Source organism: Marinobacter sp. AC-23, assembly GCF_001858325.1.
GTDB lineage: Bacteria > Pseudomonadota > Gammaproteobacteria > Pseudomonadales > Oleiphilaceae > Marinobacter.
This window is the reverse complement of sequence record NZ_MBPP01000014.1, coordinates 1-57171: the sequence shown is the minus strand read 5'-3', so window position 1 is coordinate 57171 and position 57171 is coordinate 1. Positions and strand designations below refer to the sequence as shown.

Sequence of the window (57171 nt, the reverse complement as noted above, 5' to 3'; positions counted from 1 at the left end):
GATCGTGGTGTCTGATCGGCCGTAAATGACTGCGCCACCGCGGGGTGTTATTCGAACCCAGTCTCCATGCCTCCACACTTTCGGGAACACGTCGAAATAGCTTTCGTGATAACGCTGTCCATCGACATCCCCCCAAAAATACAGAGGCATGGATGGCATTGGTTTGGTGACAACCAGTTCGCCTACTTCGTCTTCTATGATGTTACCGTCATCATCCATGGCGTAAACCGCCGTGCCTAAGGTGCGACATTGCATTTCACCTTCATAGAGCGGCATGATCGGGCAGGAGCCGACATAAAATGCAGCGACGTCAGTGCCTCCGCTGATGGGCGCAATAAGCACGTCATCAAACTGGCCGTTAATCCATTTGTACCCCTGCTCCGGCAATGGAGAGCCAGTTGAGCCAATGGAGCGAATTCGCTTGAGGTCGGCGATACTGTGGAGCTCAAGCCCGGCTTTCAGGCAGCTTAGATAATAGGCTGCGCCAGCTCCAAAAAAGGTTACCTCGGCCTCTTCGGCAAAACGCCAAAGTGTTCCTAAGTCGGGATACCCCGGATTACCATCGAACAGGCAGATGGTCGCCCCAACCAAAAGGCCGCTGACCTGGCAATTCCACATAATCCAACCAGTGGTTGAGAACCACATATAGCGATCTTGATTGCCTAGATCCAGGTGTAGGCCGTGGCCGAGCACGCCTTCGAGCAAGGCGCCCCCGTGGCCGTGAACAATGGGCTTCGGCATCCCAGTCGTTCCGGACGAATAAACTATCCACAGAGGGTGGTCGAAGGCAGATGTTCAAATTTCATTGGAACATCGTGGCCCAATAAATCGTCCCATAGGGTCGCATTCTCAAGGCGGGCATCTGGCTTGAGATAGGGCAGAAGAATCACGTTTTCCAATGTAGGCAGTTCGATTTTGAGATTCTTAAGAACCTCAAGCCGATCGAATTCCTTTCCGCCGTACTTGTAGCCGTCCACGGCCAGCATGACTTTTGGGTCAATCTGCCGAAAACGATCTGTTACGCTACGCACCCCCATATCTGGTGAACAGCTAGACCAGATTGCACCGATACTTGCGCAAGCATAAAACGCGATCACCGCTTCAGGAATGTTAGGCAGGTAGGCAACAACCCGGTCGCCCGGCTCAACCCCCATTTGCCTGAGAGTATATGCAACAGATGTGATTTGGCTGCGCATCTCAGCCCAAGAGATGGTTTCTGTCGGACGCAATTCCGACCGAGAGATGATGGCCGCGCGATCTGAATCTTCTTGGTGAAAACGAAAAGCCTGTTCTGCAAAATTCAGTCGAGCACCTTCGAACCACGTAGCGCCCGGCATTTGGTGACTATTCAGGACGCTTCGGTATGGAGTGGTCGACCGAATATCATAGAATTCCCAAAAAGCTGCCCAAAAGTCCTCCAATGACTCCACTGACCACTCCCAAAGGGAATTGTAATCACTGAAGTGCAACGATTTATTCTCGCTAAGCCAATTCATGAAGCCTTTGATTTGGCTCTGGTCAATGCGCGCCTGGCTTGGCTGCCACAGTGGTTTGGGAGTGACTGCTGTCATTATAAAACCTCTAACATATTGTTGTTGATGGGGAGGTACGTGCAGCTCGCCCCTCGGAACCCTTATTCATAATGATTCGATGGCCGGGCAACAGACATCGTCTGAAACGACGAAAAATGCAGCCCGCTCCCCGGTAGTTAAGCAAGAGCCTCCGGTTGACGCCAAATGGGTGTGCCCAATGAAAGATTCGTCGCTTCCGACGATGTCGAAGAGCTTGGTTTGCTTCCAACATGATATTGCTGGTGAGAACACCCGATGTTCTGTCTTGGCGAACTTCTGCAATCGATTATAAAAATACTGAATGCATACAGGAGAATAATAATGAACTGTCCAAATTTCGTTAGACGTGGATTGCTTCCCGCAATTCTGGCAAGTGTAGCTATGACCAGCATGGCTGAAGCACGGCAGCTGAGTTATGCAACCGGCTATGCGTCTGGTTCCATAGGTGCGAAAGCTGCGGAGGTATTTGCAAAAGATATCGAAGAACATTCCGGCGGAGATCTGACTGCAAAAGTGTATGCTCAGTCGCTACTCAGCTTCAGCGAAACTCCGCCAGGTATTCGGGACGGTATGGCCGACAGTGGCTGGTTCTGACGCCATACTTTCCGTCGGAGTTTCCGAGCACCAATCTCGCCACTGAACTTACAATGCTCATTGAAATGACCGACGCACCTACGGAGAAGGTAGGTCTGGCCTTTGCCGGTGCTATGGCTGAGTATGTTTTCTTTAATTGCCCAAGCTGTGTAGAGGAATACAAACAGCAGAATCAACTATTTCTGGGAGGCGGGGGAACCTCGTCATACTTCCTGATTTGCAACACGCCGGTAAGGACGCTGGAAGAGATCAAAGGTAAGCGCCTGCGCATTGGCGGTGCCCAATGGGCGCGGTGGGCCAATGCAGTTGGTGCAACCGCCGTATCTATTCCTCAGCACGAAACATACGAAGCTCTAAGCCAGGGTGTTGTTGATTGCAGCGTGCATTCTGCGCCTGAGCTAACCATCGTCAAGTTGATGGAAGTTACTTCTGACATGACACCCAACATGCCTGGTGGAGTCTTTTCAGGTGTTGCCAACAATATTAATTCGGACGTTTGGAAAAGCCTGACAGCCAGTGAGCGCCGGACTATGCTCCACGCTTCTGCTGCGCAAGCCAGCGCTCTAAGTTGGGGCTACGCTGAGATAGCGGCAACGAATATGGAAACAGCTGAAGAGAAAGGAATTAAAATTCACAAGCCTGACGCTGCGCTGGTCAAAGTGACTCAGGAGTTTATCGAGCAGGACCTTGAAGCTATCGCTGCCAAGTATGCTGATACTCACGGGCTTGAATCTCCTGCGCAGCTGGTTGAGTCATTTCGCTCGCTGCTGATTAAGTGGGTCGATCTGGTGAAAGATGTGGACAGCAGCGAAGAGCTTACGCAGGTTTATTGGGACGAGGTGTACTCTAAAGTTAATGTGGACAGCTACGGACGATAGGGCGCCAGTGGGCTGAATTCAGCTTTGCGCAAGCGCGAGACTGCCGGAGAGCAGTTTCTGCGCTTGCCTGCTTCGCAGGCGATCTTTGTGAAGTTTGCCAGATGCTCTTTACTGTAAAATAGGCATAACCGTCTGCATTCATGCAACGTAAGGCAGCACACCAAAGTAAATAGCACTGAAGTGACAGGCACTGCCGCCGATTACGAACAGGTGCCAGATAGCGTGTGTATAGGGAATCCGGTCGGCCAGGTAAAAGGCAACGCCTACGGTGTAAACGATGCCCCCCGCAACCGTGAGGGTCAGCGCGGTTTCACTTAGATTGGCCGCCAGGTCTGAGGAGGCAAACGCAATCAGCCAGCCCATGGCGATGTAGATCCCCACCCGTGCCAGCTTGAAACGATTGGCAAAGATGACCTTCAGCACCACGCCGGTAATGGCCAGTGACCAGATTATGGCAAACAGTGTCCAGCCAACGGTCCCGCGCATATTCACCAACAGGAATGGTGTGTAGGTGCCCGCAATCAGCAGAAAAATGGCGCAGTGATCCAGGGTTTTGAAGGCTTTTTTCAGTCCGGGCCGACGTGCGCTGTGATACAGAGCAGAAGCCATGTACAGCAGGATCAGAGAGGCGCCAAATATGCTAAAACTGATGATTTTCCAGGGGTCTTGCAACTGTGTGGCGCCAACGATCAGAGCGATGGTGCCGATTACGCTAAGTAATGCGCCTATGCCGTGGGTGGCGCTATTCAGCCATTCCTCTATTCGCTGGTGAGCAGGCTGGGAGGGCGGTTGCGATGTGGTCATTGGGGAAGAGTCCATGTTTATCATCGCAACACGGTACTTCAGCGTACACCTGTACGCAATAACTGGAGGTGGCGATTGTGTGATCTGCTCGTCAGTACTTTATCGCCCCGGTTTTGAGCCGAGAGAATGTTGCAGGTACTACGCCCAGCCATGAGGCAAGCTGGTTATCCGGCACACGCTTTACCAGTTCTGGGTACTCTTCAAGCAGCAGCTGATAACGCTCTTTTGCCGACATGGTGTGCTTGCGGAATTCCCGCATGCTGGTCAGCTCCGCCAGCTCTTCGGTCAGGGCCATTGCAAACTGGGGCCAGAGGCCTTCGCCATGGGATTGAATGGCAGCTCGGAACGCAGCAAAATCAGCAACCCAAACGGTGGCGGGTGTGACGGTGGTGAGACAAAGTGTATTGCGTACCGTGCGGCTGCGGCCAAAAACCGGCCAGACCATATCGCCTTCCGTAAAGAAGTGATGCACCGCAACCTTACCGCTGGGTGCTTCCCGAAACAGGCGCATAATGCCGTACTGAATCAGGTAAACGTTGGCCCAGGGGGTGTCGTGCTTTTCCATCTGAGTTTCAACATCGACTCTTTGCTGGCGAAACAGTCGCGTGAGGTCGTTTAAAAACCGGGTGTCAGGGGTGTCCTGCTTGTCGTTCAGCCTTATGCCGAATACGCGGCTTAGCCCATTGATCAGTGCCACTGACTGTGGCGCTGAATCTTGCTGGATTATGTCCGGGTTTTCGTCTCCCAGCATGCAGGGAGAGGAGGACACGTTGGGTGTGAAGGTGCGGGTCATGGCGTTTATGCTGTTAAGAACAATGTGTTGGTAATGGTAACAGAAAATACTCGCTGAGATGACTTAAATCATTAGGGGGTTTCACTAGTTTAGTGGGGCATCTACCAAATGATGAGTATGCCCAAAGGGTTCTTGTGAAGGCCTGCATTTTTAACCAATATATAGTATGTATTTTAATGCTGTCCAGCATGTGCAGATCGAGGATCTCAGCGAATGACGTTTTACCAGCCAGTTGGTAATGAAATTGAACTCTTCCAGGCCGCAGCCGACAACGGCCTGCCGGTTCTGATCAAAGGCCCTACAGGCTGCGGAAAAACCCGGTTTGTCCGTTATATGGCGGAACAGCTGAACCGGCCGATTTACACCGTGGCCTGCCACGATGATCTAACCGCCGCCGACCTTGTAGGGCGACACTTGATTGGGCCGGAAGGCACTTACTGGCAGGATGGCCCGTTAACCCGCGCCGTTCGTGAAGGCGGTATTTGCTACCTGGACGAAGTGGTGGAGGCGCGTAAAGACACTACCGTTGTGTTGCACCCGCTGGCGGACGACAGGCGAGAGCTGCCCATAGAGCGCACGGGCGAACTGCTGACCGCCGCGCCAGGTTTTATGTTGGTTGTCTCCTATAACCCGGGCTACCAAAGCTTACTGAAAGGCATGAAACCGAGCACACGCCAACGCTTCGTATCGCTGCGGTTTGATTACCCCTCTGAAGAGGCGGAACAAACCATTGTGGTGGAAGAATCCGGATGCGATCGCGATCTTGCGCAACAGCTCGTAAGCCTTGCGACTGCCTTGCGCAACTTGAAAGACCATGATTTGGAAGAAGCGGCATCAACGCGGCTACTGATACACACGGCTTTGTTAATTCGTTCTGGCTTGCCAATGGCGGTTGCTTGTCGCGCGGGCATGATCGAGCCGTTGTCAGACGACGAAGCAACAGTCAGTTCACTCATGGAGGTGGTATATGCAGTATTCGGGCGCCCGGAAGACCCCCGCTAGCGGGGCGGTTATTCCGGTTATTTGGTATTTGTTGAACTTGCTGGCGATGCCGGTTATCGGTTTTGCGGTATTGCTATGGTTGTTTTTCAGTAGTTCAGGCGCAAACGAACTGCGCAGGGCCCACGCCCATGCTGCCATGATTATGTCGCTAATTGGTTTTACCCTGATCAGCTCAGGTGTTGCCATTGGCTGGGTATTCTTCGGGGACATGGGGCATTTCTGGACGTTTGCCCTGGTCTGGGCCATTGCGCTGCATACGGGGTTTGTTTTATGGGGAATGGTTTCTCTGGCTCAGGCTATGTCTGAAAAGATGCCTTACTTCCCCGCCAAGTGGCTCTGACTCAGCCTGTTTGTTCCGCTGAATACCCTGCAATTTCTGTGATCGTTTCGTGACCTTTTCGCGATAAATTCTTTAACGGTGCGTTAAGCCTCCGTGAGCCTGTGCGTTCATGATGGGTTTCAGAGCCTGGGGCAGATGCCTCAGGCCAATAAAAAAGTACCGGGAGAGGTTTATGAAGACGCTGACTCGAATGTTTTTTGCCACTGCGATTACTGTTGCTGGGATGGGGGTAGGCTTGGCTCATGCTGACGAGATGGGCAAAAGTGGCAACACGAATCACGGTGACGTGAAGAAAGATAGCATGATGAAAGATGATGGCATGAAACATGACGACATGAAGAAAGATGACGGCATGATGCATGACGACATGAAGAAAGACGACGGCATGATGCACAATGACATGAAGAAAGATGATGACATGATGCATGACGACATGAAGAAAGATGACGACATGAAAGAAGATACTATGATGAAAGATGATATGGATAAGTCATAAGGCGGGTAGATGTCTGGCGTTTCAAGCTTATCAGCCGCCCGGTTTTGTGCCGGGCGGGCCTATTGGAGCCAGCCCTCCTCACGTAATTGTATGAAACCCTGCAACGGCAATGATCACCACCGGCGCCCACGTGTGGGCAAGTAAGCGCCATGCGCGTGGTGCATGCTTCATCTCCATAAAATGATCCACCAAGAGTAAGCCCTTCACAATCACCATTCCAAAAACCAGCCACGCCAGAAACTCCGGGCCTATTCCGGCTTTAAGGGCAATAACTGGCAGAGCCGTGCAAATCATTAACACAAAATAAACCGTTAGCATCGCTAGCCCTCCCTAGGCCAGTACGTAAATTATCGGAAACAGCACCAGCCACACCAAATCCACCATGTGCCAATAAGAAGCCCCGGATTCCATACCGTTCATATCCGAGCCGTCGTAGTCGCCGTTGCGGACTTTTACAGCAAGGACAATCAGGATGACCTGCCCCAGAATCACGTGCATGAAGTGAAAGAAGGTGAGAAAGAAATAGAACATGAAGAAGGTACTGGTACCCAGGTTATAGCCTTCGCTGTACAGGTTTACGTATTCCCAGAGTTTGCCAACGGTGTAAACACAGGAAATGGCCACCGCAAACCAGAGTCGCCACTGCACGCCTGGGCAGCGATGCCGGAACTGGTGAACAGCGGTTGCCACCAGATAGCTGGCGGTAATCAGGGCAACGGTATTCAATAACCCGATCAGGGGATGCAGGGCCTCGCGGCCGGCGTGGAACGTGCCCGGGTCCAGGCTGCGGGCCACGGCAAAGCCGATAAGCATGATACCGAACACCGCCAATTCGGCGAAAATGAAGATCCATACGGCTATGTCGCCGGGAAGTTGATGTGAACGGGGTTCTGTTTCGAGCGTCAGGTCGGTCATATCACTGTGTCAGGTTCAGGTAGAGTTTGGGCAACTGTAATGGCAGCTGTGCCGGGTCGCGGATAACCACATAGTTGTTGCTGCCAAATACATAGGGCAGATACTCGCTGGCCTCGTCATCAATGGTCACGCAAAACGGGGTAAGACCAGCTTTGTGGGCTTCTTGCACGGCCATGCGCGTGTCTTCCACACCATATCGGCCTTCGTAGATGTCCAGGTCGTTGGGCTTTCCGTCGGTAAGCAGCAACAGGATCTTTTGGTGCTCATGGCGCGCTTCCAGCAGTTTGGTGGCTTGTCGAATGGCGGCGCCCATACGAGTATAGAAACCCGGTTCCAGTGCCTGGATGCGACCCCGAATGGTGCTGGTATAGGGTTCATCAAAGCCTTTCAGGTGATGGAACCGCACGTGGTCGCGCCGTCGGGATGAAAACGCATACAACGCGAAGGGGTCGCGGCTGGCCTGCAGGGCTTCGCTGAGGAGTTGCAGGCCATCTCGAGCAACGTCTATGACCCGCTGGTGGTTGTTGATATAGGTCTCGGTTGAGAGCGACACATCCGCCAATACCAGGCACGCAAGGTCGCGCTGGCTCTGTTGGCAGCGACGGAATAGCTTCTGATCGATTGCGCCTTGGCCTCGGCGGTTCTGTACCTCCCGTTCCAGACATGCGTCGAGATCCAGTTCGTCGCCATCCAGCTGTCGTCTTTGCCATTGCTTGAGCGGCTTCAGCGCACTGAACTGGCGTTGCAGGCGTTTTGCAGGTCGGCGTAGAGCTTCCGGTAGCTCCGCAGGCGCAGCGTCCTTTGCCAACATGGGCTGCAGGCAGCAGAAGGCATCGCGATAGCTTTGGCTGCGCCAGTCCCACTCGGGCAAGTGAATGCCAGGGCCAAGGCGCAGGTCGTCGTGCTCTTCTGAGGGCAAGTCGAGATCAAACTTGATGGCCGATGAGGTCTCTTTGCGGTCGTTGGATACGGAGATCATATCCATGTCATCCGCAACTGCTTCGGCATCTTCTTCGTCTGTGTCGTCGCCCGCCCGGTCAACCGGGATGAAGTCTGTCCATGAAAACAGGCTTTCCAAGCGAAAGATCATCAGCCCTTGATCGCGGTCGAAGGCGTCCACTCGCTCGGCCTGTCGGCGTTTGTTCTTTTTGGTCAGGCCACCGGGACTGGATTGGGTGTCATCGTCGCCGGTTGCCTGCTTGCTTGTCTTTCCTTGCTCCAGTGCGGGGTACAGCCAAAGAATAACCGGCCAGGGATCGGTGCCCGCAGCGGGTAGGGTACGAACACTGCCCGGATGAACAAGAGCCTGCCGGATTGCCTGTTCGCGGATGGCTTCTTCGGGCGAAAGGCTTTCAGGCTCCGGGCGCCAGTGCAAAACTTGCTTAACCAGGCGCTGGTAAACCTTTTCCAGCCCTGGCCAGCGCCCGAGAACATTCTGCACAAGAGTCTGGTTGCCAGTAAACCAGTCGCTATCGGGCGGAACCGGGGAAGCCGCAAGTGCTGCCAGCCAGGTATAGAGCTCCCGGTTCAGCTGTTTGGAAGGGAAACGAGCGACTCTTTCCGGCAGGCGCAGGTTTTGCTCATCCCGCCAGGCAAGTTCGAATTTGCGATGGGTTCCGGCGATCTTGTGCAAAAACTTGCGACGCACGCGAAAGTGCCGGGGCTCTGCTGTAACCAGGCTGAGTGCCGGGTCGCCACCAAATGCACGGAACATAATGCCCAGGCTGCGGGCTTCGTCTTTCAGGTAAACGGCGTGCTCGGGGAATTCTCCCAGAGCTTGGCGAGTAATATACTCATGCCATTTATAGCCGACCCACTCTTCCATTTCAGGTTCCTCTCATCTCAAGCGCTGTTAAGCCGTTGCTTGGCGGACTCGCTATCACGTTGGTGCATGGGAATCAGAACAGTCTGCCGGCTGGGTTCGCCGGGTTGCCAGTGCAGCAGACTGCCTTGTGGGTTGTCTTTTTGCACCTCACGGCAAGCGCTCACGCATTGCAGACATTGGGTGCAGGAGAACTTCGCACGCTTGTGACTGCGGGTTGGCAGCCGCATGGGGCAGGCGGCATCGCAGGCTTTTGTGCAGTCGCGGCAGGCCGCTGCGCGGGTGGTATCAAAGGTGACGAGCTGCCCACGGCCATGGGTCATCCAGGCAATGCTTTGCACCACGCCGAAGGCGCAGCCGTATTTGCAGAAAAGGTGCCGGGCAAACAGAAAGTCCAGCGTGAAAACCGTGGTTGCTATGGCCAGAAAAATGCTCGAATAAAAGCCCAAATTGCCCGTAATCAAATCCGTATATAGCGGAATGGGTGGCAGTAGGTACGAGAGCAAAGCCAGGGCCCAGGAAAAACCGATCAAGGTGCACACCAGAGATAAACCGGCCCAGTGTATGGTCTTACCGCGCCGGCCTTTTTTTAGGGCTTCCCAGAGTGTCGGGCGACCCGTAATGCGTGTCATCAAGTGTTGATGGACTCCACCACGGAGAAGTGCGGGCATAGCCAGCCGCAATACATTCGCCCCCACTTCCAGGCAACCCACAATACAAGGGGAACAAGCACCAGAATGGGCAGAATAAACCACAGCAAAACCTGGCTGGCGACGTCCATCGGGGAACTTTGCACCACCCAGTCGAGATTCAGGTTGAACGAAAGCGGAAACCCGAGCAGTACAAACCGGGTTTCCGTTAAGTCATAGCGAAAAATATTCAGAACCGGCGCAAGCAGGAACAAACCAAAGAAAGCGGCGCGAGTGATCAGCCGCTTGCTCTGGAGAGTGTCCTTGGGGTTTGTTTGCTGCACGGTCACCACTGGGCTCCAGATAGGCAGGGCCGGAAATGTGCTCCGGCCCCAAGGGTTAACGGGTGGTGGGTTTATGCGTCCTGAAGTGCAGGGCCGCTGTGGACTTCCTCGTCGAAGGACGCCTGTCCCTTGATAAAGAAGCTGCCGAAGTACACCACAAGCCCGGCCATGAAGAAGCAGCCGGCAATCATGCGTGCCCAGTAGAATATTGCGATGTTGTCCTGGGTGGCCATGAACGACAGTGCTTCACCGCTTTCCGGGATACGTTGCAGCCATATTTGCAGGATGCCCGCGCCAGTCAGGAACAGCGTGATGAAAACCATGGAAATGGTCATCAGCCAGAAGCCCCACATTTCCACAACCTGGGCCGTATTGCTGTTGCCGTAAGGACGGCCTCGCATAATAGGCATGGCGTAGGAAATGATGGTGAGCACGATCATCACATACGCCCCGTAGAACGCCATATGACCATGAGCGGCGGTGAGCTGAGTGCCGTGGGTGTAATAGTTTATCGGTGCCAGCGTATGCAAAAAGCCCCACACGCCTGCGCCGAGAAAGGCCATGACAGCGGTGCCCATGGCCCAAAGTGCGGCGACCTTGTTGGGATGGTTGCGCTTGCGCCGGTTGATCATGGTGAAGGCGAATAGCACCATCATGAAGAACGGCAGAGGTTCCAGGGCAGAGAACACAGAGCCCAGCCACAACCAATACTCCGGAGGGCCGATCCAGAAGAAGTGGTGCCCGGTACCGATGATGCCGGTTATCAGTGCCATGGCAATGATAACGTAGAGCCATTTCTCAATAACTTCCCGATCGACACCGGTAATCTTGATCAGTACATAGGCCAGAATGGCGCCCATGATCAATTCCCACACACCTTCAACCCACAGGTGCACCACAAACCACCAGAAGTATTTGTCTGTAGTGAGGTTGCTGGGGTTATAGAAAGAGAACAGCCAGAGAACCGTTAAACCAATTAGGCCGGTAATCAGCACAATGTTGACGACGGTTTTGCGGCCCTTCAGCGCGGTCATTATGATATTGAACAGGAACCCGGCAAACACCAAGGCCATGCCTATTTTGGTGATTGTGGGCTGTTCAAGAAACTCCCGGCCCATGGTGGGCAGCAGTTTGTTCATGGTGATATCCGCCAGGGTGGCGTAATCCACAAACAAATAGCCAAGAATGGTCAATGTGCCGGCAACGGCAAAAACCCAGAACAGAATCCAGGCAAGCAGCGGGCTGTATAGCTCGGTTTGTGCTTCTTCTGGCACCAGGTAGTAAGTGGCGCCCATAAAACCGAACAGCAGCCAAACGATCAGCAGGTTGGTATGAACCATCCGCGCGACGTTGAAAGGTATTTCCGGAAACAGGAAATCACCCACCACGTATTGCATGCCCAGAATCAGGCCGAACACGATCTGACCGGCAAATAGGATCAAGGCAAAGATGAAGTAGGGCATGGCGACCCGTTGGGACTGGTATTTCATGTTTTCTTCCTTAGCCTTCAATGTTGGGTGGCCAGCCGTTATCGTCGATCTTGGATGTCCATTCGAGGAACGAGGACAGATCGTTGATTTCCTGGTCGGTCAGGTTAAATTGCGGCATTTGCCGGCGGCCGGGCACGTTGGTGGGCATGGCGTTCATCCAGGCGTTCATGTACGCCTTGAAAATATCGCTATCACCAACACCGCGGCGGTCGAATACGTTGGCGAGTTCTGGTGCAAAGTAGGCACCTTCCCCCATGAGGGAGTGACAACCGACGCAGTTGTTGTTTTCCCAGACGTGTTTGCCCCGGACTACCTGCTCGGTAAGCTTGTCCCTGTTATCCCGTTCGGGCATCGCCCGTGATTGGGTGTCAAAAGTCAGAACCAGAAACAGCAGGATGAAGAACGTGCTTCCCCCCAGATATATGTTTCTGGCCATGCTTTTGGTAAAGCGTTCGGCCATTGATCTCTCTCCTTGGTCGTTGTGGAATACTTGACTGCCGCACTAGGATATAAACATGTATTAAAGATACTGTTGACGATTATCAATCATTTGAAGAAATCACACTATTGCGCCGGGGAGTTACCTCTGGAGTGGTAGATGCTAGACTTCTCGGCTTATTTTTCCCGAACTCGGATGCCCGGAGCCATCATGGCCGCAGCGCTGGCGTTGTTTTTCAAACTGATTCCGCTTTATGTCACGGTTGCTCTTGGCTGGTTTGCGGGCCGCTATCTGGAGGCCAGCGGCAAACACATTGCGGGCATCATGCTCTACATTGTTACGCCTTCGGTGGTGTTTTCCGGTGTCATGGCAGCACCGCTTTCACCGGAAGTGATCTTCCTGCCGTTTTTGGTGTTCGGATTTTCATCCTGCTTGCAATTGTGCAGTTCCGGTTGGCGAGGCGAGTGCTCACGGATGGCAGTGCCAGCATTATTCCGTTGTGTGTTGGGTCGGGTAATACAGGCTATTTTGGGGTGCCGGTGGCGTTGCTGCTGTTTGGGGAAGAAGGGCTGGCGATCTATATTGTCTGCATGCTGGGCGTTACCCTGTTTGAAAGCTCGGTGGGGTTTTATCTTGCCGCACGGGGCCGGCATGATCTGAAAGAGTCGTTATGGCGGGTCGCTAAATTGCCCTCGGTTTACGCATTTTTGGCCGCCGTAGCGCTCAACCTTTCAGGCATCGGCATTCCGGACGTGTTTATGCCGCTTTTTGACAATCTGCGCGGTGCCTACAGCATTCTGGGCATGATGATCATTGGCATGAGCATTAGCAGTTTTCGGGGGTTGGTGGGCAACCTGCGGTTTACCGCCATGGCATTTTTTGGCAAGTTTGTGGCTTGGCCGCTGCTTGCGACGGCATTCTGGTGGCTGGATTCACAGGTGCTGGGCATTTACGATCCGGCAGTGCACAAAGCCATCTTTCTGATTTCCATTACCCCTATTGCAGCCAACACCGTGGTTATCGCAACGTTGTTGGACACCTCTCCCCGGCAGGCCGCAGGTACGGTTATGCTGTCCACGCTCTTTGCGTTGGTGTTTATCCCGGTGATGATTTCACTGGCGTTCTAGTATGGCGGCCAGCCTCCGCAATATCGGCGCGGGCATGACGCATCACGCTGACTCCGGCGGTTATCGCCAAGGTGCCCATAATGGCAGCGACGACCAGGTCAGGCCAGGCGCTGGCGGTGCCAAACACGCCGAGTGCAGCGGCCATGACAGCCAGATTGCTGATGGCGTCATTCCGGCTGCATAGCCATACCGAGCGCATATCAGAGTCGCCGTCCCTAAAGCGGAAAAGTATAAACGCGACACACACGTTGGCAATCAGAGCCAGCAGGCCAACGGTACCCATAGTAAAGGGTTCCGGGGTGGTTCCTTGCTGCATTACCCAAAGTGCACGCACCCAGACAACCGTGCCGAATGCGGCCATGGTTATGCCTTTGACCATAGCCGCGCGGCCGCGCCAGAGCATGCCCATGGTTAGCACCGACAGTGACAGAATGTAGTTGGCACTGTCGCCAAAGAAGTCGATGGCATCTGCCATCAAAGAAACAGAGCCAGACTGCAAGCTGGCAACACCTTCCACAAAAAACATCGCCAGATTTACCCACAGTGCAATCCAGAGCGCGCGGCGAAAGCCCGGGGCTGGGGACTTCAGTTCAGGTCCAGAGCAACTGCATGCCATAAACACCTCCTATATAGGTAGGGTAGTATTGAAAGCCCTGTAGCTGCTACAGAGTCAACACCAGGCGAGCAGTTTTTCGTGCTTTTAACTTTTGCCCGGCCTGTGGGTTCCCGGTACGTGGTTCTGGTGATCGCCGCGATCATTGTGTGGAGTTTCCAACTCGGAGCTAAGCCCTCCCAAAATACCGCACTCCTGAACGGTGCCTGCATCTGAGCAGGCTTTTTGCAGTTGCTGCAGAGTTTTTTCGAGGTTGGAGAGTTCTTGTAAACGGTCGCGCACATGGCTCAGGTGGTTGGCCAGCAGTGCATCCACTTCGTGACAGTCTGCTTCAGGGTTTTCGGAAAGCCGGATCAGCTCGCGGATCTCGTCCTGCGCCATATCAAGATTACGGCAGCGCTTGATAAACAAAAGGCGTTCCAGGTGTGCGGTGCGATAGGCCCTGTAACCACTGGCATCCCTATCCGGGCTAGCCAGTAAGCCGATTTTTTCGTAGTACCGGATGGTTTCCACGTTAACGGATGAGTGTTTGGATATCTCACCAATTTTCATCGTATATGCGCTTCCTGATTATTATTGACTTGGCTCGTGTCGGGGCGAGGCCATTTTGGTTATGGTAGAAGATCACCCTATCATTTGTGAACTTTCACAGGGAGGCTTATCTTGCTGGAGCGGCTGCAACGCTTGCTTGGACTGCAGACAATACCGGGTGTGTTTTTTACATCCGCAGGGGTGGCTGCGTTGTTTGTTGCGCTTGCCATACCTTTTGATCAGGCCGTTTCGGATATTTTCGGCGCTCTGACTGGCTGGGTTGCGCAAAACCTTGGTTGGTTCTACATACTCTCTGTTACCTCGCTTTTGCTGTTCCTGCTAGGGCTGGCGGTGAGCCGGTATGGCACCATTCGCCTGGGCGCTGATGATTCCCGGCCGGATTATTCCAACCTCACCTGGTTCACCATGCTGTTTGCTGCGGGCATTGGCACCATCTTGATGTTCTGGGGCGTGGCCGAGCCTGTGTCCCACTTTGCCAACCCACCGTTCGACGGTGTCATTGCCGGCAGCGACCGCGCCGCCAGTGATGCCATGACCATAGCCCTGTATCACTTTGGCCTGCACACCTGGACGATATTTGCCATGCCGGGGCTGGCGATTGCCTACTTTGCCTACCGGCACAATCTGCCCATGCGTATCAGCAGCTTGTTCTACCCGCTGCTTGGCGATCGTATATACGGGCCTTTGGGCTGGACTGTGGATGTGATTGCGGTGCTGGGTACGCTGTTTGGTGTGGCCACCTCCCTTGGGCTTGGCACCTTGCAGCTGAACAGTGGCCTGACCTATCTGTTTGGAGTGCCATCAACCGGCTGGGTTCAGGTTCTTTTGATTACGGTGATCACCAGTATCGCGGCCACATCTGTGGCGTTGGGGCTGGACAAGGGCGTGCGCCGTTTATCCCAGATCAATATTGTGCTGGCATTACTGCTGGTTCTGTTTGTGTTGGTGCTGGGGCCCACCGTGTTCATCGCCGAGGGGATGGTGCAGAGCGTTGGTGACTATTTTGATGCTTTGCCTTGGCTGGCGTTCTGGACTCAAACGTATACCGAGTCGGACTGGCAGCGGCAGTGGACACTGTTTTACTGGGCCTGGACCATTACCTGGGCGCCTTATGTGGGTATTTTTATTGCCCGAATTTCCCGGGGCCGCACTATTCGAGAGTTTGTGGCCGGCGTGCTGTTTGCGCCAACGGCGTTCACTCTGGTTTGGTTTGGCGTGTTTGGGCTCTCCGCCATCAACGTTGAGATGAGCGGGCAGGTGGGGCTGGCCGAACAGGTGCAGCAAGACCCTTCTGTGGCCATTTTCGCCTTTCTTCAAGCCCTCCCGTTGGCAGAGGTGTCCTCGTTACTGAGCATCATTATTATCGTTATCTTCTTCACAACCTCGTCGGATTCTGCGTCTTTGGTGATCGATATGCTCACGCGCAGGGAGGATCAGCCGTCGCTGGTGCGGCAGAGGATTTTCTGGGCGGCTGCTCAGGGCGTGATTGCTGCAACCCTGCTTTTGGCCGGTGGGCTGGATGCACTACAGAACGTCATTACCTCGCTTGGTCTCCCGTTCTGTGTGTTGCTTATTTTTATGGCGGTGTCGCTATTCCGGGCTTTGAGAGCCGACCATCGAGGTTATTCCGTGAACGAACTTGTGCAGGGGCGTGTTTTTCCAGAGGTGGAGGGCACTGCTGTGCAGAAAGAGGAGGGGCAAAATGTACCGTAAAATACTGTTAGCCATAGATTACGAAGACGATGGCGAGGGTAAGCGAGCGCTGGAGGAAAGCGTAAGGTTAATAGGTGAAGATAGCGAGCTGCACTTGGCTACGATATTCAACCCGGGCGGTGCTGGCTTCTTTCCCCACGTTACCGAAGACACTCCGGAGGATCGGGAGAGCCAGGTGCGGGAAAGCCTGAGCCTGCTGGCCCGCAAATACCTGCCCATGAAGCACAGCGCCAGTCTGCACGTTATAGCCGGCACGCCAGGTGAAAAGTTGGTGGCTCTGGCCGCGAATATCGGTGCGGATCTGGTAGTTTTGGTGTCCAAGGGCGCCAGTAGCCGCTGGCCAATGCGCCGGGCTACGGTGGAGTATGTGGCGGTTAACGCCTGCTGTGCGGTACTTATCTTGCCATCCCTGGTTAAAGCGCCGGAAGAAACGGAAGACAATGCCTAACTGGCGCAGGCTTTGGCAGGCTCTTAGCACCCCGAAGCGTTGGGGCAACAGGCCACGGTCCGTTCCCACTGAATGGTTACATGCTGGATATTGAAATCGTGGTTCAGCATGTGGGTGGCCTGTTCGATCACCTGGTCGTCGTCTCCGGAATCCGGCTTTACAAGGTGCACTGTCAGGGCATTTTCTGTGGTGCTTAGGGCCCAGATATGCAGATGATGGGCTGACTCCACACCTGGCAGGGCCTGCAGCTTCTCAAGAACCTCACCCGGCTGATACTCTTGGGCACTGCGTCTACCGCAAGGCTCACGGAGTCTTTCAGAAGCCGCCAGGTGCCGATAAAAATCACCACTGCAATGACCAGGCTGACCATCGGATCAATCCAGCGGACATCGGTAATCAGAATGATCAGCCCCGCAATTACCACGCCTACCGATACCATGGTATCTGCCGCCATGTGCAGAAATGCCCCGCGAATATTCAGGTCACCTTTTTGGCCCTTGAGGAATAGCAGCATGGTAACGCCGTTAATCAGCACACCTATGCTCGCTACAACGATCACCGTTAGCCCCGCCACGTCGGCCGGATCGTTGAACCGGCGAATCGCTTCCCAGGCAATACCGCCAACGGCGGCAATTAAAAACAGCGCGTTAAACAGGGCCGCTAAAATGGTGGTTTTTTTAAGGCCGTAGGTATTGCGGTCCGTGGCTTTGCGGCTCGCAAGCCAGCTTGCAGTCCAGGCCATTGCCAGCCCCAGAACATCGCTCAGATTGTGCCCGGCATCGGCTAGCAGAGCGAGAGAGCCTGCCAACACGCCGTAAACGGCTTCAATAACCACAAATCCCAGGTTAAGAATAACCGCAATGGCAAACGCTTTGTTGTGGGTATCGAAGTGCTCCGCGTGGCTGTGACCCTGGCCGTGATTGTGGTTGTGCATGAGCGCGCCCTGAACGATTGAAGTAAGTTTGCGACAGTAAAAACCCTATAGCTGATACAAGGTCAAGCAATAGGCAAATTATCCCTGGCAGGTGCGGCTTTGTGAATTTCACAAATATGGCTTTAACTGGTGAGTAGCTTATACGCCTCTGAAACGTCGAAGGATGAATTATGGATCGCTTGAGTGGGCACTTGGCGGCACCCTCGGTGCTGATATTCGATTGGCATGGCACCTTGGTGGACACCCACGATGCCATGTTCAGCGCCATGGAAGACATGCTGCCGCAGTTGGAAGAGCTTGGGTTAGTGGATCAGCTTCTGCCTGAGGAGCAGTGCCGCACTGGAGATGATGCGCGGCTGGTTCGCTACATTCGTATTTTTCGGCGTTTACATCCGCGTATTCTGGCGGAGCGGCGGGTTTCGCGAACCGACATTTTCAACGCGATTTTTGGGGATAACAAAGAAGCCCGGCTGATTGCTCACCAAGCATACAATCAGGCGTATCGGCGTTATTTTGGACAGGTTAGACCTTTCCAGCCGGGAGCTTATGAGTATCTCTGCGCGCTGCAAACCATGGGTATTCGGCTGGCCGTTGCCACCAACAGAAATCGGGAATTTCTCGACAAAGAACTGAAAACCGTTGATGAGGGTCGTTGGCAGCATTTGTTTGAAGCCACCGTATGCGCCGATGACGTTACAGAATACAAACCAGATCCGCAGGTAATCAGCAGGGTTCTGGAAAAACTGAACCTCTCGGCAGATGCGCGCGCCTGGTATGTGGGCGACAGCTATATAGACATGCTCACTGCCAGTAATGCTCATGTTGCCGGCATTTTCTATAATGGCGCCTGCTGGGAGCTGGATCGTATCCGCAGCTGGTTTTCCCATCGCGACGCGCCGCTTGCAGTGCTGGACAGTTTTGAAGAGTTAATGGATTTGCTCGCCCTGATGGAACGAGCCGAGCCAGATAAGTTTGTGCATGCGCCGGCCGAGGTTCGTCCCAGTCCCTTCCCTTCGCCCGCCCGCCCCGAGCCGCGCATAGAGACAGACTGGCACCCGGCGGTGGTTAAGCTCATCCGCCCTGAGGTCGTCCTGTTCGATTGGCACGCAACGCTGGTGGATACCCTTGATGCCATGTATCACGCGGTGGATGACATGTTCCCGGATTTCCACACCCTCGGGTTGATGCAGCGCATGGTCACGCCTGAAGATAGCAAAACGCCGGAAGACGCTAGGTTGGTGGCCTACGTACGTGAGTTTGCCAAGCTTCACCCCAAGGTGAAAGCAGATCGGAAGATCTCGCGCACGGATATTTTTGAAGTGCTCTTCGGTGAGGATCAAGAAGCAAAACAGATTGCACACAAGGCGTTCAATCATCACTACCGTAATCACTACGGCACAGTAAAAGCCTTTGAGGCAAAGGTGCGGGCGGTACTGGAGGGCTTGCGGCGGCTAGATATTCAGGTGGGTGTGATCACCAATCGCGACCGGGAGTTTTTCGAACACGAACTGGCTGCCGTTGAAGACACCGGTTGGGTGGAACTGTTTGATGTGGATGTCTGTGGCGACGATACACCATTGCGTAAGCCGCACCCGGATCAGCTCTTGCTGGCAGTGCAGAAGCTGGATTATCCCCCTGATCCCAGCGTTTGGTATGTTGGTGACAGCACCACGGATGTGATTGCAGCCAAGCGCGCGGGCATGACTTCCGTGTTCTTTAACGGCGCACAGTGGGATTTACCTTGGCTGAATCGGATATTCCCGGGCACCCACAAGCATCCGGACAAGCCCGATGTTGTGGTGAATGACTTTGCGGAATTCTGGGCGTTGGTGCTTGCTTGCGAGGTAGGGCCGCCTTAAATGCCCATGGCCTTTTCAATATCCAGGCCCAGTGCCATCACGCCATTTGGCGTTTCGCCATCGCCAGAAAAGATCGGCACGCTTACGGTAACCTGGAATCGGGCGGTTGATTGATCGTAACGAATGGGGGAAATAAACAGTGTTTTTCGGATGTGTGATGTTGCAGCCAGCTCGCTTCCGGCCACCTCGAGAAACTTCGGCTCGTCACCTTGCCAGAAATCAGAGGTAAGCTGGCTCATGGCGGCGATGGCACCCATATGGTTGATTACCATCACTTCCGTGACCAGGCCTTGATAAGACCTCTGCCAAGCCTCCAGAGTTTTTGATGCAGGCAGGGCCAGAATGTGTGATGCCAGTGGCAGTATGGCCTCTGGTGCCAGGGCCCGCCATTTGCTATCGATTGTAAGTATTTCGGCAAGAGTTCCCGGTTGTAGGCCAGCCCTCAGAGCCTGTTGTATGTCCAGCAACTCCGTTAGTTCTGTTAGCAACCGCTTGGTCAGAACTTCAATGTGTTTTGTCTCTCGGCTGGTCAGTGTCATGGTTTTTTCCATACAAGCCGGAAGCGCACGGTTGAAGGCAGGCAAGAACTCCGGATGTTTTTTCTGGAAGGCTTTAGCGAGGTAAAAATGCAGCGGGGCGTAGCGAAGGAAATGTGGGTGCAGGCCCTCTATGAAGGGTCTGCTTTTGGAGCTTAGCCACTCCATTACCCGCTCATCCATTAACGCTGCGTCAATTCGCTTCCGTTTTAGCAGCGCTAGCAATTGCCCGGGCGAAGTAACGCTCAGGTAAACGTTGTAGCCATTTGACTTCAGCCAGGCCTCTTCGTTACTTCCATCTACTGCGCCTATCCGGTGCTTGCCGGGCTTAGGCAACGAGCTTGGGGTAAAGAAATACCACTTTTCAAGAACAACCGGATAGCTACGGCTGGCGATGGCATCCAGCTCGGCGGACGGGGCTGCTGCAAAATAGCCGTCTGCGCTGTTCGTTTTCAGCGAATGAACCGCCCGCTTTTGAGGCGCAAGAGAAATGTGGACAGACCACCCGGCCTGCTCTGCAGCACAGGTTACGGTTTCCACGGTTTCGCCACTTATGTCTTTCTGCCCGTGCCCACTTGCTCCAACCTCCTGATAGGGCGGGGCTTCAAAGGTGACGAGCTTCAGTTTAGGCGGCTGTGCCGAGCATATTTGAAACACAAACAATGCAAGGGCGCCAAGTGCAAGTGGTCGGTAGTCCATAGTGACCGTTCATTCCATTTTCAGCGAGACATGAAGTATATAGGACACTAGCAGTTGCAGAGGCTTTTTTAAATGACCTCAACCTGCTTCAGCAGGCTTTTTGCCCGGTTGAGTAGCGTTCAAAGCCAGCCCGGCACCGGTCAATGAAGTGCCAGTATAGAGAGTTGAGGGGGCATACAACCCATTACCCTAAGGAGGTAGTCAGAATACGCCTTGTGCTCAAGGGTGGTTCAGGCATCGAACTGATAAAATCCAGATATTGGCAAAGATGATCCGCATCAAGGTGCGCGCCGGGGGCCGGCATACAATGCCCTGCACCTTGGCTTACCCTTCACATTACACGTTCAGAGTTTTTTGCTATGGCTTCCAACCTCGCACCAAATGTTGAATCCACGCTTCCGGAATTCATCTGGGATGATGCGCTCATCAAGCGTTACGATCTTAGTGGGCCGCGCTACACCTCTTACCCAACCGCTGTTGAGTTTGACCAGAACTACCCGGTGGAACAGATGGTGCAGGCAGCAGCGCGCAGCAAGGCCAGCGGCCGGCCGCTTTCTCTGTACACCCACCTGCCGTTTTGCGCGCACCTTTGTTATTACTGCGCCTGCAACAAGGTGATAACCAAGAAGCGCGATAAGGCGATGCCCTATGTGGAGCGCGTGCTGAAAGAAGCCGCTATGCAGTCTGAGCTGTTTGGCGCGGATCGGCCGGTAAAGCAGCTGCACTGGGGCGGCGGTACCCCCACTTTCTTGCCTAAAGATGTCATGCAGGAGTTAATGGGTGGCTACGCTGAGCTGTTCAATCTGCAAAGCGGAGATGAGCGTGATTACAGTGTGGAAATTGACCCCCGTGAGGTGGATCAAGACACACTGCCCACACTTTGGGAACTCGGCTTCAACCGGATCAGCCTTGGCGTGCAGGACGTAAACCCGGTGGTTCAGAAAGCCGTTAACCGCATTCAGCCCCGGGAAATGACCGAAGCGGTATTGAGCGAAGCCCGGCATCTTGGGTTCCGCTCAATAAACCTTGATCTGATTTACGGTTTGCCGCATCAAACTCCCGAGAGTTTTGCGGATACCTTGGAAGCGGTGCTTGAGATGTCACCCGACAGGCTGTCTGTATTTAGCTATGCGCACCTGCCAGACCGGTTTTATCCGCAAACACGCATTCAGACAGATACACTGCCATCCCCACATCAAAAGCTGACAATCTTGCACAACACAATTAACCGCCTGCTTGAGGCCGGTTACGAATACATTGGCATGGATCATTTTGCCAAGCCGGATGATAGTTTGTCGGTAGCTCAGCGGGCCGGGCGGCTGCACCGAAACTTCCAGGGCTACACCACCCATTCGGACTGTGATTTGGTTTCCTTGGGTGTCTCTGCCATCGGCCAGACCGACGATGCCTATTTTCAGAACAATCACGACCTATCCACGTGGGAGGCCTTTATAGATGCAGGCCAGCTTGCGATCACCAAAGGTGTGAACCTTTCGCGAGACGACCGTATTCGCCGCTGGGTGATCGGGCAGCTCATTTGCCAGTTCCGTCTGGACCGTCAGCAATTTTCCGCGCAGTGGCAGGAGGATTTTGACAGTTACTTTGCCGATGAACTTGCCCGCCTAAGGCCGATGATGGCCGATGAACTGATTGGCGATAATGGTCAGGTGTTGCAGGTAGAGCCCGCCGGTCGATTGCTGATTCGTGCCATCTGCCAGATCTTTGATTTTTACCGTAAAGAAGGCGCGAGCCAGAGATTTTCCCGCATTATCTGACCTCTTTTCATTTTGCGTCAACCCGGGGCCTTCTATGCCTCGGGAAATTATTATGACCTCTAAATACTGGACTCGTGCCTGTTTTTGGAGTAACTTCTAGCGCTTCCTTACAGAAAATTCAGATCAGTTGCCCTGATTTAAAGGCTTTGTGCTTGTAATATATCTTTCGCGGTCCCCTTTCCGGCCGGAGAAAAACAGCCTCTGCCAACTGTACTCAGGGCCGATGGGGCTGTAATTGCAATGACTACTAAACAAATTTCAAGGTTGTACATACACTTCCGCTTTCTTTAGCGACCTTCAATCTTTGGCGAAATAGTATCTCTGCTTTTTGCCGACACCCCACGGTGTTTCTCGCGATTTTCATTTTCCGCATCCAGCGGGCTTTTTGAATGCTTGTGCCTCAAGTAATCGAATGTGCGTGTTCGTCTACTGCTCAGCTTGGCACTGTTTGTAGTAAAGAGGTTTTGGTTTGAACGAAAACGGCTTTGTTCAGTTCTCAATACTGACAATCATGATTTTGCTGGTCGGCTTTTATGGCGGCACCTATCTGCTCACTCTGCTGATTCGCAAAAAAGAAGAAGATACCTCGGGCTTTATGGTTGCAGGCCATAACGTAGGTTTTGGTATGGGCGCAGCCAGTATGACTGCGACCTGGATATGGGCTGCATCATTTTACGCGGCTGCTACATCGGGCTACACCTACGGAGTGTCTGGGCCAATACATTACGGTCTTTGGGGTGCGTTGATGATTTTGTTCATTTACCCCTTTGGCCGGCGTTTCCGCAAGCTGGCACCCAATGGCCACACCCTTGGTGAGCTTATCCATGCACGCCATGGTTCCTCCAGCCAGCTGATCCTGGCAGGTTCCAATATTCTGGGCAGTATTATCAGCCTAATGGTGAACTTCACCGCCGCGGGTGCGTTGGTGTCGGTGCTTTCGCCGTTATCTTTTCAAACGGGTGTGATGGTTGCCGGGGTTGGGGTGCTCAGTTACACGCTTACTTCAGGCTTTCGTGCCTCTGTGTTTACAGACTTTGCTCAGCTTGTCGCGCTGATGGCCATCACCGTGGTTATCATTCCTGCCGTACTGTTTGCTGTAGGCGGTCCCTCGGTGATGGTTGACGGCCTGAAAAATCTGACGGTTCAGCAAGCAGATTTCTTTTCCGTAGATGCGATTATGAACCAGGGCGCACCTTTTTTTGTGGCTGTGCTTGCTTATGCTATTGGTAATCAAACCATCTCCCAGCGTTTGTTTGCGGTGCGTGAAAAGCACATCAAGCGGACCTTTGTGACGGCAACACTTGGGTATGGCGCCATTGTTATCGGCCTTGGCATGATTGGGTTGATGGCACTGACCGTGGGGGTAGAGCCTGTTAACGGCAACATGAACAACCTGATTCCTCAAATGGTATCGGCGTATTTGCCCCCGGTATTCGTAGGATTGTTCTTCGTGTTGGTGATTGGTGCGCTGTCGTCAACGGCCGATTCGGATCTGTCTGCCTTGTCGACCATTGTGATGGCAGATGTTTATGGCAAAAACATTGCCAAGAACAACCCCGATCCAAGAAAGATGCTGCTGATTGGGCGCATTACCATGATCGTTGCAACGGTGGCTGGTCTGATCTTCGCCAGCTTCTCCCTGGATATTCTGGTGATGCTGGTGTTTGTTGGCGCACTCTGGGGTGCCATCGTATTCCCCGTCATTATCAGCTGCTACTGGGACAGGGTAACCAACGCGGCTTTTACATGGTCTGTGGTTGTAGCCATGGCTCTGTTCTGCATCGCGCGTTTTGAGTTGCTGGAAATGACCGGAGCGACCGTGCTCTTCTTTGAAATATTGGCCTCTGTCGGTGGCGCCGTCGTATTCGGCCTGATGGCATTTGGTTTCTTTGGCCGCGTGGTCGGCCTGACGGTTGGGGCGATTTCCGGTGTGATTTTGCTGGTTTATGCCACGGGCTTCCTGCGGGACTACATGGTTCTTACTGCATCCCTGACAGCCTACGGCGCTAGCACCATCGTGTGCACCGTCATGACATTACGTAATAAAGAGAGATTTGATTTTGACCTGATCGCGCAGCGCGTTGGCAGTTATGACAAGCCTGCAGATGAGGACGAACCCACGATGATCCCTGAAGGAGCACGTTCATGAGTGAACTCGTATATGGTACTTATATTCTGGTTTGGCCAGCACTAACGCTGGGTGTACTGGCAGTGATTTGCAGCGCGGTGATCAAAGACGCCGTACAGGCACGTAAGTCAGATGGCGATGTAGTCTGACGTGAGATTGATCTGAAATAAAAAAGGGAGCCATGTGGCTCCCTTTTTTATTTCAGTCCAGTAAGTTCAGGCCACTGCTACCTTGAACTCATTGGCCAGGTCTTGCAGCTGCCGGGCCAACCGCGCCTGTTCTCCAGTGACGTGAGAGATTTCCTCAGAGCCTGTAAGGGTCAGTATGGCTACCTCGCTAACGGCCTCCATATTGCCGGTCAGCTCGCGTGTTACGGCAACCTGTTGCTCAGATGCCGTGGCGATCTGGGAGGCCATGTCTGAGATGCTGCCAACATCATTGAGAATGCCGGCAAACGTTTGTTCCAGCTCTGAGGATTGCTCGCTGGTCTCATTGGCAAGCTTGTGGCTGGCGATAATAGAGCGGCTGGCATTTTCGGTAATTACTTGAAACTCGTTGATAATGTTTTCGATCTGGGTAGTAGACTCATGAGTTTGCCGCGCCAAAGTCCGAACCTCGTCTGCCACCACAGCAAAGCCACGACCATGCTCGCCGGCTCGAGCGGCTTCAATAGCTGCATTCAGGGCCAGTAGGTTGGTCTGGTCGGCAACTTTTCGGATCACATCCACTATCTCCACGATACTGCTGCTGCGGTTCTCCAGTTCTTCAATAACATCGTTTACGTCTTTTACCGAGTGGGCGAGCGAGCGTATTCGGCTGACGCTGTCGTGCAGCACTTTCTCACCAGCTCGGCTTCGTTCCATAACGTTGTTGGCTGCGTCTGCCACTTGCAGCGTGTTCTCGGAGATCTGCTCGGATGTGGTCGACATTTCATCAGTAGCCGCAGCTACCTGTTTTATTTGCACCTGTTGATTTTTTGTTTGAGCAGCATTTTGTCCGGCGGTTGAGCTGGTCTCTTCGGTCGCTGCTGCAAGCTGTGCGCTCGCCTTGTCGAGTTGTTGAAGCGCGCTGCCAAACCGGCCGAACAAGTCGTTAATGGCTTGCCCGATCGTGCCCACCTCGTCTTTACTGGAGATACGAATCCGGTGTGTAAGATCCTTGTTGTCCATGGCAAACCGCACTCCGTCAAGCAGGTTGTTGATTTGCCTGTTGATGGCACTAACCATGATCAGCATAAGTGCCAGCGCAACAACGATGGCGACAGCAGCAATCCCGGATGCGATAAACAAACCATGGCGGGCCGCTTCGACGCCATTGGTAGCCGACGCGGAAGCGTTATCAAGTAGTGTTTTGCGCACGCTGTTCAGGTTGCCTAGCCGCTCGGTGGTGATGTTAAACCAGTCTGCTGCATTCAAGCCGTATAGACCTGAAGGGCTGCGGAACAGGATGTTGCGTTTCTCTTGCAGCGCCCGGCTATCGGCTGTGGTCGGCAAGTTTTCCAGAGCCGCAAGCAGTTCGGATTCTGCTCTCAACATAGCGCCAGCTTCCTGTACGAATGCGTCCTGACGGCCCCCGAATTCAGCAATTTTCTGGGCAGCAGGAAGGTCAAAGCTTCCGCCGTTGATCAGTGAAGCTCCTGCTGCGCTCTCCCGTCCGGCCGCCTCGGCCGCCTCGGCCAGAGCGTAGTAAGCGTTTATATCGCGAGTGAGCTGAGCGTCGGTTGAGCTTGAAATAACCAAAGGAATTCGGTTGATCAATCCGGTGATCATTTGCGTATAGGTGATTTCGGCATCAAGGCTGCTGATCGAACGATCGTCGGCGTCGCTGCGAAGCCCGTCGAGCGCGCCCAGGCTACTTTCAACAGCCTCGATACTCGCAATGATTGCAGGGTCAAAACTGTTCTTTTGTGTCAGGCGAGCGAGCAGCGACCGATAATCGGAGAGCTGCCCGTCAGTTTGTTTACGCTGATTAACCAGCGCCTGTTCCGCGAGAAGAGCTGCTTCGCGGTCTACGCCACGGGAAAGCACCACAGCAGATCGCCCTCGCTCCAGTTGCAATGCCTCGATCAACGGATCCCCGATATCCGCTAACTGAACGAGCGATTGCAACTCGCGCATGTCGTCAAGCTCAGAAGAGTTAAGCGTAACGCTTTCAACCGCAAAGTAGATTATGACCAATAAGGCAGGTGCCACGAGCGTGGCGAGTTTTCCACGCATGGAAAGGTTGTTGATGACATTTTTCATCGGGTGTTCTCTTATTATAAATTAAATTCATTGCGGAAAGTGTAGCAGCTGACTGCGTTAAGAATGATGAGATACCTTAGGTGACCGGTGTTTTGCTGTGTCAATTTGTCATTAAGTGTTACTTGCACATTTATATCAAAATAACTATGTGAACTTGTGGGAATGGTGGGCGTTAAGCCATCGTTGAAAACGACGAGGATGGGTATTCACCGCTCGGCTGATAAAGGTCAATGCCTCGAAACGTTCCCCGGCGTATGGTCTTTGCAACTTCGATTGGGAGAAAGACCATGGAACTTGTTTGCCCGGCAGGTAGCTTGCCGGCACTGAAAGCGGCGGTGGATAACGGAGCCGACGCCGTGTATTTGGGGTTTAAAGACAGCACGAACGCCCGCCAGTTCGCCGGCCTTAACTTTAATGATAAGCGAGCAGCCGAAGGCGTTGAGTATGCGCAGAGCAAGGGCGCCAGAGTCTTCTGTGCCATCAATACCTACCCACAGCCAGATGGCTGGGAAACCTGGAAGGGAGCCGTCGACCGCGCTGCTGCCCTGGGGGTGGACGCCATTATTCTCGCCGATATGGGGTTGCTGGAGTATGCAGCCAACAAGCACCCGCAGGTTCACCGGCACCTTTCGGTTCAGGGGTCGGCCACCAGCTACGAGGCGCTTCGTTTCTATAAGGACAACTTTGATATCCGCCGCGCCGTGCTGCCTCGGGTGCTATCCATAGATCAGGTACGTGGGGTGGCAAAGCACAGCCCGGTTGAGCTTGAGGTATTTGCCTTTGGCAGTCTTTGCATCATGGCAGAGGGCCGGTGTTATCTGTCTTCGTATCTAACCGACGAATCACCCAATACCCGTGGCGCTTGCTCGCCAGCTAAAGCCGTGCGCTGGCAAGAAACCCCGAGCGGCCTGGAATCCCGCCTTAACAATGTACTTATTGATCGTTATGGCAAAGGCGAATCTGCGGGCTATCCCACACTGTGTAAGGGGCGCTTTGAAGTGGAGGGCAGCGTGTACCACGCCATCGAAGAGCCGGTTAGCCTGAACACGCTAGACCTGTTGCCCGAGTTGAAAGAGCTGGGCATCAGCGCGGTGAAAATTGAAGGCCGCCAACGTAGCCCCGCCTATATAGCGGATGTTGCCCGCACCTGGCGCCATGCCCTGGACAGGCTGGAAACAGGCGCTGGGACGTTCCGTGTCGATCCTGTTTGGAGCAGCACGCTGGCAGGCTTGTCTGAAGGGGGCCTGACCACCATCGGCGCCTATCATCGCAAATGGAAATGAGGCTGAACAACCCATGATGAAGCTCTCTCTGGGCCCGATTCTCTGGTTCTGGTCCAAGCAAACCGTGTTTGATTTTTACGCCAACGCTGCGCAATGGCCGGTTGATACAGTGTACTTGGGGGAAACCGTGTGTTCCCGCCGCCGGGAATTGAAACTGGCGGACTGGCTGGAGATTGCGGGCGTGCTTAGAGATGCGGGTAAACAAGTGGTACTCTCAACGCAAACGCTGATCGAATCCGAGGCTGATTTGCGGGCGCTGCGCAGAATCTGCAGCCAGCAGGAGTACCTGGTTGAAGCCAACGACCAAAGCGCGCTGCAACTGGCCACTCAGAATAACTTGCCGTTTGTGACTGGCCCTTCGATGAACATATACAACAGCGCAACCCTGAAGCTGCTGGCAAAACAGGGGCTGAAGGGGTGGAACCTACCGGTAGAACTGGGTCGCGAAACTTTGGGCCAATTAATTGGGGAGTTAAAAGCCGAAGGGCTGGATTTGCCTGCGGAGGTGTTCGCCTGGGGCTTTCTGCCGCTGGCCTGGTCGTCCCGTTGCTTTACTGCCCGGCACTATAACTTACCCAAGGACAACTGCGAGTTCCGCTGCATTCAGCATCCGGATGGTATGGGGCTGCGCTCCCGTGAATCCCGGGAGTTGTTCCGTCTTAACGGCACCTCTACCTTGTCTGGTTCTCGCTACGACCTGATGCGGGAGATGCCCGATATGAAGAAAATGGGCGTGTCTACTGTGCGCTTGAGCCCAGAGCACCAAGGTATGAATGAGGTGGTTCGCCGTTTTGATCAGGTGCGTCGCGGAGAGGTTCCGGTGACCGACCCATTACAGTTGGTGGAGGCGCCGCCTTGCAATGGTTACTGGTATGGCAAGCCGGGGATGGATCTTGTAGCGAGTCAGGCTTAGGTCTGGCTTAACGGCCAATTCTGAGCTGCCTGATCACAAGGCCGGTTGCCATTTAAAACCTCCAAAGCCCCTATGCCGAGAAAGCGATTACCAGATAGATATCATGGCACCGGATCCCAAAATCAGCGACCCTCCCACTTCAGCCACGATCAGAGCAACCATAAAACTGTGAACAATCCAGGAGGGCAGTGTCATGGCTCCCAGCCGATGCGGTTTGCGTAGCTGGTTGCTGGTATCCCGCAAAAAGCCATGGATGATATAGGTACCAATGGCCAAACCGAAAAACCCTAGTGCACCGACTGCCCCCAGAGTGTTTAGCCAGTCGGGGTGCACGCTGTGATGGGCAAACCAGCCCAGCAGCACAGCTGCAAAGCTGTACATTAGGGAGCTGCGGTGGGCAATGTCCACATATCGGGGCGCTGCAGCTTTCGGGCTGTTTGCCATGCACCAGTATTTCCATATGCCGGTTATCAGCCCGGTCATGAAGAAAATAAAGGCAGCGGTAAGGCAGAGCTTTTCAGCCAAGGTCATTATTTGAGTTCCATCCATTCTGCGCGCTCACTGTCTAAATCCGTACGGGAAGCTGTTTGGAGATTCAGGTTGTTTGTGGTTAAACCATCGCACAGGCTTGTATGGATTTGATATGGCTCCAGCAGCACAAGGCTTCAAAATAAACGCAATTTTTGAAGGTTTAGATTCCACTCCAGGCTGTCCAGAAGGTTTTTTAACCCAAGCCCCAGTTCGGTATCCCCTTCTATAACCAGGCGACGCTGGAAGAAAAGCTGGTCAGGGTCCTGCCGGCGTTCTGCCAGGGTTTTGAACGCAGAGAGGGAGCCGCGAATAGTGGCCTCACCTGGGCTTTCCAATACCCGGAGCCGGCCAGCCCAAAATCCGAAGGTGATGCCAGGGTGGCCACCGCTCACTTCCAGCCGGATACGGCGCCCTTCAAAATCATCAAATTCGCCATCGGCAATGGCCTCCGCAAATATCCGGTTGAGCGGCGCTTCTACAACCAGCTGCTTCATGGGCATCGGAACCGCGCGGTCGATGGCCCCAAGCAAGGGAAAGGGCGAGGGCAGGTATTCAGAAAGCAGTGCCAGGGAGTCGCTGACCAGAGATTTGGCAGGTAGTGGCAAGGCAAAAGGCAGGGGCAGGGGCAGGGCCATAACTAACTCCGGGCAGTGAATTCAATCTGCCCAGAGTAACCAAAACCCACAGCGTTTGATTTGATATCGCTCAGCCCTTGTGCAGGCCGCCTTCTACCGCCCACACGGCAACCTCAACCCGCGAGCGCAGGTTAAGCTTCTTCAGCAGGTGTTTTACGTGCACTTTTACCGTGCCGTCGCTGATATCCAGCTTGCGACCAATCATCTTGTTGGAAAGGCCTTCTGCAATCAGTCGTAGGATATCTTTTTCCCGTGGGGTCAGGCTGTCGAAATCCGGACGCGCGGCCTGTTGGGGCTTATTGGAGCGCAGGGCCTCAGCAAGTAATGTGGTTAACCGATCACTGATAACCATTTTGCCCACCGCTGCCTGGCGCAATTGGGCGATCATGTCTTCCGGTTCCATGTCCTTCAGAAGATATCCGTCGGCGCCGGCACGCAGGGCAGAGACTACATCATCTTCCTGATCAGACACGGTGAACATAATGATGCGAGAGCTTATGTTCAGTTCCCGCAGTTTTTTGAGGGCTTCAATACCGTTAATTTCCGGCATGTTGAGATCCATCAAAATGAGGTCGGGCTCAAGCTCGGTTGCCAAGCGGATACCGTCAGTGGCATTGCTGGCCTCGCCGGCCACAATAATGTCACTCTCCATCTCGACGAGTTGTTTGATACCTTGGCGCAGCAGGGGGTGGTCGTCGATCAGCAATATGCTTGCGGGTGTATCAGACGCTGTATCGGGCATGGTGCTTCGCTTCCTTTGTCTTGATTACGTAACGGCATGGTTGGAGTTGCCGCTTATTTTGGTACTCAGGTATTGGCCGCGTCGGCCGGGATCAGGTGCCGGCTTTTCGGAACAAACGTCAGAACCACTTCAACGCCGCCCTCATCACGATCTTGTACCACAACTTGACCACCCAGTGTGCGGGCGCGATCGTGCATGATTATCAGGCCGTAATGGTTAACCGGCTGCCCACCATTGGGCAAACCTTTGCCGTTATCCCGTATTTTTGCGTGTACTTGCGGCGATTCAAACACTACATCAACAGAAATCTCTGTGGCATCGGCATGTTTCACGGCGTTGGCCAGGGCCTCGCGCACAATTTGCAGCGTGTGAATCTCCTCGTTGGGCGACAGCGCCTGGGGTGGCAGGTTGTATGTCAGCTGTATGGGTTTGCCCAATCGCTCTGAAAACTCCTCGGTGGTTTTGCTTAGCGCTGTGGTCAGGTCTGGTGTGTCCAGCTTCAACCGGAAGGTGGCCAGTAGCTCCCGAAGCTGCCGGTAGGCGCTGTTCAGTCCTGTGCTGAGTTCATCCAGTATGGCGTTGTGAGCGTTTTTCTTGTCACCCTCAATATTCAGCCGGCGCATGCGGGCTACCTGCATTTTCAGGTAAGACAGCGACTGAGCCAGTGAATCGTGCAACTCCCGGGCGATCACGGTGCGCTCTTCGGCCAGCGTAAGTTGTTGCTCTTCTGTGATCTGCTGTTCGAGGAAGATGGCGGTAGCCAATTGGTCGCTGAGCGTCTCAAGAAGGCGTCGCGCCGTATCTGAAAGTCCTTTGTCAGCAGGGTACCATACCTCCAGAGTACCAAGGAGTTTGCCCGGGGTACGGATAGGCAACAGCAGCCTGCGGCCATCCTCATCTTCTATGGGAAGTTCGTCATAGAGTTCTGGTGTTACCAGGCAGGCATTGCAATGGTGGTCACGACAATAAAAAGGGCGCTCTACAGATGCCGTTGTAACCACCTGAACCGGGTCCGCCAACTGCTTGTCGTGCAGATAAAGCCGAATGGGCCCTATGCCAAGAAGCTGTTCCAGTTCTCGCAGCATGGGTACCGCGCCACTGCATAGGTCGTGGTTGGCAAATAAGCTACGGCTGGCAGTATGCAGTAGCTGGAGGGCCGCGTGACTTGTTTCCAGTTCCTCGGTTTTGCTGCGGGCGCGCTCTTCAAGTTCGTAGTAGGTGAGTGCCAACTCACTGCTCATCTGGTCAAACGCGCTCCCCAGTTGTGCCAGTTCATCGCTTCCCTTCAAGTTTGCCTTTTGGGAAAAGTCCTGTTCGCCCACGGCCCCCGCAATATTAACCAGTTTGCGCAGGGGTTTGAGTACCCGGTTTCTCAGGTCAACAAACAGGGCAACGATGATCAGTATAGAGAACGCCAAGCTGATGATCTGGATAAGGTGTAGCAGGCCGATTCGCGCTTCGGTGCGCCGTTCGAGCATGCTGACCAGTTGGTTTACGGAGTCGACGTAGGTTTCTGTAGCCGCCAGCATCCCAGCGCTAATGGGCGCCCCTTGTGGGTGGCTCTCCAGCCCCGGTCGTAAGGTTTGCTCCCAGTTTGCTTTGATCGCGCGATACTGTTTCGCCAAGGGGTGGTCGGCTGTGTCGGGAATGGTGCGTGTAATCGCGCTGTTCGTAAGGCTGGATTCATATTTTGCGGCAAGGCCCCGGATATTATCTTCACCGGTGTGGTTATTTCCGGGGCTCGCAGCATGAGCCAGCAGCTGAAACGCACCCATGCGCAGCGCACCTGCCATATTGATCGCAGTAGCGTTACCTTCAATACTTTTTGAAACCGCAAGGGTTGTGGCCATGCTGACAATAGAGGTCAGCACAACGGCGCAAACAACGATGGCAATCCGGTTAACAAGGGGGCTTCTGGATTTCATTGAGTCTCGTCTTTGAGGTCGCCGGGCTCGAATACCTCCTTGAGGATAGTCAGTTACCCCAATGGTTGGTAACCCATCATAGTCTTTGACCTGCGTCAGGGCAAAAGCTGAGACTCAATGGCGATATTAAAAACGGTTCACAAGGGCGTTCGCAGATGAAGTCAGAGGCGGATCAGGAGGATGAGCGGCGGGCATCACTTGCCGTAATTCTGCCGCTAGCGGTAACTGGCTTTGTGATTGCTGCCGGCTGCTGGACGCTGTTTGCGGTGGCAGGGATACACCTTCGGGCCGAGTTTGGTCTCAGCAATTTGCAGTTCGGTTTGCTGCTTGCCATGCCTATGGCAGTTAGCGCGCTGTTGGCCGTACCAGCGGGGCTTGCCGCCCGGAAATTTGGTGCCCGTCGCATTATGCTCATTTGCCTTGCCGGGCTTGCCGCGTGCATGGTGGTTTTGCTTACCACCGATACCTTCGCAGGTTACCTCGTGGCAGCGGGCGGGCTTGGGTTGGCCGGTGGGTTTTATAGCGCTGGAATGCAGTTTGTTACCAGCAACTGCCAGCCCCATAGGCTTGGCCTTGTACTGGGTGTGTTTGGTGCAGGTGTGACCGGAGCCGGGTTTACCTACTACCTTGTGCCACTGTTTCATGAGGCTTTTTCTTGGCATGGCGTCCCGCTGGCGTATTTGATTGTCCTTTTGTTGGTGCTCGCGCTGTTATTGCTGCTTACGGATCCGGAAGATGCTGTTGCAGACCCGCAATACGAACCCTCTATTAACCTGCTTTTCGAACGCTTCAAGCAGCAAGGCATTTGGCAGTTAGGCGCCTACTTTGGTGTGGTCGCCGGAAGTTTTTTTGCATTGGCGCTGTGGCTGCCAGGTTATCTTTCCTCGCAATTCGAACTGCAAGTTGAATCCGGAGCCAGGCTTGCTCAGTGGTTCGTTATCCCCGGTGCGCTTGCGCAGATTTTGGGTGGCGGCCTGGCGGATCGCTTTGGCAGCCCTAGAGTCATCAGCCGGTCACTGTTCATCGGCCTGGTTGCTTGGTGGTGTTGTCTTACCCGCCCATGACTCTGTTCGTGCAAGGCGTGGAAGCAACCATCAAGATCGAGTACGCCTTGCCTATGAGCGTTGAGGGTATCTTTGTTGTGATACTCGGTATGGCTCTTGGGTGTGCCATGGGTAGCCTTCAGAGAATGGTGATTATTGAGAGTCGCCAGAATGCTGCCTTTGTTGCCGGGTTGCTGCTGGTTAGCGCGTGTTCTGTGGCTTTCCTGCTACCGGTTATCTTCGGTGCGGTGAATCACTGGGTGGCGTCCGCAGCGCTGTGTTTATGATCCTGTTTCTGTTGCTCTGCATCTGCCAAATTATGTTTGCCCGCTTTAGCCGTCTCGACGAACGCCAAGCCCTTCTCCACCCAGGGATATAGCGCCTATACCTCATCGGTGGTAGAGGCAGGCTTTGTGGTAGTAACCACGCAGATTTCAGGGTTTTTCTCCCACACAATGGCCTTAAATCGGAAAAACGATCCGGCAGACGGAGAGAGAGACCATGAGTCATTTGATCGACAAGCTGAGCTACTTCAGCAAAAAGCGTGAATCGTTTTCGAACGGCCACGGGGAAACCCACGATGTGAATCGTGACTGGGAAGACAGCTACCGCCAACGTTGGCAGCACGACAAAATTGTACGCTCCACCCATGGCGTAAACTGCACTGGTTCCTGTAGCTGGAAAATCTACGTCAAAAATGGCCTGGTTACCTGGGAAACCCAGCAAACCGATTACCCCCGTACTCGCCCGGATCTGCCCAACCACGAACCCCGTGGCTGCCCTCGCGGCGCCAGCTACTCCTGGTACATGTACAGTGCCAACCGCCTGAAATACCCGCTGATGCGCAAGCACCTGATGAAGCTTTGGCGCGCCGCCCGCATGCAGTTCAACGACCCGGTAGATGCCTGGGCTTCCATTGTCGAAGACCCGAAGAAAACCGCAGAGTACAAACCCCGCCGTGGAATGGGCGGGTTTGTGCGCTCCGACTGGAATGAAGTTAACGAACTGATCGGTGCTGCGAACGTTTACACCGCCAAAAAGCACGGTCCGGATCGCATTATTGGCTTCTCGCCAATCCCTGCCATGTCTATGATTTCCTACGCGGCCGGCAGCCGTTACCTGTCGCTGATTGGTGGCGTGTGCCTGAGCTTCTACGACTGGTACTGCGACTTGCCGCCGGCTTCTCCGCAAGTTTGGGGTGAGCAGACCGACGTTCCCGAATCGGCAGACTGGTACAACTCCAGCTACATCATTGCCTGGGGCTCCAACGTTCCGCAAACCCGCACCCCGGATGCCCACTTCTTTACCGAAGTGCGCTACAAGGGCACCAAGACCGTTGCGGTCACTCCGGATTACGCCGAAGTGTCCAAACTGTCAGATGAATGGCTGAACCCCAAGCAGGGCACCGATGCGGCAATGGGCATGGCCATGGGTCATGTCATCCTGAAAGAGTTCCATGTTGACAACCCGAGCCCGTACTTTACTGATTACGTGCGCCGTTACTCGGATATGCCGTACCTGGTGAAGCTCGATAAACTGGACGATGGCCGTTATGTGCCAGGCCGGTTCCTGCGCGCCAGCGATCTGGTGGGCGGGCTGGGTGAAGAGAACAACCCGGAATGGAAAACCATTGCCATTGACGAAACCACCAACCAGTTGACCGCGCCTAACGGCTCTATCGGCTATCGCTGGGGTGAAAAAGGCAAGTGGAACCTGAAGCAAACTGCCAAAACCGAAGAGGTGAATCTGCAGTTGTCGATGGTTGAAAAGCACGACGAAGTGGTCGACGTGGCCTTCCCGTACTTCGGCGGTATCAAACACGAGCATTTCAAATCGGTTGAGATCAGCGACACCCTTACCCACAAGCTGGGCAGCCGTAAAATAGACTTGGCCGACGGCGGCGAAGCCCTTGTGGTTACCGTGTACGACCTGATGATTGCAAACTATGGTATCAGCCGTGGCTTGGGTGACGATGACAGCGCCACCGCCTACGATCAGGTTAAGCCCTATACCCCGGCCTGGCAGGAAAAAATTACCGGCGTACCGGCTGAAAAAGTGATTCGAATTGCCCGCGAGTTTGGCGAGAACGCCCACAAAACCAAGGGCCGTTCCATGATTATTGTGGGTGCCGGTATGAACCACTGGTACCACATGGACATGAACTACCGCGCGCTGATCAACATGCTGGTTATGTGTGGCTGCGTGGGTCAAAGCGGCGGTGGCTGGGCCCACTATGTGGGCCAGGAAAAGTTGCGTCCGCAAACTGGTTGGCAGCCGCTGGCCTTTGGCCTGGATTGGCAGCGCCCGCCACGCCAGATGAACGGCACGTCGTTCTTCTACGCTCACTCGGGGCAGTGGCGCTACGAGAAACTGGATGTAAGCGAGATCCTGTCGCCCCTGGCCGACAAATCCAAGTTTGGTGGCAGCCTGATCGATTACAACGTGCGCGCCGAGCGCATGGGCTGGTTGCCTTCGGCACCTCAGCTTAACCGCAACCCGCTGGGCATTGCTGCGGAAGCTGAAAAGGCCGGCATGGACGTACCTGCCTACGTTACCCAGTCCATGAAGGACGGCTCGCTGGCCTTTGCGGCGGAAGATCCGGAAGCGCCCGAGAACCACCCGCGCAATATGTTCATCTGGCGCTCCAACCTGCTGGGCTCTTCCGGTAAAGGTCATGAGTACATGCTCAAGTACCTGCTGGGCACCACCAGCGGTCTGCAGGGCAAAGACCTGGGCCATAACGACGGTGTTAAGCCCAAGGAAGTTAAGTGGCGCGACGAAGCGCCCGAGGGCAAGCTCGACCTGCTGGTGACTCTGGACTTCCGTATGTCCACCACCTGCCTGTATTCAGACATAGTTCTGCCGACCGCTACCTGGTACGAGAAGAACGACCTGAACACGTCAGACATGCACCCGTTCATTCACCCGCTGACAGCTGCTACCGACCCAGCGTGGGAATCCCGCAGTGACTGGGAAATCTATAAAGGCATCGCCAAATCTTTCTCCAAGGCGGCCGAAGGCCACTTGGGTGTCGAGCAAGACGTGGTCACTCAGCCGCTGATGCACGATGCGGCGGCTGAGCTTGGCCAGCCGTTCGATGTGAAAGACTGGAAAAAAGGCGAGTGTGAGCTGATTCCCGGCAAAACAGCGCCGAACTTCATTACCGTGGAACGGGATTACCCGAATACCTACGCCCGCTTTACCTCGCTTGGGCCGCTGATGGACAAGCTGGGTAATGGTGGCAAGGGCATCAACTGGAACACAGAAGATGAAGTCAAGTTCCTGGGTGACCTGAACTATAAGCACATCGACGGCGCCAACGCAGGCCGGCCGAAGATTGAAAGTGCGATTGATGCAGCAGAAGTGATCCTGACTCTGGCGCCGGAAACCAACGGCCAGGTGGCGGTAAAAGCCTGGAAGGCATTGTCTGAGTTTACCGGGCTGGATCACAGCCATCTGGCGGTGGGTAAAGAGCACGAAGCCATTCGTTTCCGCGATATTGTGGCGCAGCCGCGCAAGATCATCTCCAGCCCCACGTGGTCTGGCCTGGAAGACGATCACGTGTCTTACAACGCCGGCTACACAAACGTGCACGAGCTGATTCCCTGGCGCACCCTGACCGGTCGCCAACAGTTCTATATGGATCACGAGTGGATGCGCGCTTTCGGTGAAAGCTTGCTGGTGTATCGCCCGCCCATCAACACCAAGGCGGCAGCACCGCTGCTGAACGCCAAACCTAATGGCAACCCGGAAAAAGCGCTGAACTTCCTCACACCGCACCAGAAGTGGGGCATCCACAGCACCTACAGTGACAACCTGCTGATGCTGACTCTGTCTCGCGGCGGTCCCATTGTGTGGCTGAGCGAAGACGACGCCCGCGATGTGGGTGTGGAAGACAATGACTGGGTAGAGGTGTTCAACGCCAACGGTGCTATTGCAGCCCGTGCGGTTGTCAGCCAGCGAGTTATGCCGGGCATGATGATGATGTACCACGCTCAGGAACGGATTGTGAACATTCCCGGCTCTGAGATTACCGGTACCCGCGGTGGTATCCACAACTCGGTTACCCGGGTGTGCCCCAAGCCCACGCACATGATTGGTGGCTACGCGCAGTTCTCCTACGGTTTTAACTACTACGGCACCGTAGGTTCCAACCGCGACGAGTTTGTTGTGGTACGCAAAATGAAGAACATTGACTGGCTTGATGGCGAAGGCAATGACACGGTTCAGGAGGCTGTAAAATGAAGATCCGTTCCCAAGTAGGCATGGTACTGAACCTGGACAAATGCATCGGTTGCCACACCTGTTCAGTGACTTGTAAAAACGTATGGACCAGCCGCGAAGGCATGGAATACGCCTGGTTCAACAATGTCGAAACCAAACCAGGTATTGGTTACCCGAAAGAGTGGGAAAACCAGGACAAGTGGAAAGGCGGCTGGATGCGTGATGCCAGCGGCAAAATCCGTCCCCGCATTGGCGGAAAGTTCCGGGTGTTGGCGAACATTTTTGCCAACCCGGACCTGCCGGAAATTGACGACTATTACGAACCGTTTGATTTCGATTATCAGCATCTGCACACCGCAGGCGATAGCAAGCACCAGCCGGTTGCACGGCCGCGTTCGCTGATCACCGGCAAGCGCATGCAGAAAATCGAGTGGGGCCCTAACTGGGAAGAAATCCTGGGTACCGAGTTTGCCAAGCGGCGCAAGGATAAAAACTTCGATCAGATTCAGGCCGATATCTACGGCGAGTTCGAAAACACCTTCATGATGTATCTGCCGCGCCTGTGTGAGCACTGCCTTAACCCCACCTGCGTAGCAGCCTGCCCAAGTGGCGCCATCTACAAGCGCGAAGAAGACGGCATAGTGCTGATCGACCAGGACAAGTGCCGTGGTTGGCGCATGTGTGTCTCCGGCTGCCCGTACAAGAAAATCTACTTCAACTGGAAAACCGGCAAGTCTGAAAAGTGCATCTTCTGCTACCCGCGTATTGAAGCCGGTATGCCGACTGTGTGCTCCGAGACCTGCGTAGGGCGCATCCGCTACCTGGGTGTGTTGCTTTACGATGCCGACCGCATTGAAGAAGTGGCCAGCACGCCGGGCGAACACGAGCTTTATGAAAAGCAGCTTGAGATATTTCTCGACCCGAACGACCCCGAAGTGATCGCGCAGGCAACAAAAGACGGCGTGCCCATGAACGTTATCCAGGCTGCCCAGCGCAGCCCGGTGTACAAAATGGCGGTTGAGTGGAAACTGGCGCTGCCTTTGCACCCGGAATACCGCACTCTGCCCATGGTCTGGTACGTGCCGCCTTTGAGCCCGATCCAGTCCGCGGCGGAATCCGGCAAGGTTGAGTTTGACGGCGTGTTGCCGAAAATCGAAAGCTTGCGCATTCCGGTGAAATACCTGGCCAACCTGCTCACCGCAGGGGATGAGAAGCCGATCGTACTGGCACTTAAACGCATTATGGCTATGCGCCTTTATAAGCGAGCAGAAACTGTAGACGGCGTTGAAGACCTGCGGGCGCTGGAAGCAGTCGGATTAACCAAGGCCCAGGCCGATGAAATGTACCGGTACCTGGCAATCGCCGATTACGAGGACCGCTTCGTGATTCCCACCAGCCATCGCGAACTGGCGAAGGAGGCCTTCCCTGACGCACACGCTGAGCGCGGTGGTTGTGGCTTCAGCTTCGGTGACGGCTGCAGCGGTGGTGACAGCGAATTCAGCATGTTTGGTGGCCGTAAAAACACCTCCACCATGGTGCAGAAGCTGACCACTGTGAAACAGATCGATCCGAAACAGATGCAGAAGTAAGGAGGCGCTATGAAACTTTTAAAAGTACTCGCACGGATTCTGGAGTATCCCTCCGCAGAGCTTCAAGCCTCCAAAGACGCCATGGTTGCCGCTGTCCTGGAAGACAGCCGGCTACCACGGAAAAACAAGGAGCAGCTGCTCGAGTGTATTGACCGCCTGTGTGAGGGTGATCTGTTGGATCTCGAGGAGGCCTATACAGGCACCTTCGACAAAGGCCGCGCTACTTCGCTGTTGTTGTTTGAACACGTGCATGGGGAGTCCCGTGACCGTGGTCAGGCGATGGTTGATCTGATGGAGCAGTATCGCGCCAACGGGCTGGAAATCGACGCCAAGGAATTGCCAGATTACCTTCCGCTGTTTCTGGAGTATTTGTCCACGCGGCCCTGGGAAGAAATCAAGAACTGGCTGGAAGATATCCACCACATTCTTGGCCTTCTCGGTGAGCGGTTGTACCAACGCGAAAGCTTCTATCACGTAGCCATGGATTCACTGTTGGAGCTGTCAGGCCGCACAACAGACCGTCAGGAACTGGCGCAGCTAGTGGCCTCAGAAGAGCGCGACGATACACCAGAAGCTCTGGACAAGGTGTGGGAAGAGGAAATGGTGAAGTTTGTGGACGACCAGGGCAGCTCCTGTAATACGGGCGGTGTTGTTGGCCAGCGCCGCCGTGAGATGGAGCAAACCCAAACCATTCACCTCAGTGATCATCTGATGACGGATGTAACGCCCGCTCAGGCGCGTGCCGCCGAGAGAGACGCCTGACGGCGCAGGAGGAGACCAAGATGATGTCTTATCTGAATACATTGCTTTTCGGGATTTATCCGTACATCGCTCTGGTGGTGCTGGTTGTTGGAACCTGGGCAAGATACGACCATGGGCAGTTCACCTGGAAGGCTCATTCCAGCCAGATGCTGCGTAAGAAAAACATGGTACTGGCTAGCGTGCTGTTTCATGTGGGCATTCTGGTGATCTTCTTTGGTCACCTGGTTGGCCTGCTTACACCGCACTTTATGTATGAACCCTTCATGACCGCAGGCACTAAACAAGTGCTGGCTATTGTGGTGGGTGGTATTGCCGGGGTTATGTGTCTGATTGGCGGCGTCATGCTTGCCCATCGCCGGCTGACAGATCCCAGAGTCAAAGCCAGTAGCACCTTCGCCGATAACATGATTATCGTCGTTTTGGTGGTGCAGGTGGTATTGGGGCTGATGACCATTTTCCCAACGTTGGGGCACCTTGATGGTGCAACCATGATGCGGCTGGCCAGCTGGGCCCAGAGCATCTTTACCTTCCAGGGCGGTGCTGCCGAGTACATGGTGGGCATACACTGGATCTACAAGCTTCATATGTTCCTGGGGCTTACGATCTTTGTGCTCTTCCCGTTTACTCGCCTGGTGCACATGCTGAGCGTGCCGCTGGAGTATTTCGGGCGGAAGTACCAGGTGGTGCGCAAGCGGGCTTAGTAAGCAAAACGCCCCCTCTCCCCCTCGCGGGAGAGGGGGCAATGAACACATACACGGAGACCTGTCATGCAACTTATCCCCACCGGTGAAGCCGAAAAACCCAGAAATCAGTTTCCGCCTGTTTATGTGGGTGACACCCTGATTTCAGAAGAGGATATCGCCCGGGAAATGCAGCATCACCCGGCAGAAGAAGTCGCCGAAGCCTGGCACGAAGCTGCCATAAGCCTTGTTATTCGTGAGCTTCTTTTGCAGCAGGCGAAAACCCTGAAGCTTCCAGAGGAGCTGGATGAAGAAGTCACCATTGCCCGGGTACTTGAACAAGAACTCGATGTGCCAGACCCCAGCGACGAAGATTGTAAGCGCTTTCATGCCTCAAACCCTGGCCGGTTCCGCAGCCCAACGCTGATGGCCGTCAGCCATATTCTGCTGGCTGCTGCGCCGGACGATGTGCCCGAGCGCATGCGCCAGGAAGAAATAGGGCGCCAGTTGCTGTCTTCCCTTGTGGAAGGTCGTGCCCAGTTTGCGCCTTTGGCCAAACAGTACTCTGTCTGTGAATCCCGCCATCAAGGCGGCAGTCTTGGCCAGATAAGCAAGGGGCAAACAGTGGAAGAGTTTGAGAGGCCAGTGCTCACGCTCAAAGAAGGCCTGAACCCGGAGCTGATCGAAAGCCGCTACGGTTGGCATATTGTGCGCGTAGATCAGCGTATTGATGGCGAACAACTGCCATACGAGCATGTGAAACCGCAAATCCGTCAATACTTGAGCGAGAGCGTTACTCGCCGGGCATGTCGTCAGTACCTGCAGGTGTTAGCAGCTGAAAGGGGCGTTCAGGGGGTAGATCTTGAATTGCCTGATTCACCGTTGATGCAATAAGTCTTTTCATATTGTTCAGTGCGTTGCGGGCGAAAAGCAGATAGCAATGCGACTTTTTGCGTTAAGTCAATTTCCCCCAAATAACCAAGGATCTACCTCCATGGAGGGAGCGATTTTTCGGGGTCAACCTCTTATTATCTAAAACATGATTTCGAATGCATGATATGAAAGAGGAAACGACAATGGTGGCGATGCAATCTGGGGAAACCCGCTACGCCAAACCTGTTCTGGTGGCTATTAACACCCTGGCCGACGATGAAAGCGGGCTGCATTCACTGCGTAGCCACGCCCTTTTCAACACGCACAGCGATGCAGACCTGGAGAGCCTTGTTCTGCAATCCCGCCGTCTTCGCCTTGGGCATCATCAGTTGCTATACCGGCAGGACATGCCCGCTCATCACTTCTTCTTTGTTATATCCGGGCGCCTGCGGCTATACAGGCTGGATTCCTCCGGCATCGACCGAACCCTCGACAGCATCGCCCCTGGCGACTGTTTTGCGGAAGTGATGATCTATGCCGACCCTGCTCGTTATGCCTGCTACGCCGAAGCTCTGAAATCCAGTGAAGTCTTGATGATCCCTGTAAAAGCGTATCAGGAGCTGCTGGATAGCAAACCGGAATACGTCCATGCGGCGCTCCGCCACTACGCCATGCGCGCCGTGTCCAGGTTTCATGATCTTGAGATTATGACCGTGCAGAACGCCCGTGACCGTTTAATCCGCTATTTGATAGATCTGCTGCCTAACGGAGCTACCGAAGGCGGAGAAGTTGAGCTGCCTTTGCCCAAGTGTCTGGTTGCATCCCGGCTGGCAATGCAGCCAGAAACCTTCTCCCGGATTCTCGCGGATCTCAAGTCTAACGGGTTGGTGCGAGTTAATCGGAGCAAGGTGTTTATCTCTGACCCCAAGCGATTAATCGACATCAGCCAGTAGATTATTGAAAGGATACTACCTCCATGATTAGCAGTTACAGCGAACTGATCAATGCGACAGAAGATGAGTATGAGCCCCAGCGACTGCTGTTTGTGTTTTGCCGGGCCGAGTTGCCAGATGACGCATCCGCAGCCGAAAAAGCTGCATTTGAGCGAGGTGAGGGCGGTGCGCTTACGCCGGTTATCTGCGTAGACAAATCCCCGCAAGAAGTCTCGGAGTTTTCTGTGCTGGTTGAAGAGTCCCAAAGCACTGGCCAGCCATGGGACGTGGTATTTGTCGCTGCCATGTCGGGCAGGGGCGGCACGCCCCCCTCGTCAGACGAAGCTCAACAGCCAATGACCATGATGGTGGAGTCTATTCGGCTTGGGCATGTGAGTCATTATCTGCCCTTGGATAAGAGTGGGAGCGCCATTAACCTCGGCTAAACCGGGGCATTTGATTTATTCCTCAATCGCCAAGGCTATTTAACCCAGGCGTGGATGATTCGCTGTTTCTGTCGGGGGCTTGTTTTGAACGTAATTTTCCGCACTGTGCTTTGTTTTTCTACCTGCTGCTAGCAACTGTGCCTATGGTTCAGGCTGAGCCGCTAAGCCAATATGAGCCGGCATCCGGGAGTCAGGTTATCCAAAAGGCCTTCCCCGAAGTAACCCGGTTTGAACCACGGGAAGGGAACCGCGCCATACAAGAACTGTACGCCGGCGACGAGCTAAAAGGTTATGCCTATCAGTCCCTTGATTTCGTACAAACCCCTGCCTATTCCGGCAAACCACTGAATGCCATGGTGGTGCTGGACACCGAAGGCGCCATCCGTGTTACCAGAGTAATTCATCACGATGAGCCCATACTTTTGGTGGGCATCCCTGAGAGCAAACTCCACGCTTTTACCGACCAATACGCCGGCCTGCAAGCAGACCAGCGTGTAACCGTGGGCGGAACCTCTACCGAGCGTAAGGTTGCCGTTGATGGCCTCTCCGGCGCCACGGTCACCGTGATGGTGGTTAACGAAGTTATTATGCGAACCGCTCACCGTGTGGGCGTCGAACTCGGGTTGGTGGAAGGCAGCGGCACCAAACGCCCGCCTACCGCCGACGTTATTAAAGACGGTTTCCAGCCCCGCACTTGGGATGAGTTAACTGGCGATGGCTCAATTCGCCGCATGTTGCTTACCAAAGGCCAGGTAGATGATTCCTTCAAGGGCACCGAAGCGGAAGGCATTGAAACTGCCGCTCCCGATGAGCGAGATGAGCCGCTGATTGATCTTTACGCCGCGTATCTCTATGTACCGACGATTGGCCGCAACCTGCTTGGCGAAAGCCAATATGAATGGCTGACGTCTGAGCTGAAGGACGGTGAGCAGGCCATTGCCGTTGTGGCTAGCGGTGAGTATTCCTTTAAAGGCTCCGGCTATGTGCGTGGCGGTATTTTTGACCGGGTTCAGATTCGCCAGTACGGAGATACCTTTAACTTCCGCGATCTCGACTTTTACCGGCTCAGCGATGTGTACGCCGAGGGCATGCCGGACTTTAAGGAAATGGCTATCTTCATTATCCGGCAGCAGCACAAATTTGATCCGGGCGCGCCCTGGACTCTGGAGCTTACGGTAAAGCGCCAAACCGGTCCTCTGGACAGTAAGTTTCAGGTGTTTCCTTTGGAGTATCAGTTACCAGAGCAGTATTACACCCGCGCAGAACCGGTGCTGACTGAGGAAGAATGGCTAGAGGAACAGCCACTGTGGGTGCAGGTTTGGTATCAGCGCCAGTTCCAGATCATTGTTCTGGGCATTGGCATAGGGGTGCTGCTACTCATTCTATTCTTCCAGGACTGGCTGGTTAAAAAACCCAATCTTACGCGCTGGATCCGCCACGGGTTTCTTACCTACACACTGTTCTTTATCGGCTGGTATGCACTTGGTCAGCTGTCCATCGTGAACGTTCTGGCTTTTGTGCACAGCTTGGTCAGTGGTTTCTCCTGGGAAACCTTCCTGATTGATCCGGTCGTCTTTGTACTCTGGTCTGTGGTGGCCGGCATCGTGTTGCTTTGGGGCCGGGCAGTGTACTGCGGGTGGTTGTGCCCATTCGGTGCGCTGCAGGAACTGATCAACGAGATTGCTCGCAAACTCAAAGTGCCTCAGTACACAGTGCCTTGGCCCATCCACGAACGTTTGTGGGCCCTTAAGTACATCATTCTTCTGGTGCTGTTCGGGGTGTCGCTGGACTCTCTGGCGACGGCAGAAAAAATGGCAGAAATTGAGCCCTTCAAAACCGCTATCACGCTGCACTTTGATCGTAGCTGGCCGTTTGTAACCTATGCAGTGCTGCTGCTGGCTGTAAACGTGTTCACCCGCAAGGTGTTCTGCCGCTACATGTGCCCCCTGGGCGCGGCGCTGGCCATACCCACAAAGCTGCGAGTGTTCGACTGGCTAAAGCGCCGCAAGGAATGTGGTACCCCTTGCCGCCTATGCGAAAGAGAATGCGAGGTTCAGGCCATTCACCCAGACGGCACCATCAACTACCAAGAGTGCCATTACTGCCTGGATTGTCAGGTGACCTATTTCGACGACAATAAATGCCCGCCGCTGATCGTTAAGCGCAGGGGCAGACGTCGTGGCCATAACGCACCTGGCCGTCCGGAGGAAATTCCAGTGGTCCAGGTGACCTAGCAGAGCAAAAACCAAAGCATGAAACCGCGATTACCAATAACGGAGCTGTATGTAATGAAAAAAATAGATGAGTTCAAAAAGGACGTGCCGGAGACCGGTGAAAGCGGCCTGAGCCGTCGCCGTTTTCTGGGCGCCACTGCGCTGGCTGGTGCGGTTGGTGCTGCAGGCCTGGGTAGCGCTGTAATGACCCGTGAGTCTTTTGCAGCTGCAGCCAAGGAATCCAAAAACAAGATCGAAGTTGGCCCGGGTGAGCTGGACGAATACTACGGTTTCTGGAGCGGTGGCCACCAGGGCGAAGTACGGGTTCTTGGCATTCCGTCTATGCGTGAGCTGATGCGGATTCCGGTCTTCAACGTTGATTCAGCCACAGGCTGGGGCATTACCAACGAAAGTAAAGACGTTCTCGGTCATGACAACAAGTTCTTGAACGGCGACTGTCACCACCCGCACATTTCCATGACTGATGGCCGTTATGACGGTAAATACCTGTTCATTAACGACAAAGCCAACACCCGTGTGGCGCGTATCCGCTTGGATATCATGAAGTGTGACAAGATCACTCACATTCCGAACGTGCAGGCCATTCACGGTTTGCGTCTGCAAAAAGTACCGCACACCAAGTACGTTTTCTGTAATGCCGAATACGTGATTCCGCACCCCAACGACGGTAGCGACTTCTCCATGGAGAATAGCTACACCATGTTTAACGCCCTGGATGCGGAAACCATGGAAGTTGCCTGGCAGGTGATTGTAGACGGTAATCTGGATAACACCGACGCCGATTACACCGGTAAGTACGCGGCCTCAACCTGTTACAACTCGGAGAAAGCAGCGGACTTGGCCGGCACCATGCGTAACGACCGCGACTGGGTTGTTGTGTTCAACGTTGAGCGCATTGAAGAAGCTGTGAAAAACGGTGACTTCAAAGCCCTGGGCGACTCCAAGGTTCCCGTGGTGGATGGCCGTGGAAAATCCAGGCTTACACGTTATATCCCTGTACCGAAGAACCCGCACGGTGTGAACACTTCACCGGATGGTAAGTACTTCATTGCCGCCGGCAAGCTGTCGCCCACTTGTACGGTGATTGCGATTGATAAGCTGGACGATGTGTTTGATGACAAAATCGAGCTTCGTGATGTAGTTGTTGCCGAGCCAGAATTGGGTCTTGGGCCCTGCACACTACTTACGATGGTCGTGGCAACGCGTATACCACGCTGTTTATCGACAGCCAGATAGCCAAGTGGAACATCGCCGATGCCATCAAGCACTACAACGGTGAAAAGGTTAATTACCTGCGCCAGAAGCTGGATGTGCATTATCAGCCGGGCCACAACCATGCGTCGCTAACGGAATCTCGTGATGCGGATGGCAAGTGGCTGGTTGTGCTTTCCAAGTTCTCGAAAGATCGCTTCCTGCCCGTTGGCCCGCTGCATCCGGAGAACGATCAACTGATCGATATTTCCGGCGATGAGATGAAGCTGGTTCACGATGGCCCTGCGTTTGCTGAGCCCCACGACTGTATTATGGTTCGCCGTGATCAGATCAAGACCAAGAAGGTCTATACTCGTGACGACCCGTACTTTGCCAGTGCCCGCGCGCAGGCAGAGAAGGACGGTATTACTCTGGAAGCCGATAACAAGGTGATTCGCGACGGTAAAAAGGTTCGCGTTTACATGACGTCTGTTGCGCCTATGTTTGGCACAACAGAGTTCACGGTGAAGCAGGGTGATGAGGTGACGGTGTATGTGACCAACCTGGATACCATTGAGGATGTGACTCACGGCTTCTCTATGGTAAACCACGGTGTGAGCATGGAAATTAGCCCACAGCAGACGTCTTCGGTTACGTTTATTGCGGATAAGCCGGGCGTTAACTGGTATTACTGCAACTGGTTCTGTCACGCTCTGCACATGGAGATGACGGGTCGGATGTTGGTAGAGAAGGCCTGATTTAGGCGTTAGAACCGGAGCTCTTTATTGGGCTCCGGTTCTTCTTACTTTTGAGAAGCAATACACGGGAAGAGCGACTCCCAAAACACGCTGTGAATACGTCCGTGTACGCTTGGCTCCGCCATCCATGGCTACGCACAGTTTTGGGAGTCGCTCTTCCCGTGTATTGTTCAACATTGGCAGTAGCTGCTCGTTTGAGAACCGATTTGATGCACCACATTTTGCGTTTAGGGGCGGCCCTGACAGTCGCTTTGCTATCGCTGACCGCTCAGGCTGACATTCAGCAGCAGCTGGATGATCTGCAGCCGGGCGCTATCTTTGAGCTTCCTTCTGAAAACCTTTCGCCGTTGGCCATTCGGGTGCCGGGGGTAACTGTTGCATGCGGTCCGGAAACGCTCATTGATGGTGGGGGCGCGGGAAATGCGGTGGAGATTCTCGCAGAGGGTGTAACGCTCACCGGGTGCCGTATTCGGAACTGGGGTACGGATCTGAATGAGATGAATGCGGGAGTTTTCATTAGCCGAGAGTCGGTTAATGCGACGGTTGAGAACAACAATTTGCAGGGTACAGCGTTCGGTGTCTGGCTGGATGCCACGCCGGATGTGACGGTTCGGAACAACACCATTCGCGGTGATGCGACGGTGCGCCCGAACGATCGGGGAAATGGTATTCATTTGTTCAATACAACGGGGGCGTTGATTGAGGGGAACGATATCCGTGAGACCCGGGATGCGATTTATATTGAGACGTCCAACGGCAATGAGATCATCAATAATACGATGACGGATCTGCGGTATGGCATTCACTATATGTATTCCATGGATAATCGGCTGGAAGGCAATGTGACGCGCAGGACCCGTACCGGTTATGCGTTGATGCAGAGTAAGCGGCTTACGGTGATTAACAACCGGTCTGAGAACGATGAGAATTACGGCATTCTGATGAATTTCATTACCCACTCGGTGCTGCGGGGCAATGTGGTTTCAGGTGTCTCTCAGGGGCAGACGGCGGGGGTGTCGGTTTCCGGCGCGGAAGGTAAGGCTGTGTTTATCTATAACTCTTTGTACAACATCTTTGAAAACAATGTGTTTCGGGACAGCGGTGTGGGTATTCACCTGACTGCAGGCTCGGAAGACAATGAGGTGTTCAGTAATGCGTTTATTAACAATCAACGCCAGGTAAAGTATGTGGCGCTGCGTACCCAGGAGTGGTCGAAGGGCGGCGAGGGCAATTTCTGGAGTGATTACCTGGGTTGGGATCGTAACCAGGATGGCGTAGGTGATGTGCCTACGAGCCTAACGATAACGTTGATCGTCTGTTGTGGACCTATCCGGAAGCAAAAATTCTGATGTTCAGCCCGGCGGTGGATACACTACGCTGGGTTCAGGAAGCGTTCCCTGTGGTCAAAGCTGCAGGTGTTAGTGATTCTCACCCCTTGATGAGCCCGCCCACCCTGTTACAACCGGAGTCCTGATGAGCTGTTTTCGTCTTGAGAATGTGAGCTACCGGTACGATAAGGCGCTGGTATTGAATGGCATTGACCTGCGCTTGGAGCCCGGAGAGATTCTCGGGTTGTTCGGCCATAACGGCGCCGGCAAAACCACCAGTATCAAGCTCATTCTGGGGTTGATGACCCCATCACAGGGCCGTGTGTCTGTGTTGGAGGGTGAAGCAGGCGATCCTAAAGTCAGCCAGAATATCGGCTATTTGCCTGAAAATGTCATGTTTTATCCGCAGCTTACCGGCCGTGAAATCCTTGCGCACTTTGCCCGGTTGAAAGGTGCGAACCTGCGCCAGGTTCCGGAATTGTTGGGCCAGGTGGGGTTAGACGATGCCATGGATGCCCGGGTTAAAACCTACTCCAAAGGCATGCGCCAGCGCCTTGGGCTTGCGCAAGCACTGCTCGGAAAACCCCGGTTGCTGATGCTGGATGAGCCACGGTGGGGCTGGACCCGGTCGCCACGGCTGACCTTTACCGGCTGTTGCGCAAGCTGCGGGATGACGGCACGGGTATTGTTCTGTGCTCCCACGTGCTTCCCGGCGTTGAACCTTACATAGACAGGGCTGCGATTCTGACCGACGGCGCTCTTAAAGCGGTGGGAGATCTCACCTCCTTACGCCGGCAGGCAAACATGCCGATCACGCTTTCTCTTGAGCCTGAAAGCACTGTGTCTGCGCTTGAGGCCGCTGTTAATAATGCCAAGGCTTCAGCTGGGCTCATGCTGCGACACGACAACGGGCGGCTGCATGTGGATGTTCGGCCTGCAGAAAAAATGGAGCTGGTTAAAGCCTGATGGCCTCTGGCGAAGTGCGTGATCTGAGCATTCACGTGCCCACGCTGGAGGATGTCTATGTGCACTTTATGGCTCTGGCGGCCTTGCTCATCGCGGAGGTGACCAATGAACAGCGTCTGGACCATCGCCCGTAAAGAATTGAACGACAGTCTGCGTAACCGTTGGCTGATTGCCATTGCGTTGGTGTTTGCCACGCTTGCGGTGGGCATTGCCTGGTTTGGTGCGGCAGCCTCGGGGCAGGTGGGTTATGCATCTACGCCGGCAACGATTGCCAGCCTCGCCAGCCTGGGTATTTTCCTGATCCCGCTTATTGCTCTGCTATTAGCCTACGACGCCATTGTGGGCGAGGAAGAGGGCGGCACGCTGTTGCTGTTAATGACTTACCCGCTAAGCCGTGGGCAGTTGCTGTTCGGCAAGTTTTTGGGCCACGGGCTAACACTGGCCCTGGCTACGCTGCTTGGCTTTGGCGTGGCGGGTGTGGCGATTGCCCTCCTGGTAGAAGACGTTGCCGTGGGTGCACTGGCTGTTGCCATGCTGCGTTTTATTGTTTCTACCACATTGCTTGGCTGGAGCTTTATTGCACTGGCGTATGTGGTTAGTGTGCGGGTAGGGGAGAAGCCGGTCGCTGCCGGCCTGGCCCTGGCGATCTGGTTCTTTTTTGTGTTGATTTTCGATTTGGTGTTGCTGGGCACATTGGTTGCCAGCCAAGGCGAATTCAACCCGGACTTGCTGCCCTGGCTTCTGCTGCTCAACCCCACCGACATATACCGTTTGCTGAATATAGTTACGTTTAGCGATAGCGGACAGCTCAGCGGTGTTCTAAGCCTGGGTGCAGACTTGCCTGTGAGCCCTGGCGGGCTTTGGCTGGCACTGGTTCTTTGGTTTGTTATTCCTCTAACAGGCGCTTGGGCTTTGTTCCGTCGCCGTCGCATCTGATTTTGGCCTGATTCTGGCCCGATTCTGGAGAGTCACATGAAATCTGTACGTTTAAAATTCCTGCCAGCATTGCTGATGTTCACGGTATTCCTGGCCGGGTGCTCCGGAGAGTCCGAAAAAGTCGCTGAAAAACCGGCACCGGTGCATATAGAATCCGGCGATGATTGCCATGTATGCGGCATGACCATAACCCGTTTCGCCGGGCCTAAAGGCGAAGTGATTACAGAGAAAGAACAAACGGTGCACAAGTTTTGCTCCACCCGCGACATGTTCGCCTGGGTACTGCAGCCGGAGAACGTCATGCGTAAGCACACGCTGTACGTTCACGACATGAGCCAAACCGAATGGGCCAGCCCAGACGACACGGCCCTGATTGACGCCCGCGAGGCATTCTACGTGGTTGGCTCAGAACGCAAAGGTGCCATGGGCCAAACATTGGCATCGTTCTCCACCGAGGCGGCCGCCCAAGATTTCATGATGGAGTATGGCGGTGAGGTTTTGCAGCATGACGGCATCACCCTGGAGCACCTGAACACGGCGATGCCCAAGGGTGATATGCACTGAGGCCAGCCGCGCTAAGGGCGGACTTTCCGCCAAAGAGCCCGTCCTACAATTCTTACCTTATCGCGGGTTGCCATTCTGCCAAGGTTGGTCTTTACCACGCCTTTGGTGAACCGTGTTGATTTGGAATAATCAATGCGCACGTCCACCAGAACTGGCCGCCCAGCGGCCGCCTTTTGCAGGGCTATCTCAATGCTTTCGGAAATATCCTGGTTACCCGCAAGGGCCACGAACTCGACACCAAAGGCTTTGGCAAAGGCCTCATAGTCCACTGTGCCAAGCACTGTGCAGGTTTTCTGGTTGTAGGGAATCTCCTGCGCTTGGGCGATCTGCGACAGCTCACCGTCGTTAAACACAAAAATTATCACCCCGGCTTGCATGCGTGCAGCTGTTACCAGCTCCATGCCGGTCATCAGTAATGCACCGTCGCCCACAATACCCACAACCTGGCGTTCGGGGTTCGCCAGCTTGGCGCCGATGGCACCGGGAACACAGTAGCCCATGGCGTTAAAATCGCTGGGTGACATGTAGTTTCGGGCGCCCAGTATGGGCATTAGCTCGGCCACCAGGAACGTATGGTTGCCATCGTCAGCGACCACAATCGCATCGTCATCGAGGCGCTCGCGCAGATGGCTGAAAAACAGCTCCGGGTTTACCCGGTCGCTGCTGTCGTGGTCGCGCCATTCCTTCTTGTAGGCGGCTTTGTCTGTGGCAATCTGCTCGCGGATGCCGGTGTTGGATGCACTGGGTTTCAGGGTCTTTACGGCTTTCAGGAGCGCGGGTAGGGTGACTCTCGCGTCTCCCTCAATGGCATGACTGGCCGGGTAGTTGGCGTTGAACACCTTGGGGTTGATGTCCAGGTGAACCAGGCTTTCCGGTGGGTTGATGCCATAGCTGCCGGTGGGGATTTCCGCGAATCGGGTACCGATTGCCAACAAGCAGTCTATTTTGGCAAAGGCGTTGGTTGCAGCTGGCACAGCATAATTACCCATGCCCATTCCGGTGTGCAGCGGATGGTTGCCCGGAAAGGCGCTAAGCCCTTGCAAGGTCGTTGAAACAGGTGCGTCCAGTAGCTCCGCCAATTCGATCAGATCGGCCTGGGCATCAACCGAGCCCCAGCCCGCAAAAATACCTGGCTGGCTTGCCTGCACCAGCGCCTCGGCTGCTGCATCAACCAAAGCCTGTTCTGGCTGTTTTGCCGCGGGCGGTGCCTGGTAAAGAGGCATGTCATCCACGTCGCCCAGAAAGTTGCTGATATTAACCGGGATTTCGATAAAGACTGGCCCTGGCTCGCCGCCCATTGCGATGTCATAGGCTTCGTAGAGCGTTGGAATGATTTCCCGGTGGCCGGCAATGCGCCAGGTTTTCTTGGTGATCGGTTTGAGCAGGCTATGCTGATCCATTTCATGAAGTTGGTATCGGTGCCCCGATTCCGAATGAATCCCGCCAGAAATGATTAGCATGGGTATGCCGTCAATGCCGGCTTCTCCGATCCCACTGGCCGCATGGGTAACGCCCGCTGCCGGCACAATCAGCATGGTGCCCAGTTCGGCACCTGTGCGGCTGACTGCGTCGGCCATGAATGCACCGCCACACTCATGGGTAACCAGCGTCGGCTCAATGCTTTCAGAGCGGTTCAGCTCGTCGTAGATTTCGGTGGTGTGTACGCCCGGAATGCCAAACGTGCGGCGTATGCCGAGTTGCTCCAATGCGTGGCGAACGAGAGTGGCGCCGGTTTTTTTCATGGATATGTCCTGAGAGTTATTATTGTGAATAAAGAGTGATGGTTTCTGTGCGGCTGATTATTGTGCAGCAGCTTTACAGTCGGTCGGCGATGCTTTGAGCGGCCCGCCGGCCGTTGAGAATACAGTTGGACAGAAACGTGCCTTCCAGGGATCTTATCCCGGAGATCCCACCGCCGCCAAACCCGGTAGCCTCGCCTGCGGCGTAAAGCCCGGGGATGGCCTCCCCGGCCAGGTCGAGAACACGGGAGTGGGTGTCTGTTTGCATGCCCCCCATACTTTTCCGGCTGATGAGTTGTTCGCGAACGGCAATCAGCGGTCCTGCGTATGGGTCGAGTATGGGTTGCAGATTACAGGTGCGAAAACGGTCTGGCAGCCAATTCCGAAGTTGCCGTAGCCGGCGTATCTGGTCGTCGTTTTGCAGCTTTTTGCCTCTGGCTATGTTGCTGTCGTAGGCACGTATATCGCGAATCATGTCTTCGGTATGAACGTCATGGCCGCCGGCGGCCTGGTTCATCTTTGTGGCTAGCTCTTCGGGGGTGCTTGCGCTGACCACATCCGGGCACTGCTCTATGAGCCAGTCCATAAGTGCGGGGTCGCCGCCGCGCAGGGTGTTCCAAACTACCCGAAGCAGCTTGCCGTCACGGAAGTCCGGGTTGGTATCTGTGCCCGACACGGCCAGTTCCCGCACGGCAATGTTGTAGTTCATAACCTGCCAGGAAATCTGCCCAGGCAAGTTGCCTACCTGCTTGCAAAGATCGTGGGTGTCGAAGCCGGTAATCAGCGGCATAGGGCCAATTCGCCGGCCATGGCGATCCATCCAGAGTGCCGAACGCGGAGGTATAAGGCTCAAACCGTGATTCGGGAAGGCGGGTTCAGGGTGGCGAACGCCCGCAGCGTAGTTCCACATTTGGTTGAGGTTAACTACCTGGCCGCCCACTTTGGTAACTTCGTCGTGCATGGCGCCGTCTGAATCCGGGCTGGAGCCGCTGAGCAGATTGGTCGGCGCCGGGCCGTAACAGGGATCCCAGTGTTCGCGCACTTTTTCCAGGTTGCCGTTGATGCCGCCGGTACAGACCACCGTGCGAGTGGCCGATACAGAGAAGGCGTTGCTATCGATACCGCCGCTGGCATGCTCGTTACTGATAACGCCCTGACAACCGATGATCTTTCCATCACTCAGGGTCAGCGTGTTAACGCGGTGGCCGCTGAGAAACGTAAGGATTTTTCGGTTCTGGTGGGATTCCAGTTGTTGCAACAGAGTTTGTACTACGCCCCGCCCACAGCCCCAGGCGATATGGTAGCGGGGCACGCTGTTACCGTTGCCGTAAAGGCCGCGCTCAACCCACTGCACCGATGGAAAAAAACGAATGCCTCGCTGCTTCAGCCAGTCGTAGATCATGGGCCGATTCTGTTGTGCATAGAGTTCGGCCCAGCGCTTTGGCCAGTGATCATCGTCAGTAAAACACGCCGCATTGTGCCAGTCGGCAAGGAGTAATTCCGGGGAGTCCTTGATCTTGTTGCGTGCCTGTTCGGCGGTACCATTCAACAACATGCCGCCGAAGGCTTCATTGGCCTGGCCTCCCGGCTTTCCGTCAGGCGCGCCATCGAGCAGTACCACCGGCACATTGAGGTCGAGTAGTTCCAGTGCCGTTGCAATTCCAGCAAGGCCTGCACCAATCACAACGACTTCAGTTTTATAGGTTTGCATGACTCGTTATCAGCTCATTCTTATTGTTTGTAGGTTTAAGAGCTTAATGCTTAACGATTAATCAAACCATTGCAATGACGGCCGTCAAAGGTTGGAGAATTGCCGGGGAGGCTTAATCCGGAGCGTGGGCCACTAACCCCCGGTCATATTCATGAAGCGCAGAATCTGGACGTCGCCATTGGTGGAGAAATGATGGCGCTCGGGCTTCAGGTCCATGGAATCAATGATGGTTTGTCGGAGTTTGTCGTCGGTTACCGGGTGGCCACGCAGAACCCGGCGCAGGTCTACAGAGTGCTCGTTGCCTAAGCAAAGCAGTAATCTGCCTCAACAGTGACTCGCACCCGGTTGCAGGTGGAGCAGAAGTTGTGGGAGTGGGGCGAAATAAAGCCCACTTTAATGGGGCTGTCAGGCATCCGGTAGTAACGCGCCGGGCCGCCTGAGTCTTCCGGCGTGGGAATCAGATCGTGGTGCTGGCGGACAATGTCGCGCACCTCATCACTGGTGCACAGGGCTTGCCCACGATCGTGCTCGGAAATTTCACCCAGAGGCATTTCTTCAATGAAGGTGATATCGACGTTTTTCCTGCGGGCAAACTCGATCAGATCGGGAATCTCATGATCGTTCCCACCTTTCATCACCACGGTATTCAGCTTTATGCCCTTAAACTCGGCCTCCCGGGCCGCGTCTATACCTTCTAGTACCCGGGACAGTTTGCCGGTACGGGTAATGCTCGCGAACTTTTCCGGGTCCAGAGAATCCAGGCTGATATTCAATCGCTTCAAGCCGGCCTTGCGCAGCGGCTCTGCCATTGTGGGTAGCTGGCTGCCATTGGTGGTCATGGCAAAATCCCGCAGACCATAGGTGCCTATCTCTCGAACCAACTCCAGAATGTCTTTGCGAACCAGCGGCTCGCCACCCGTGAGGCGGATTTTCTCCGTGCCCAAGGACACAAAGGTTCTGGCCACGCGGGCGATTTCCTCAAGTGTAAGAACCTGCTGGCGGGGCAGGAAGGTCATCTCCTCTGCCATGCAATAAACGCAGCGGAAATCACAGCGGTCAGTAACCGACAGGCGCACATAGTTGACGGTTCTGCCAAAACGGTCTGTCAGCTTGTTCTGAGACATTGGTTTTTTCCTGTAACTGCTGAATGCGCGTTAACGGAATGATCATAGATCCAGTATCGCAGAATCAACCTGTAAATCCGATACCCCTCGCGAGGTAAGCCGCGCCGTTTTCTTGAAAGCATCCGTTTTTTCGAAAACTTATAAAGTTCAGTAGAAATAGATTGATTTTTGACCTTAACATGACTATAAAATACATGTTATTGGATGGGCGCATAAGTCCAAAGACGTTTCTGCCGGAGGGTAAAATGGAAAAACTGCTGTTTCGTGCTAATAGCGCTATGGTTTGGTCTTTATTCGGGCTGATTGTCACCATTATGATGGCTTACCCTCTCGCAGGGCGTTTCCCTATGATGATTCAGGTGCTTGCCCATGTTGGCACCCTGCTGTTTGCAGTTGGTATAAAGATTTCTTATGTTGCCCGGCTGGTGTTTTTGAGCCGTCTCGGAAGACCTGTTCACTGATTAGCGGTAGAATGGATGAAAGAATGAATAGTGTTGAGGTGCCTGCTATGGCTGCGCAACCCGGGAAAACCGGTTTCAAAATTCTTGCGTATATATCCATAGGTCTTGCAGCAATTGGTGTGGTGTTACCGTTATTGCCTACCACGCCGTTTGTGTTGTTAGCAGCGTTTTTTGCCAGCAAGGGCTCGCCTGCTTTTGCCCTATGGCTTGAAGAGCACCCCTCGTTCGGGCCTGCCATCAGGAGTTGGCGCCGAAACCGGGTAATCCCGTTAAAGGCAAAGGTTCTGGCGTGCAGCATGATGACACTTAGCTGGGGGCTGGTATTTGTTATGGGAGCCAGTGTGATGGTGTTGGCCATCTCGGGTATTGTTATGGCGTGCGTGGCAATTTACTTGCTTACCCGGCCTTCGTATTGACTGCTTTTACTGAATAACCGGAGTTTTGAATGCACATTACCCGCTACACCGACTACTCGCTGCGAGTACTGATGTATCTGGCGGTACAGGGTGATCGCCTGGCAACGATTCAGGAAATTGCCGACAGTTACGATATTTCCAAAAACCACTTAATGAAGGTGGTGCACCAGCTCAATATAAAAGGTTATATCGAAACTGTTCGAGGCAAGAAGGGTGGCCTGAAGCTTCGCATGGCGACGGAAGATATCAATGTGGGTGTGTTGGTGCGCGAAACTGAACACGATCTTAGTGTCGTTGAATGTTTCACCTCCAAAAATGCCTGCAAAATTACTCCGGTTTGTGGGCTTAAGCCCATGTTCGGAGAAGCCTTGCAGGCGTTCCTTTCTGTGCTCGACAAGTACACACTTAAAGACGTAATGAG

Annotated in this window: 50 protein-coding genes and 6 pseudogenes (1 of these 56 only partly in view); 33 read left to right on the top strand and 23 right to left on the bottom strand. The window is 54.3% G+C overall.

The window, feature by feature from the left end; all coding sequences use genetic code 11:
* Positions 1-741 carry the 5' portion of an AMP-binding protein gene (locus BCA33_RS20715; protein ID WP_217632625.1) on the bottom strand. It extends 405 nt beyond the left edge of the window, so 741 of the gene's 1146 nt are visible here — the first part of the coding sequence; its start codon is at positions 739-741; its stop codon lies off the left edge, out of view.
* Between the two features lie 23 nt (positions 742-764).
* On the bottom strand, positions 765-1571 hold the full coding sequence (locus BCA33_RS20710; protein ID WP_217632621.1) for an AMP-binding protein: 807 nt from the start codon (positions 1569-1571) through the stop codon (positions 765-767).
* 321 nt (positions 1572-1892) lie between these two features.
* Between BCA33_RS20710 and BCA33_RS19690 the strand changes: the two genes are divergently transcribed.
* Together BCA33_RS19690 and dctP are read left to right on the top strand one after the other, a co-directional pair.
* Positions 1893-2165 (top strand): hypothetical protein, encoded by a 273-nt coding sequence (locus BCA33_RS19690; RefSeq protein ID WP_139172912.1) that lies wholly within the window; start codon positions 1893-1895, stop codon positions 2163-2165.
* A 53-nt stretch (positions 2166-2218) separates the two neighbouring features.
* Positions 2219-3043, top strand: coding sequence for a TRAP transporter substrate-binding protein DctP (gene dctP, locus BCA33_RS06140; protein ID WP_083394649.1), 825 nt, complete (start codon positions 2219-2221; stop codon positions 3041-3043).
* 138 nt (positions 3044-3181) lie between these two features.
* Here dctP and BCA33_RS06135 read toward each other — a convergent pair whose 3' ends face one another.
* Both BCA33_RS06135 and BCA33_RS06130 read right to left on the bottom strand, forming a co-directional pair.
* Entirely contained in the window at positions 3182-3847 is a 666-nt protein-coding gene (locus BCA33_RS06135; protein WP_071264253.1) for a hemolysin III family protein, read from the bottom strand.
* Positions 3848-3938: 91 nt separating this feature from the next.
* Positions 3939-4640 carry a Crp/Fnr family transcriptional regulator gene (locus tag BCA33_RS06130; protein ID WP_071264251.1) on the bottom strand — a complete coding sequence of 234 codons (702 nt, stop codon included), beginning with the start codon at positions 4638-4640 and terminating at the stop codon, positions 3939-3941.
* 213 nt (positions 4641-4853) lie between these two features.
* On the opposite strand from BCA33_RS06130, the gene BCA33_RS06125 reads away from it, so the two are divergent.
* From BCA33_RS06125 to BCA33_RS20455, 3 genes are all read left to right on the top strand, one after another.
* A complete protein-coding gene (locus BCA33_RS06125) occupies positions 4854-5642 on the top strand; it encodes a CbbQ/NirQ/NorQ/GpvN family protein (protein ID WP_071264249.1) in 789 nt (262 codons plus the stop codon).
* Positions 5608-5982 carry a hypothetical protein gene (locus tag BCA33_RS06120; RefSeq protein ID WP_071264248.1) on the top strand — a complete coding sequence of 125 codons (375 nt, stop codon included), beginning with the start codon at positions 5608-5610 and terminating at the stop codon, positions 5980-5982. The genes BCA33_RS06125 and BCA33_RS06120 overlap by 35 nt, the downstream gene beginning before the upstream one ends.
* 172 nt (positions 5983-6154) lie before the next feature.
* The gene (locus BCA33_RS20455) at positions 6155-6478 is read left to right on the top strand and encodes a hypothetical protein (RefSeq protein ID WP_071264246.1); all 324 of its coding nucleotides are present in this window, start codon (positions 6155-6157) and stop codon (positions 6476-6478) included.
* A gap of 78 nt (positions 6479-6556) precedes the next feature.
* Here BCA33_RS20455 and BCA33_RS06110 read toward each other — a convergent pair whose 3' ends face one another.
* From BCA33_RS06110 to BCA33_RS06085, 7 genes are all read right to left on the bottom strand, one after another.
* On the bottom strand, positions 6557-6796 hold the full coding sequence (locus BCA33_RS06110; RefSeq protein WP_071264244.1) for a cytochrome C oxidase subunit IV family protein: 240 nt from the start codon (positions 6794-6796) through the stop codon (positions 6557-6559).
* A gap of 12 nt (positions 6797-6808) precedes the next feature.
* A complete protein-coding gene (locus BCA33_RS06105) occupies positions 6809-7393 on the bottom strand; it encodes a cytochrome c oxidase subunit 3 (protein ID WP_071264242.1) in 585 nt (194 codons plus the stop codon).
* A gap of 1 nt (position 7394) precedes the next feature.
* Positions 7395-9218: a nitric oxide reductase activation protein NorD gene (locus tag BCA33_RS06100; RefSeq protein ID WP_071264240.1), complete on the bottom strand. Its 1824-nt coding sequence runs from the start codon at positions 9216-9218 to the stop codon at positions 7395-7397.
* 17 nt (positions 9219-9235) lie between these two features.
* Positions 9236-9847: a hypothetical protein gene (locus tag BCA33_RS21450; RefSeq protein ID WP_254774221.1), complete on the bottom strand. Its 612-nt coding sequence runs from the start codon at positions 9845-9847 to the stop codon at positions 9236-9238.
* Positions 9847-10194, bottom strand: coding sequence for a 4Fe-4S binding protein (locus tag BCA33_RS21445; RefSeq protein ID WP_254774220.1), 348 nt, complete (start codon positions 10192-10194; stop codon positions 9847-9849). Before BCA33_RS21445 ends, BCA33_RS21450 begins: the two co-directional genes overlap by 1 nt.
* A 65-nt stretch (positions 10195-10259) precedes the next feature.
* Complete coding sequence (locus BCA33_RS06090) at positions 10260-11678, bottom strand: cbb3-type cytochrome c oxidase subunit I (protein WP_071264238.1); 1419 nt, start codon at positions 11676-11678, stop codon at positions 10260-10262.
* 10 nt (positions 11679-11688) lie between these two features.
* A complete protein-coding gene (locus tag BCA33_RS06085; RefSeq protein ID WP_071264236.1) occupies positions 11689-12138 on the bottom strand; it encodes a cytochrome c in 450 nt (149 codons plus the stop codon).
* Positions 12139-12327: 189 nt separating this feature from the next.
* On the opposite strand from BCA33_RS06085, the pseudogene BCA33_RS06080 reads away from it, so the two are divergent.
* A pseudogene (locus BCA33_RS06080) lies at positions 12328-13244 on the top strand (AEC family transporter).
* Here BCA33_RS06080 and BCA33_RS06075 read toward each other — a convergent pair.
* Positions 13213-13860 (bottom strand): cation diffusion facilitator family transporter, encoded by a 648-nt coding sequence (locus BCA33_RS06075; protein ID WP_071264234.1) that lies wholly within the window; start codon positions 13858-13860, stop codon positions 13213-13215. The pseudogene BCA33_RS06080 and the gene BCA33_RS06075 overlap by 32 nt on opposite strands.
* Positions 13861-13944: 84 nt before the next feature.
* Entirely contained in the window at positions 13945-14409 is a 465-nt protein-coding gene (cadR, locus tag BCA33_RS06070; RefSeq protein WP_071264232.1) for a Cd(II)/Pb(II)-responsive transcriptional regulator, read from the bottom strand.
* 111 nt (positions 14410-14520) lie between these two features.
* Here cadR and BCA33_RS06065 point away from each other — a divergent pair, with 111 nt between their 5' ends.
* Both BCA33_RS06065 and BCA33_RS06060 read left to right on the top strand, forming a co-directional pair.
* Positions 14521-16122 carry a BCCT family transporter gene (locus BCA33_RS06065; RefSeq protein WP_071264230.1) on the top strand — a complete coding sequence of 534 codons (1602 nt, stop codon included), beginning with the start codon at positions 14521-14523 and terminating at the stop codon, positions 16120-16122.
* A complete protein-coding gene (locus BCA33_RS06060) occupies positions 16112-16570 on the top strand; it encodes a universal stress protein (protein WP_071264228.1) in 459 nt (152 codons plus the stop codon). Before BCA33_RS06065 ends, BCA33_RS06060 begins: the two co-directional genes overlap by 11 nt.
* Positions 16571-16593: 23 nt before the next feature.
* Here BCA33_RS06060 and BCA33_RS06055 read toward each other — a convergent pair.
* Positions 16594-17504: pseudogene (locus BCA33_RS06055) on the bottom strand (cation diffusion facilitator family transporter).
* Between the two features lie 170 nt (positions 17505-17674).
* Here BCA33_RS06055 and BCA33_RS06050 point away from each other — a divergent pair.
* Positions 17675-19363, top strand: coding sequence for an HAD family hydrolase (locus BCA33_RS06050; protein WP_071264226.1), 1689 nt, complete (start codon positions 17675-17677; stop codon positions 19361-19363).
* On the opposite strand, the gene BCA33_RS06045 is transcribed toward BCA33_RS06050, so the two are convergent.
* Entirely contained in the window at positions 19360-20598 is a 1239-nt protein-coding gene (locus BCA33_RS06045) for a transporter substrate-binding domain-containing protein (protein ID WP_071264224.1), read from the bottom strand. The two genes, BCA33_RS06050 and BCA33_RS06045, sit on opposite strands and share 4 nt — an antisense overlap.
* Before the next feature lie 359 nt (positions 20599-20957).
* On the opposite strand from BCA33_RS06045, the gene hemN reads away from it, so the two are divergent.
* The 3 genes from hemN to BCA33_RS20705 all read left to right on the top strand — a co-directional run bounded on the left by hemN (position 20958) and on the right by BCA33_RS20705 (position 24650).
* Positions 20958-22373 carry an oxygen-independent coproporphyrinogen III oxidase gene (gene hemN, locus BCA33_RS06040; RefSeq protein ID WP_071264222.1) on the top strand — a complete coding sequence of 472 codons (1416 nt, stop codon included), beginning with the start codon at positions 20958-20960 and terminating at the stop codon, positions 22371-22373.
* A 469-nt stretch (positions 22374-22842) separates the two neighbouring features.
* A complete protein-coding gene (locus BCA33_RS06035; protein ID WP_217632620.1) occupies positions 22843-24522 on the top strand; it encodes a sodium:solute symporter family protein in 1680 nt (559 codons plus the stop codon).
* Positions 24519-24650, top strand: coding sequence for a putative transporter small subunit (locus tag BCA33_RS20705; protein ID WP_217632619.1), 132 nt, complete (start codon positions 24519-24521; stop codon positions 24648-24650). The genes BCA33_RS06035 and BCA33_RS20705 overlap by 4 nt, the downstream gene beginning before the upstream one ends.
* A gap of 66 nt (positions 24651-24716) precedes the next feature.
* Here the strand turns inward: BCA33_RS20705 and BCA33_RS06030 are convergent, their stop codons facing one another.
* Entirely contained in the window at positions 24717-26744 is a 2028-nt protein-coding gene (locus BCA33_RS06030; RefSeq protein WP_071264220.1) for a methyl-accepting chemotaxis protein, read from the bottom strand.
* A 287-nt stretch (positions 26745-27031) separates the two neighbouring features.
* Between BCA33_RS06030 and BCA33_RS06025 the strand changes: the two genes are divergently transcribed.
* The gene (locus tag BCA33_RS06025; protein ID WP_071264218.1) at positions 27032-28027 is read left to right on the top strand and encodes a peptidase U32 family protein; all 996 of its coding nucleotides are present in this window, start codon (positions 27032-27034) and stop codon (positions 28025-28027) included.
* Between the two features lie 13 nt (positions 28028-28040).
* Entirely contained in the window at positions 28041-28940 is a 900-nt protein-coding gene (locus BCA33_RS06020) for a U32 family peptidase (RefSeq protein WP_071264216.1), read from the top strand.
* A gap of 87 nt (positions 28941-29027) precedes the next feature.
* Here BCA33_RS06020 and BCA33_RS06015 read toward each other — a convergent pair whose 3' ends face one another.
* From BCA33_RS06015 to BCA33_RS06000, 4 genes are all read right to left on the bottom strand, one after another.
* A complete protein-coding gene (locus BCA33_RS06015; RefSeq protein WP_071264214.1) occupies positions 29028-29471 on the bottom strand; it encodes a hypothetical protein in 444 nt (147 codons plus the stop codon).
* 134 nt (positions 29472-29605) lie between these two features.
* Positions 29606-30106, bottom strand: a complete 501-nt coding sequence (locus BCA33_RS06010; protein WP_071264212.1) for an SCP2 domain-containing protein — start codon at positions 30104-30106, stop codon at positions 29606-29608.
* Positions 30107-30176: 70 nt separating this feature from the next.
* Positions 30177-30848 carry a two-component system response regulator NarL gene (gene narL, locus BCA33_RS06005; protein WP_071264210.1) on the bottom strand — a complete coding sequence of 224 codons (672 nt, stop codon included), beginning with the start codon at positions 30846-30848 and terminating at the stop codon, positions 30177-30179.
* Positions 30849-30913: 65 nt separating this feature from the next.
* Entirely contained in the window at positions 30914-32773 is a 1860-nt protein-coding gene (locus tag BCA33_RS06000; RefSeq protein WP_071264208.1) for a histidine kinase, read from the bottom strand.
* A 155-nt stretch (positions 32774-32928) separates the two neighbouring features.
* On the opposite strand from BCA33_RS06000, the gene BCA33_RS05995 reads away from it, so the two are divergent.
* The 16 genes and pseudogenes from BCA33_RS05995 to BCA33_RS05930 all read left to right on the top strand — a co-directional run bounded on the left by BCA33_RS05995 (position 32929) and on the right by BCA33_RS05930 (position 51299).
* Positions 32929-33837, top strand: a complete 909-nt coding sequence (locus BCA33_RS05995; RefSeq protein ID WP_368087222.1) for a nitrate/nitrite transporter — start codon at positions 32929-32931, stop codon at positions 33835-33837.
* The gene (locus BCA33_RS22695; RefSeq protein ID WP_368087221.1) at positions 33834-34103 is read left to right on the top strand and encodes a hypothetical protein; all 270 of its coding nucleotides are present in this window, start codon (positions 33834-33836) and stop codon (positions 34101-34103) included. Before BCA33_RS05995 ends, BCA33_RS22695 begins: the two co-directional genes overlap by 4 nt.
* 214 nt (positions 34104-34317) lie before the next feature.
* Positions 34318-38061, top strand: coding sequence for a nitrate reductase subunit alpha (locus BCA33_RS05990; RefSeq protein WP_071264206.1), 3744 nt, complete (start codon positions 34318-34320; stop codon positions 38059-38061).
* Entirely contained in the window at positions 38058-39629 is a 1572-nt protein-coding gene (narH, locus tag BCA33_RS05985) for a nitrate reductase subunit beta (RefSeq protein WP_071264204.1), read from the top strand. The genes BCA33_RS05990 and narH overlap by 4 nt, the downstream gene beginning before the upstream one ends.
* A gap of 9 nt (positions 39630-39638) precedes the next feature.
* Positions 39639-40391: a nitrate reductase molybdenum cofactor assembly chaperone gene (narJ, locus tag BCA33_RS05980; RefSeq protein ID WP_071264202.1), complete on the top strand. Its 753-nt coding sequence runs from the start codon at positions 39639-39641 to the stop codon at positions 40389-40391.
* A 23-nt stretch (positions 40392-40414) separates the two neighbouring features.
* A complete protein-coding gene (gene narI / locus BCA33_RS05975; RefSeq protein WP_071264297.1) occupies positions 40415-41092 on the top strand; it encodes a respiratory nitrate reductase subunit gamma in 678 nt (225 codons plus the stop codon).
* Positions 41093-41158: 66 nt separating this feature from the next.
* Positions 41159-41965, top strand: coding sequence for a peptidylprolyl isomerase (locus BCA33_RS05970; RefSeq protein ID WP_071264200.1), 807 nt, complete (start codon positions 41159-41161; stop codon positions 41963-41965).
* A gap of 182 nt (positions 41966-42147) precedes the next feature.
* Positions 42148-42897, top strand: coding sequence for a Crp/Fnr family transcriptional regulator (locus BCA33_RS05965; RefSeq protein ID WP_071264198.1), 750 nt, complete (start codon positions 42148-42150; stop codon positions 42895-42897).
* A 23-nt stretch (positions 42898-42920) separates the two neighbouring features.
* A complete protein-coding gene (locus BCA33_RS05960; RefSeq protein ID WP_071264196.1) occupies positions 42921-43322 on the top strand; it encodes a ribonucleotide reductase subunit alpha in 402 nt (133 codons plus the stop codon).
* A gap of 143 nt (positions 43323-43465) precedes the next feature.
* Entirely contained in the window at positions 43466-45556 is a 2091-nt protein-coding gene (nosR, locus tag BCA33_RS05955; RefSeq protein ID WP_083394651.1) for a transcriptional regulator NosR, read from the top strand.
* A 54-nt stretch (positions 45557-45610) separates the two neighbouring features.
* Positions 45611-47505: pseudogene (gene nosZ / locus BCA33_RS05950) on the top strand (TAT-dependent nitrous-oxide reductase).
* Between the two features lie 209 nt (positions 47506-47714).
* Positions 47715-48979 (top strand): annotated as a pseudogene (locus BCA33_RS05945) (nitrous oxide reductase family maturation protein NosD).
* Positions 48979-49652, top strand: a pseudogene (locus BCA33_RS05940) (ABC transporter ATP-binding protein); the annotation flags it as partial. The pseudogenes BCA33_RS05945 and BCA33_RS05940, both read left to right, overlap by 1 nt.
* 146 nt (positions 49653-49798) lie before the next feature.
* On the top strand, positions 49799-49933 hold the full coding sequence (locus tag BCA33_RS22540) for a hypothetical protein (protein ID WP_302848216.1): 135 nt from the start codon (positions 49799-49801) through the stop codon (positions 49931-49933).
* Positions 49905-50735 carry an ABC transporter permease gene (locus tag BCA33_RS05935; RefSeq protein WP_071264193.1) on the top strand — a complete coding sequence of 277 codons (831 nt, stop codon included), beginning with the start codon at positions 49905-49907 and terminating at the stop codon, positions 50733-50735. Before BCA33_RS22540 ends, BCA33_RS05935 begins: the two co-directional genes overlap by 29 nt.
* Positions 50736-50771: 36 nt before the next feature.
* On the top strand, positions 50772-51299 hold the full coding sequence (locus tag BCA33_RS05930) for a nitrous oxide reductase accessory protein NosL (protein WP_071264191.1): 528 nt from the start codon (positions 50772-50774) through the stop codon (positions 51297-51299).
* Between the two features lie 11 nt (positions 51300-51310).
* On the opposite strand, the gene BCA33_RS05925 is transcribed toward BCA33_RS05930, so the two are convergent.
* From BCA33_RS05925 to moaA, 3 genes and pseudogenes are all read right to left on the bottom strand, one after another.
* Complete coding sequence (locus tag BCA33_RS05925) at positions 51311-53041, bottom strand: thiamine pyrophosphate-binding protein (RefSeq protein WP_071264189.1); 1731 nt, start codon at positions 53039-53041, stop codon at positions 51311-51313.
* A 73-nt stretch (positions 53042-53114) separates the two neighbouring features.
* Positions 53115-54749, bottom strand: coding sequence for an FAD-binding dehydrogenase (locus BCA33_RS05920; RefSeq protein ID WP_071264187.1), 1635 nt, complete (start codon positions 54747-54749; stop codon positions 53115-53117).
* A gap of 132 nt (positions 54750-54881) precedes the next feature.
* A pseudogene (moaA, locus tag BCA33_RS05915) lies at positions 54882-55873 on the bottom strand (GTP 3',8-cyclase MoaA).
* Positions 55874-56118: 245 nt separating this feature from the next.
* Between moaA and BCA33_RS05910 the strand changes: the two are divergent.
* The 3 genes from BCA33_RS05910 to BCA33_RS05900 form a co-directional block, all read left to right on the top strand.
* The gene (locus BCA33_RS05910; RefSeq protein ID WP_071264185.1) at positions 56119-56334 is read left to right on the top strand and encodes a hypothetical protein; all 216 of its coding nucleotides are present in this window, start codon (positions 56119-56121) and stop codon (positions 56332-56334) included.
* A gap of 23 nt (positions 56335-56357) precedes the next feature.
* Positions 56358-56750 (top strand): YbaN family protein, encoded by a 393-nt coding sequence (locus BCA33_RS05905; protein ID WP_254774219.1) that lies wholly within the window; start codon positions 56358-56360, stop codon positions 56748-56750.
* A gap of 29 nt (positions 56751-56779) precedes the next feature.
* Positions 56780-57171 (top strand): Rrf2 family transcriptional regulator (locus tag BCA33_RS05900; RefSeq protein WP_071264183.1); only part of this gene is annotated, 392 nt, incomplete at its 3' end.

Excerpts from the sequence above, each read along its gene's own strand:
- BCA33_RS05995 (WP_368087222.1), top strand. The coding sequence starts at position 32,929 with ATGAAGTCAGAGGCGGATCAGGAGGATGAGCGGCGGGCATCACTTGCC.
- BCA33_RS06000 (WP_071264208.1), bottom strand. The coding sequence starts at position 32,773 with ATGAAATCCAGAAGCCCCCTTGTTAACCGGATTGCCATCGTTGTTTGC.
- BCA33_RS05965 (WP_071264198.1), top strand. The coding sequence starts at position 42,148 with ATGGTGGCGATGCAATCTGGGGAAACCCGCTACGCCAAACCTGTTCTG.
- BCA33_RS05930 (WP_071264191.1), top strand. The coding sequence starts at position 50,772 with ATGAAATCTGTACGTTTAAAATTCCTGCCAGCATTGCTGATGTTCACG.
- BCA33_RS06105 (WP_071264242.1), bottom strand. The coding sequence starts at position 7,393 with ATGACCGACCTGACGCTCGAAACAGAACCCCGTTCACATCAACTTCCC.
- BCA33_RS05935 (WP_071264193.1), top strand. The coding sequence starts at position 49,905 with ATGAACAGCGTCTGGACCATCGCCCGTAAAGAATTGAACGACAGTCTG.
- BCA33_RS19690 (WP_139172912.1), top strand. The coding sequence starts at position 1,893 with ATGAACTGTCCAAATTTCGTTAGACGTGGATTGCTTCCCGCAATTCTG.
- narL (WP_071264210.1), bottom strand. The coding sequence starts at position 30,848 with ATGCCCGATACAGCGTCTGATACACCCGCAAGCATATTGCTGATCGAC.
- BCA33_RS06025 (WP_071264218.1), top strand. The coding sequence starts at position 27,032 with ATGGAACTTGTTTGCCCGGCAGGTAGCTTGCCGGCACTGAAAGCGGCG.
- BCA33_RS06045 (WP_071264224.1), bottom strand. The coding sequence starts at position 20,598 with ATGGACTACCGACCACTTGCACTTGGCGCCCTTGCATTGTTTGTGTTT.
- BCA33_RS21450 (WP_254774221.1), bottom strand. The coding sequence starts at position 9,847 with ATGACACGCATTACGGGTCGCCCGACACTCTGGGAAGCCCTAAAAAAA.
- narH (WP_071264204.1), top strand. The coding sequence starts at position 38,058 with ATGAAGATCCGTTCCCAAGTAGGCATGGTACTGAACCTGGACAAATGC.
- BCA33_RS06060 (WP_071264228.1), top strand. The coding sequence starts at position 16,112 with ATGTACCGTAAAATACTGTTAGCCATAGATTACGAAGACGATGGCGAG.
- BCA33_RS06015 (WP_071264214.1), bottom strand. The coding sequence starts at position 29,471 with ATGACCTTGGCTGAAAAGCTCTGCCTTACCGCTGCCTTTATTTTCTTC.
- BCA33_RS06125 (WP_071264249.1), top strand. The coding sequence starts at position 4,854 with ATGACGTTTTACCAGCCAGTTGGTAATGAAATTGAACTCTTCCAGGCC.
- BCA33_RS20710 (WP_217632621.1), bottom strand. The coding sequence starts at position 1,571 with ATGACAGCAGTCACTCCCAAACCACTGTGGCAGCCAAGCCAGGCGCGC.
- BCA33_RS06030 (WP_071264220.1), bottom strand. The coding sequence starts at position 26,744 with ATGAAAAATGTCATCAACAACCTTTCCATGCGTGGAAAACTCGCCACG.
- BCA33_RS06050 (WP_071264226.1), top strand. The coding sequence starts at position 17,675 with ATGGATCGCTTGAGTGGGCACTTGGCGGCACCCTCGGTGCTGATATTC.
- BCA33_RS22540 (WP_302848216.1), top strand. The coding sequence starts at position 49,799 with ATGGCCTCTGGCGAAGTGCGTGATCTGAGCATTCACGTGCCCACGCTG.
- BCA33_RS06100 (WP_071264240.1), bottom strand. The coding sequence starts at position 9,218 with ATGGAAGAGTGGGTCGGCTATAAATGGCATGAGTATATTACTCGCCAA.
- BCA33_RS05925 (WP_071264189.1), bottom strand. The coding sequence starts at position 53,041 with ATGAAAAAAACCGGCGCCACTCTCGTTCGCCACGCATTGGAGCAACTC.
- BCA33_RS06135 (WP_071264253.1), bottom strand. The coding sequence starts at position 3,847 with ATGACCACATCGCAACCGCCCTCCCAGCCTGCTCACCAGCGAATAGAG.
- BCA33_RS20455 (WP_071264246.1), top strand. The coding sequence starts at position 6,155 with ATGAAGACGCTGACTCGAATGTTTTTTGCCACTGCGATTACTGTTGCT.
- BCA33_RS05970 (WP_071264200.1), top strand. The coding sequence starts at position 41,159 with ATGCAACTTATCCCCACCGGTGAAGCCGAAAAACCCAGAAATCAGTTT.
- BCA33_RS05990 (WP_071264206.1), top strand. The coding sequence starts at position 34,318 with ATGAGTCATTTGATCGACAAGCTGAGCTACTTCAGCAAAAAGCGTGAA.
- BCA33_RS20705 (WP_217632619.1), top strand. The coding sequence starts at position 24,519 with ATGAGTGAACTCGTATATGGTACTTATATTCTGGTTTGGCCAGCACTA.
- BCA33_RS06110 (WP_071264244.1), bottom strand. The coding sequence starts at position 6,796 with ATGCTAACGGTTTATTTTGTGTTAATGATTTGCACGGCTCTGCCAGTT.
- BCA33_RS06010 (WP_071264212.1), bottom strand. The coding sequence starts at position 30,106 with ATGGCCCTGCCCCTGCCCCTGCCTTTTGCCTTGCCACTACCTGCCAAA.
- BCA33_RS06020 (WP_071264216.1), top strand. The coding sequence starts at position 28,041 with ATGATGAAGCTCTCTCTGGGCCCGATTCTCTGGTTCTGGTCCAAGCAA.
- BCA33_RS06130 (WP_071264251.1), bottom strand. The coding sequence starts at position 4,640 with ATGACCCGCACCTTCACACCCAACGTGTCCTCCTCTCCCTGCATGCTG.
- cadR (WP_071264232.1), bottom strand. The coding sequence starts at position 14,409 with ATGAAAATTGGTGAGATATCCAAACACTCATCCGTTAACGTGGAAACC.
- BCA33_RS06085 (WP_071264236.1), bottom strand. The coding sequence starts at position 12,138 with ATGGCCGAACGCTTTACCAAAAGCATGGCCAGAAACATATATCTGGGG.
- BCA33_RS05920 (WP_071264187.1), bottom strand. The coding sequence starts at position 54,749 with ATGCAAACCTATAAAACTGAAGTCGTTGTGATTGGTGCAGGCCTTGCT.
- hemN (WP_071264222.1), top strand. The coding sequence starts at position 20,958 with ATGGCTTCCAACCTCGCACCAAATGTTGAATCCACGCTTCCGGAATTC.
- narJ (WP_071264202.1), top strand. The coding sequence starts at position 39,639 with ATGAAACTTTTAAAAGTACTCGCACGGATTCTGGAGTATCCCTCCGCA.
- BCA33_RS05910 (WP_071264185.1), top strand. The coding sequence starts at position 56,119 with ATGGAAAAACTGCTGTTTCGTGCTAATAGCGCTATGGTTTGGTCTTTA.
- narI (WP_071264297.1), top strand. The coding sequence starts at position 40,415 with ATGTCTTATCTGAATACATTGCTTTTCGGGATTTATCCGTACATCGCT.
- BCA33_RS06120 (WP_071264248.1), top strand. The coding sequence starts at position 5,608 with ATGCAGTATTCGGGCGCCCGGAAGACCCCCGCTAGCGGGGCGGTTATT.
- BCA33_RS05960 (WP_071264196.1), top strand. The coding sequence starts at position 42,921 with ATGATTAGCAGTTACAGCGAACTGATCAATGCGACAGAAGATGAGTAT.
- dctP (WP_083394649.1), top strand. The coding sequence starts at position 2,219 with ATGCTCATTGAAATGACCGACGCACCTACGGAGAAGGTAGGTCTGGCC.
- BCA33_RS06075 (WP_071264234.1), bottom strand. The coding sequence starts at position 13,860 with ATGGCATGCAGTTGCTCTGGACCTGAACTGAAGTCCCCAGCCCCGGGC.
- nosR (WP_083394651.1), top strand. The coding sequence starts at position 43,466 with ATGGTTCAGGCTGAGCCGCTAAGCCAATATGAGCCGGCATCCGGGAGT.
- BCA33_RS05905 (WP_254774219.1), top strand. The coding sequence starts at position 56,358 with ATGAATAGTGTTGAGGTGCCTGCTATGGCTGCGCAACCCGGGAAAACC.
- BCA33_RS22695 (WP_368087221.1), top strand. The coding sequence starts at position 33,834 with ATGACTCTGTTCGTGCAAGGCGTGGAAGCAACCATCAAGATCGAGTAC.
- BCA33_RS06090 (WP_071264238.1), bottom strand. The coding sequence starts at position 11,678 with ATGAAATACCAGTCCCAACGGGTCGCCATGCCCTACTTCATCTTTGCC.